The sequence below is a fragment of the Pseudomonas sp. B15(2017) genome, from assembly GCF_002113215.1.
GTDB lineage: Bacteria > Pseudomonadota > Gammaproteobacteria > Pseudomonadales > Pseudomonadaceae > Aquipseudomonas.
The window spans coordinates 1-57,671 of record NZ_NEJZ01000002.1; the positions used below are offsets into that span (position 1 = coordinate 1).

Sequence of the window (57,671 nt, forward strand, 5' to 3'; positions counted from 1 at the left end):
GGGGTGGAGATGCCTAGGTTGGTGGGGCCGTGAGTTGCAGGTGGAAGCTGGTTGTCTTTTTCCCTCAGGTCTGATGTCAACTCAAAGTTTTTCTGAAAAAGAAAAGAACGAATAAGCACGGGATGTTCTTGGTTGCCTTCGGTCAAAGCCTGCCCTTCACATACGGCCAGCTTACGGTCTGTGGAAGACACCCAAATATCAACTAGCCTTTTGTCAATAACTCGTAGTGGCGACGAGCTATATATCTCTTGCCTAGGGGCTTTTGTATGATTTATTTTTAGGGCTGATTTTTTGTGGATGATGCTCTTGTTCGTGTTTTTAAGTTTCAGTTTCTGATTTAGTTTAGCGGTTACATATTTTTTTAGTGGGGTGTTGTTTAAAAATAATCTACTCTGTCGGCGTTGTTGTCTTAAAGATTAGAGCTGTGGTCGGGCAGAAGGAGGGGGAAAATGGTAAAAGTAAAGCCAATAATGAAAATGCCGGAGTTTCTGGTTTTTTTAAAAGCTCTCGTTATAGGGTTTGTTGGTGCGGAAGTATGGAGAGTTGCATCCTATCTTGGTGGAAATTTTGCTCCGTTGTTGCAGGATGTAGCCTTTGCTGTACAGCTGCATATTGTTTTAATCGTACTAGCGCTTTGTTTTGTATACGCTTTAGTACGAGGAGCATTTGTCGAGTTCGCAAAAATAGCTCGTAGCTTTCGAGTTGATTTGTTGATAGCGATTGGTGTCGGGATCTGGATCAACGAACTCACCTCTCCCTTGCTGGTAAAACTTCATGCGATATTAAATACTATGGATCCATATTGGACACCGGCATTGCTTATCCTGCTCTGTACTGTTCTGATATCGCCATTGGTACAGCAGTTTTGGCCTAGAGCTAAGAAAGCAATTTCGCAACTTTATTTTATTGCTGATGAGGAAATATCTGATAAAAGTCAGGACGTGCTTTTAAGCGAAACTCAGGCCAAGTCGTTCGCTGAAATGGTGCTCGCAAGTGGTGCCCATGCTGGACTTGTGTTCGGAGTAGATGGCCCATGGGGAGTCGGTAAGACAAGCTTTCTAAATCTTGCAGAGCGTCATTGGGAAAGTGCTGAAGACAGGGTAATTGTTGTTCGTTTTGAACCTCTTCGTTACGCCTCAGAGCCAGATCTTGCAGAACGCTTGATAAGGGATTTGTCCGCTGCGATCCAACGTGAGGTATTCGCTCCCGAATTTCGACCTGCCGCTTCCCGATACTCGCGACTGATAAAGGGAAAAGCAGATATTTCCTTTCTCGGTTTTAAGTTGTCATTGGAGCCTTCTCAGGAAACTGTAGATGAGCTCTTGGATGATATTGATGAGGTCCTTAGGCGAATTGATCGTCGGGTGATAATTGTCATTGATGATCTTGATCGTCTAGACGCAAAAACTACAAATTCGGTTCTATTTGCAACGCGACGTACCTTCAAGTTGTCACAGGCGACTTACGTGCTTTGTTATGATACAGAGATACTCGCCGGTAATCATGAGGAAGATTCAAGGGCTCGTGAGTTTCTAGAGAAGTTCGTAACGGTAAAGATCAGTTTATTTGTCGATAGCTCCGGTATCCGGGATTTTTTGCTCAGGGACTGGCAGCGTGAGGCCAATCAACTGGGTTCGATCCCTTCTGATACGATGGTGAAGTTGGGGGCGATACTCATTGAGTTAGCGAATATTCTTAATGGTAATCTTGCAGCTAGTTACCTCCCTCTTGTTGGAAATCTTCGGAAAATAAAACGTTTCGTTAACGCTATGCTGCTGATGCAGCTCGAGCGCAGTGATTTGGCTCGGACAGACTTTAATGGTCGTGACCTTATTAATCTTATACTTTTACATTTGAATTACCCTGGACTATTTAGGCGTGTTTACGCTGAAGAAACGGAGGGGCGGTCGGGATCTTTTTCGCTTTGTCGTCTTTATGGGAAGACTGACTACAGTAATTCACCTGATTTTTCAAACCACCTGGATGGACAACCGGAACCTGCTAAATTTTTATTAAAACAACTTTTCGATGTGGAGACACTCAATCTTCCTGCCCGAAGAGACGTAGAAGAGGCGGTGTTGGCGACACGTGCTTGCTTCAATCATGAATCTTTCAGAAATCTAGAGAACTACCTGAAACTCATCGTGAGATTTGCCACGCCAGAGCCGCAGAAGACATATATTCTCTACCATAATGCGGTTGAGCGGGTTCGCAAGGGAGATGCAATAGACTCAATTCTTGTGTCCCAGAATTTTCAGCTGGAGCAGGGGCAGCATTCCCATGATCAGTTCTGGCGAATATTTGTAAATCGAGCTTATGACATAACCACGGCTGTCGCTGAAGATGCATTTAATACTCTTGTTGACTACTTGCCTAGATACTCTGCAGTCGGATACAAAGATATAGGTTTGCGGCAAAGATCTATTTACTCCTTAATTAGGCTTTTAGATCGTGCTGGGTGGGGGCAGGCAGTTGGGAGGAGGGTTGACAATTCACCGGAAAATATCGTTGAAATTGCATGGCGAGTTTTTGGCGAGCACGCTTACGTGGGGAAGGGCTTATTAGAGCAACTTGTAGCGAGCAGTCGTGGAGTTTTAGGGTGGAATGACCTGATGTTGTTTCGGCTTCAGTGCTGCGCTGACCGGCAGGGGCAGGTATATAATCTTCATTCAGCTCTAATAATAAATCAGGATCCAGGTGCACCTACAAACGGTTCGGTGGAAAAACTTACCATAATGGGTATGAGAAAAATATCTCAAGAAGTTTTTTCTCTGTTTAAAGCCAATTATATTGATGCAAAGGAAAATTTTTTCGCAGCAGTAGACAACACTCCCTCTGAAAATTTCCTCGGTGATGCTAAATCTAATGGTGAGGCTGCTAGCTCCCCAGGTGATGATTCACTAGATCGAAGAGTTTTGGCGGCGCGTTGCGATTTGAAGTCGTTTGTAATCTACCAACTCATTAACTCAGAGCTTCCACATGGGAAGGGGGTAGGGTGCGGCTATTACGATATGGTTGGCAAAGAGGATGCTGGGGGCATTGCCTGCTTGATGAATAAATATGTATTTGGGTTTTGCTTCAATCCGGTTGTTGACGAAGATAATGTTTTCCATTTTGTCGACCACTGCTTGGCTAATTTGAGTAATTCCTTTTTCACGGATTCGGATGAAACAGGTTATGTTGCTACGAAAGATGGATTGTTGGAAGGGTTTGACCCGAAAGAAATGCGCCAATACTGGATTCAGCATCGAGATCTAATCCGTCAAAAAGTTAAGAAGGTCGAAAGTCGATTTGTATTCACATCTGCCTACACTGCCTCTTACAAAGAAGAATTGGATGGAGTTTTTTCTGTGTTGGACGAATTTGCCGCAGAACCGGTGGTCGAAGTGCTGGGTAAATGACTGCGTCAGGTTTTTAACCCAGCTGCATTGACTTGTCGTACGATTTTGGCAGGAAAACGGGACTGATTTGTTTCAAGGAAATAAATCAGTCCCCAATCTGGTTCCGTCAATTGGCATGGTCGAAAATTTCACAGACAATACCCTTCGGTCAGTGATCGTCTGCCCAGCAAATCGCCAATTTCATGGCTTTATAGGGATAGCTAGAGGTTAATTAGGATGCGCCAATATTCAGAAGAGGAAGTACAGGATCTGACGGATAAGGTTTTCTTGCTGAGAGATCGTATAGACGCGGGAAAAATTCATTTTGCTGCGCACTTGGTGGATGAATTCAGACAAAGTTTCGAAGCTATCCGGCTACGTCCTGACGGCTTAGTTGACCCCACAACGGTCGACGGTCGAATCAGAGCTTCTACTCTTGCGATTAGAGCCTTTGCTTACCGAGACGAAGCTAAGCAATCGGTGAGCCTGCATAAAATTCAGACGTTATATTTTGATTTTTTGTCTAGAGAGTTCGGTTTTCTTTACGAGCCAATGTCTAAGGCTGGTGCCTCACCTGCTCAAGCAGCCGCCGTCGCAGTGAGGAATGATGAACTGGTAAAAGGAATTTCCGAGGCTTTACCAGATATGGCAGAAGGTATAACGGAGTTTTGGTCGTCGGTCGCCGATCCAGCAGCATTTCATCTTCAAGATGGGCAGCAGCTTAAAGCAACTTTTTCTGGTGATCTCTTCCCGGCTCACTGGGAAAACGTAGTTTCAACAGCAGGATTATATATTGATACCGTTGTTCTCCCATGCCCGATATTGAAAATCGCTCCACTTTTGCAAGCCTTGCCGTTAAAAAAAGTTGTCGAGTTGTTAATAAAGCACGTGCTAACCGCAATGACGTACAGGAACATTGCTCTAGCGGAAGTTGACCCTCCGTTGGTCGTCATCTCTCCAAATCCAAAGGATGTCAATGATGACGATCGAGCGGAGTTAGCCGCGCAGAGTCAGTTACTCTCATGCAATCATGGAGGATACCTGTTTGGCCGCGACTTCGACTCTGTTGAGCATTTTGCGGACTTCTGCTCCCATTTAGAGTCAATCGAAAATGTACTTGCTGAGTTAAAGGGTGCCGATAGGTTGATTATAGACGCTGAATGGGGTCGGAGTGCCATGGCTCAGCTCGAAATGGCCATGAAAGAGGGGTCTACTCCGGGGTTAAATCCAGAGTTGGCTGGGAACCATGTGCTATATGCTTGCTTGGGTCGTATGCCCCAAGCGTTGGCCTCTCAGCAGTATGCTACCCATTTCGGTGGCACCCCGTTTATTGGAGCCGAGACCTCGTGGCAGTATTTTAATTGGATGCTAGATTATCAGGGAGGTGCAATAAAGCGTCCGGGTGATGATCGTCAAAGCATGCATATTGTCCGGGCGCTAAGTGCTGAGGCAGGTAATAATTTACTGTGGCTTGGAAATATACCTCCTGAGACGGTTCTGGATATTCGAAGGGCGGGCCTAGCTGAAGAGGTGAGATCGATTTTAGGCCATGGTGTGTCTGAACTTGTAAATCTGCGACCGGATAATTACTTCAGAACCGCTGATCAAGTAGTGGAAAATCTAGATCGCGCATTCCGTGAGCACCAGGTATTGCTTAAAGAGGCACGCGCGAAAAAGTTGAAGCTGTATGGAATTGACGTCGCATCATGCTTGGCTGTTGGTGCTATTGGCGTTGCTGGCGCATTAACAGGGAATGTTGCGCTTGGTGCAATTGGCAGTGTGTTAGGCGTAGCTGGGATCCCGAATCTTAAAGATATAAGAACGAAATATAAGGATCTACAAATAGAACAGAAGGCTCGCGCAAACTCTCCAACAGGTATGTTGTTTAGGCATTTGAAATAAAAATTTTTAGAAAAAGGGGGCTGATTTATTTTCTTAGAAATAAATCAGTCCCCTTTTTTCAGATAATGAAAAAATGGCCAAGGCGCTGGGGTCTCTCATGATTAATGCACCAAGAATAGATGAGCGGTGTATTATGGTGCTTGGGCATAGCGGAACTCGTCCACTTGCTAATGCACCGGCGAAACTTGTCAATATTATGGATGCTGCATCGAAAAAACTATATGGTTCGATATTTAGGCAGAACTACTCTAGAAACGCTCCGCGCCTGTAAAACTTGTTAGGATGAGAAAGAAGGGGGGTGATCTATTTCTTAGGAAATAAATCAGTCCCCTTTAGGTTGTCCCCTTTAGTTTCCTGATATATGACTCTTTAAAGTTTGAGAAGGCGTGCTGCGTCTACCGCCAAAGGCTTTGAAATTCATTTGTTTGTTATTTTTTTGTTTGTATATTGAATGTTAAGTTTTCTGGTAGACGGTATAGCAAGGATCGCTTAATCTCTCCTTGGAATGCTGTTTGTTCGCGTATATTTTGTTTGATAATTTTGAATATATCATGTGGGATTCTGGGGTCTATCATGATCTGAGTGATAAAATCATAAGGTTTAATGTCATACTTGAATAGTTTGCTTTCGTCGGAGTTCTCAGACCAATCACAAAACATCAATCGAATTTCATTTTCATGCCTGAAGGCTCGACGTTTTAATAAGAGGGAGTTAAAAAGCTTGCCAAATGTTATTTCGCCATGATGAGTAAAGGTGTCTTTAGCTCTTTTAAGGATTTCTGCTTCTCTTAAATATTCAACTTTACCAATGCAGTGTTCGCAATTTTCTCTATCTATAGTTGCTACACAAAGACTGTTCAGTAGTTGGCCAATGGTTGTTCGAATTCTAATTCCATCTTTTTTTGAGGAGTAGATCCTCCACATGGCATCGGATGAGTTCTCTAGAGTCCAGCATTGTCCATATATTCGATTGTGAACGTCGTACTCAATTAGTCGGCCCGATTCGTCTCTCAGTTTTGACTTTAAAGCAAAATTTTCGAAAGTGTCTTCCCAAAGGCTTGGCTTGACTAAAGTGTTTTTTCTTGTTGAAAATAGCTCTATTAGTCGATCGTATGAAATGATCCGGTAAATGTGCTGCTCTAGTTTTCTCTCGTCTAAATTAAGATACATTTAAAATCCTTTTGATGGTCATATTTTTGCTAAGTAAAAATTGGCACCTGATTTGTTTTGTTGAATTGGTTAATTCACTTTTGAATGATATTTCTATTGAATAGTCCCTACTCGAAACGAGCTCGAGTAGGGGTGAAATCCGTCAGTCTTTCTTGGACGGTGGCGGCGGTGGAGGCGATTTCGGGAGGTTTCTCCCGTGATCTTTAACGAAGCGCATCGGAGGTGGAGGAGGTGGTGGAGGCTTTTGATTGCTCATGCTGGTTCAGCTCCTGCTGATGGGTGTAAAACGGAACGAATGACAACACCGAAAAAATCATAGTGAGCGTTACGGAATTTGCTAGCGACACCAGTTTTGAGCCGCGTTTATCGTTGTTCAGCGTGTTAACGGTTGCACCTTCAATGTAGTAGTTCAAGATTATCGTCTTGAAATAGGTTTCTGCGTCATCTTGATTTTCGCCGTGCACTGCGAAATGAGCAGTTGCTTCGGCATGATAGTTCTCCAGCTCAGTAAGAGTTGGGAGCCCTCTGTCAAAATCACGTATCTGCCAGGATGAGCGGAAGTAGTAAATTCCGCAAAGCAGGCAGAAGACGGCGGACAAATACAAAATCCAAAATGAGATGCCGGCAAAACCATCTTCTGAGCCAGGAGCCTTTCCCAGCATGTAGGAAAGGAATGAGAGCAATACGCCTAAGATCGCCAAGGGGAGGTTGAGCCTCGAAATGAGCTTTTCTTTGCGTTCCAGTTCGTAAAAATAAATCTTTTCGTAAAATGCAAACCTTGTCGCTTCGTCCATGCCGTCGTCCTTTTAGCTAGGAATGGTTGGCATCTCGCTATATCAACTACTCAATCAGCGCTTTTTGTATTGAGTTTCGCCCTACATCGCATTGACTTCGATGCCTTCAACTGCCCAACTGAATTTTAGCGAGGTTCAAAGCGGACGGATCCATTTACTGAGAACGAATCCGTCCTCAAGGGCAGATTTCAGGACAGAGACTGCAAACTCCCGGTTAGTCTCCAGGCTTATGCTTGTGGATAGGTAAAGTCGGGTGCTTTTTATCATTTGGTGGATTCACGTGCCGTCTGCGGTCTTCCTTGCCATCTTCTCGCTTGGGCTTCGGGCCTGGCTTGATATCAGTAAACATAGATACTCCTGTAAAGAACGGTGATGAGAAACTCTGAAAAAGTAGCACATGGCCACTCACTTGGCTTATTCCGTTTTGAATACAGATTGGGAGCAGCCCTCAGGTCAACGTTCAAGCGGCTTTCTGATAGAGTCCGCACTCGTTCAATCCGCTGACAGGAAGTCAAGCACATGGCAAAACCTGCCGCACGCGTTACTGATCCAACCTCCTGCCCAATGCCCGGGCATGGTCAGAAGGCCATCGCCTCAGGATCCCCCGACGTGTTCTTCGACGGCCTTGCTGCCGCCCGTAAAGGAGATACCTGTACCTGTGGAAGTGCCTTGGTGTCAGGTGTTTCCGCCACAGTGTTCATCAACGGCAAGAATGCTGCGCTGATCGATACCACAGGTTCACACGGCGACGTTGTGATTGGTGGTTCGGGGACAGTCATCATCGGGGATTCGCATACCCCGGCACCTTTCATTCCTCCTTTACCTCTCGCCATTCAGAAACGATTCGGGCAGTCGTTCAGTGTTACCGACAGTGAGACGGGTAAGCCGTTGGCGTTTCGTGACTACGTTGCGACGGTCAATGGCGTCGAGACCAAAGGCGTCACCGATGCTGATGGCATCGCACACATCAAAACGCCGACGCCCAATGCCCAAATCTCACTTCACATCACGTTCAATGCCCCAGCTCGAACGCTTCATGAATTTTCGGAGAAACAGTAATGGCCGCGAGTTTTGCGACACAAGCAATTGCTCAGGAGATTAAGCCGGGCGAGTTCATGTGCCCTATACCGGTGGCTGTGAATGATCGAGCGGCTACTCGTGAGGCGATAATCAAACGGGTTCGGGATTTGAAGGTCACGTTTGTCGAGCGCTCGTCCTGGAAAGCGTTGGATGGCAAGAAGGATATGGTTAAGGATTGGGACTACACCATGATCGCTTTGCACCACGCGGGCCGCAGCCATAGCTGCACTCCCGGAGCGGAGCAGATGCAAGAAATCCAGAAAGGACACCTGAGCCAGAAGTACGACGATATTGGCTACCACTACGGCATTGATTGCACTGGGCAGGTTTTTGAAGGTCGTGACATTCGGCTTCAGGGTTCAAGTGTTCTGAAATACAACACAGGGCTGATTGGCATCGTTCTGCTGGAAAACCTTACGACACCGGAGGAGGGTGGCGATTGGGTCGCCAAAGGTCGGGTGGCTCTGGATAGCATCGGTTACAGCACCACAAACGTGATTCCCAAGGAGCAAATCGTTTCGCTGATGCACCTGATCGACGCATTGAAAAGCGTGTTTTTTATCAAGAATTTTGGTGGCCACCGGGAATATCCAGGACAAGGCTCTGAAGGGAAAATTTGCCCCGGCAACATTGGAATGGAGCTGGTCAGAAATATCAGAGCTAAAACCCAACTGCTTCCACCGCCGGCGCCACAGCAATGAAAAAGCTTTTAATCGCAGCAATCCTCGCCGTAGTAACCGTGCTCTACGTCGGCTACTACGAAGCCCTTGAGGACGGAGACATCGAGACCATTGTCTTCATCAAAAAGCACCCGACGTTTCAGATGAAGTTCTACAACATCCATGCGAACGATGGAGAGATCAGGAAAGTGGAGCGCCTAACGGCAGAGGAACGGGGATGGATTATTGATTACTGCAGGTATCGCTTGGGAATCGACACCGACCTGAAGACTCAGGATGACGTCGAGATGTGCCGCAAAAAATAGAAATGCTCATTTGGCCGAGGTCGTCAGTTACAACTGACAACCTCGGCCATTTTCTTTCTGGCTATTGAGCTACAGCGTTCAGCCGATCACGTCTTCACCTCAACATGATCCAACGCCTGATTCACCGCCAACCCCGCAACCATAACCACCTGCGCAATACCCAGCGCAGTCTTGCGGTGGGCGGGTTCCAGGATCGCGGCGAAGTTGCTGAGCATTTCGCTGGCGGAATCCAGGGACTCGCTGGCGTTGGCCAGGAGGGATTCGCTGTTGTAGGCGGGGTTGGCCAGGAACATGGGGTCGTGTTTGGTGTGGCTGCCCATGATGCGTTGTTGTGGGGTGAGGTAGTGGTCGAGGGCGCGTTCGGCGGCTTCGTTGAGGGTTCGGGAATCGGGGAATTGGTAGGGGGAAACCGGGTCGGTTTCTGGTGGGTTGGGTGTTGGCTTGATCATAGATGTAACTCCTCATGCTTCAAAAAGGGAGGCCATCCAATTTCGCTACCAAACGAAGGTGGCGGCCATGCTCAGGTTGGTAGACCGGCACATGAGGAACCCGGCGCACCCGAAGGTGCCCTGTGCATGACCACCATAAAGCCGAGACGAAACGACGCCGCGAATGGTGATGCTGTGCAACTCTCATGTGCGGGCTACCAAACCCGATCACTGTTTTTCAGTGACCCGGAAACGATAAAACCCGCACCCTGGACGCACAAGCCGGCGGATTCTGGCGTAGTCGTAGGCAATGACGCAAGGCGTTGTAGCCTTGAGGAAGTAACGATGAGTGTCTTTAAACAGAGTTAAAGAAGTCGGTTAAACGGGTGGGTCAAAAGCGACGATCACCTGGTCCTCCCGATACGTCGGACCGCCCGGAGGGAGAGGGGACTGACCGGGCTGGCTGGCGTTATACATCGGCCTGAACGACCACAAAAAAGGAACAGGTTTCTGGCTTCAATCCTTTTCAGGGCATTTGAAATTCCAGGAATAAATCTTCATGTCTTTGACCTCTTCGCCGACCGTTCCTACACCTAAACAATCTCCGTTCTTGATGTAGTTGAAGCTGCAGTAACGGACGCCCTCCGTGCAGGACTCGATTTCATTGAAGCCTTTTCTTTGGATGACGCTTTCAACCCCGAACTCACCTGAGTAGGTCGGGTTCGGCTCCCAGCCATTTTTGATCAAAGCTTTTCGGGCTTTCGAAAATGGCATTCCCTTTTTGATAGGAAGGTCTGCTGCGCTAGAAAATAAACTGACGCAACCTAAAAGGCTGATGGCTAATGGTTTTAGGTTCATTTTTTGATGCCTTTCCAACTGCAGTTTTTAAGTCGCCGCCGATCAGCGGTTCGTACGTTGCGCAGGAGCTCAACGGCAATGGGGAAAAGGGGACTGAATTATTTCATTCAGTCCCCTTTGTTTCTTAACCCGCGTCACCGCTATCTGGCTCTGAAGGCGCATCCGGACATTCATCGCTCCATCGCGTAACCGTCATGTCTTTGAGTCGCTCACCAATGGTGTCAACGCGCAAGCAGGCGTTTTTCTTCGAATAGAACAGGATGCAGCGCGAGCTATCAAAAGAGCAGGTATCGAGCTCCAGGAAATCGCGTGCAGCCAGCTCCCGCTCGACACCACTGTATTCATAGCCATCGCGGGTGTGCATCCGGGTTGGCTTCCATCCTTGTTTGATTAGCTTGGATCTGGCCGACACCAAGGTCTCATCGACGGCGATGCCTGCTGGCCCGTGTTTGTTGTTTGTCGCTTGCGAGCCGCCGGCATGCGCAAGGCTTGTACCGGTGCAATACATTGCGAAGAGCAAGAGGATCGGGACCTTCATCTGACATTTCTTCCGGTTGACGTCCATGTACCTATGCTTCGAGCAGGATGCCTGAGGCAAAAGTTGCGCTCAACAGCCGTCATAAAGCACTGATGTTTCGAGCTCGGAACCCGTAGCCAGAAATCCGGATTTTCCCTACAACGAATACCGATCCATCCTGCATTCAAACCTGAGCCCGTTCGCCAAAGTCCCCCGTTTTCAGAACGGGACACGGACGTGACCAGACTCATCCCGCAAAGCGAACACCATGGCCAGCGCGACCAGATCCTCGATTCCTACCAAGCCTTGGAGGACTTCCGACAGGCATTGAATCGCCCGGACGAGCTGCCCGGATTCGACGACCTGTTAAACGCCATGGGCCTGCATCGTTCGAACTACATGCAAGGCGCGAATGAGCGGAAACTTATCGATGCTGTGCGTAACGGTGAGTGGACACTGGTGAAACCGCGCACGGCTACAGACAGCGGCGGCGCCTCCTGGAACGCCTTCAAACCCAAACCCGAGCCACCTCCCGCACAACACCTGGTGGAGGAACACGCCTACACCTTGCCGCAACCCGCTGAATCGGGTTTTCACATTGTTCAGAAACCCATGACGCTCGAAGCGCTTGAACGGGAGTTGTACGAAGTCAGGCCCGGCGATTCACTGCGTCGCGAATTCCGTTCACTCAATCGACATCTGGGTGAGCAGGTCAAGCCTGGGCAAATGGTCTTGTTCAGCGACTCACGCAACTACATGTGCCGGCGCGAAGAAGCACAGATGATGGCCGCTGCGGAGAAGGTGAACGAGGCGTTGAAAGATCTCTCGGATGAAGAGGCTTCGTTCATGGTTGAACATCATGAGGTCATTGAGCCGTTTCTGGAGGTGTCGGCGGGCACATTGGGCGTGGCGTCATTCATGATCGGCCATCATCTGGAAGGGTTGAAAAACACCCTCAAAGAGTTGGAACAACTGCATCAGCAGCAATACACCCAACATCGCCATCTGCATTCCCCGGAGTTCTTTGCCAAACGCAAACGTCTGATGGCGAAACTGGATGCCAGCCTTGGGCCGCTGGTACGCAAAGGCACAGGTCTGCCAGATCATCCAAAACTCAAACGTGCACTGGGATTGTCCAGTCGCCGAATTGTTCACCGATGGGGCAAGGCAGGCGCACCGGCACAACTGCCCGGATATGCGACCAACATTGCGGGCGTTGCCAGAGCAGCGAAGTTCATGAAGGGAGGTGGCTATCTCGGCATAGGTCTGCAACTGGGCGCATCCAGCTCGAAAATCTACGAGGTATGCGCGTCCGACCGCGAGGCGGAATGCAGGCAAGTGAGGTTTGTTGAGGGAGGGAAAATGGTCGGCGGTACCGCCGGAGCTCTCGCTGGTGGATATTTCGGCGAGAAAGTAGGTTCGGCGGTATGTGCGAAGTTGAAAGGAATGGGAAAACTGGTGTGTGTGCTTGTGGTCGGTGCGGCAGCGTCCGTGGAGGCAGGAACTCAGATGACTGAAGGTGGTGCGTATTTAGGACAAAAAATCTACGAGTACTCCGAATGATAGAAGTCAACAGCACGGTATATGCCTTGGCTTGGGGAGTGCTGATCCTGCTCGCAGTGATCAACTGCGCAATGATTTTCTACGCCGTTTATACAAAACTCGAAGCGCTGGAAAACCACTTTGACGAGTGGCTTTACCTGACCACGGACTGGCGTTCTTCAGGTGGGAGTTTTCACTGGAGATCTCGTCGAATGGCAGAGGTCAGCCGGTTGATTACCTCCAAGAGTATCCAACGGCAGGAACCGTTGCTGATCGACGCTGTTCAACAACTCCCCAGAGGACTCAGGTTCTGGGCTACGTGTCCGTTTCATGTCGGCTATTTCGTCTGCGGTGGGACGTCACTGCTTTGGCTGTATGGGAAATACAGAGGTTTTTTGTAATGGGGCAAAGCGAAAAACTGTGGTGGTGAGTTTTCAGGACAAAAAATCTACGAGTATTCCGAATAATGGAAATCACCCAATCAGCATTCGCTTGGGCCTGTGGAACGCTGATCCTGCTGGGCATCATCAACTGCGCAATGATTTTCTACGCCGTTTATACAAAACTCGAAGCGCTGGAAAACCACTTTGACGAGTGGCTATACCTGATCACGGACTGGCGTTCTTCAGGTGGGAGTTTTCACTGGAGAACTCTTCGAATGGCAGAGGTCAGCCGGTTGATTACCTCCAAGAGTATCCAACGGCAGGAACCGTTGCTGATCGACGCTGTTGAGCGCCTTCCCAGAGGACTCAGGTTCTGGGCGACGCGTCCATTTCATGTCGGCTATTTTGTGTGCGGCGGGACGGCGGTGCTTTGGCATTACGGGAAATACAGAGGTTTTTTGTAATGGGGCAAAGAGAAAAACAATCCCTCGGTGAAGTGGTTTACGAAGTCTCTCCCCATGACTGAAATCAAACTTCTGTTCGCCGCCACTGGCATTGGGTTACTGGTGCTGATCATTTCCAACGTTCTGGTGATGATTTATGTCGGGTATTTCAAGCTTTCCGAAATCGAGTCGCACCTTAAAAATTGTTATCTGCTCCAGAATTGCCCGCAGAAAGGAAGTGCCGGTTTTTGGGCGCGCAGGTACAGGCTCAATCTGATCACTGCTTTGGTTCGCAAGCGTCCTTCGCGCCTGTTGCTGGATAATCCGAACGCCCTCGAAGATGTCCGGCGCCTTCCGCTGAATTTGCGGCGGTGGGTCGAAATTCCATATCGATTGAATGCATTTTCTCTGCTGGGAATTCTGGCCTTGTATGGTTGGGCGGAATATCTAGGGCTGTTCGAGTAAGTGCCGTTGAGAAGCCGGTCGTCTATCAAAGGGTCTTGGTGGTCCGACGCTTCGAGGGGGGGTAGGGCTAAGGACTTTCCGGCCGGCTAAGCAACGTCTCCAGCCGCGCAAGCGCCGGCGCCTCCTGGGTGCGATCAAAAACCTGCACACCGACCTTGAGCAACCGCCCATTCTCTGCCGTACCAATCACCTGCTCACACCGCAACAACAACCGCCCTTGATCACACTCAACCGCCTTGACCCCCATCGGCAATCGCCCCTCCAGCCGCAATTCCGCCATCCGGCTCTGCGCCGCAATCATCGCAATCGAACGATCCCGCAAAACCCCGCTGCTCTGCGTCATCAACCCCGCCATGCGCACGGCGGCGGACATGGCCACGGCAATGATGGCCAGCGCCACCAGCACTTCAATCAGGGTGAAACCCGCTTCTCGGGAACGCGCTCGCATAAGTGGCCCAGAGGCAAAACACAGCCCTCGACGCTAACGCCCGTGCTTGACGGCTTGACGACGAAAACACCCGAGGATTTTCAACATCCCTGACATATCTTCTTGCAACACTGCGCGTCGAATCGAATCAAGCCAGGGAATGACGAGATGGATATCGCGCAATTCAAACAGCCCAATCGACCGAGCCGGATGCCCCGTGGGCAGCAGGGTTTTACGCTGATCGAGATCATGGTGGTGGTGGTAATTCTCGGGATTCTGGCGGCGATGGTGGTGCCCAAGGTGCTCGACCGGCCGGATCAGGCGCGGGCCACGGCGGCGAAGCAGGACATTGGCGGGTTGATGCAGGCGCTGAAGCTGTATCGCCTCGATCACGGCACTTACCCGAGCCAGAGCCAGGGCCTGAAAGTGCTGGTGGAGCGGCCGGCCGATGCGAAGAACAGCAACTGGCGCTCGTACCTGGAGCGTCTGCCGAATGACCCGTGGGGTCGTCCTTATCAGTACCTCAATCCCGGTGCCAACGGCGAGATCGACATCTTTTCCCTCGGCGCCGACGGCCAGCCTGACGGCGACGGCGTGAATGCCGACATCGGTTCCTGGCAGTTGTAAGGCCGGTCATGAACAACCCATCGAACCAGCAGGGGATGGCGATCATCAGTGCGCTGCTGATTGCGGCGGTGGTCGCGGTGATCGCCGCCGGCATGCTGACGCGCCAGAGCGTTTCGACCCGGGCGCTGGAAGCCGAACAACTGCGCGTGCAGGGCCGTTGGCTGTTGCACGGCGGGCTGGAGATCAGCCGGCAATTGTTGTGGGACGCCCGGCAGCGCGATCCGCTGACCCGACTCGATCAACCCTGGGCGCAGCGCTTGAACACTCAGGGTTTCGAGGGGCGGCTGGAGGACGAGCAGGGCAAGTTCAACTTGCGCAATCTGGTGGCCAACGAGCGGATTGATGACACGCAGGTGCAGGCGTTCGAGCGTTTGTGCGAGTTGATCGGTGTGAACGGCGGCTTGAGCCGGCGCATCAGTCAGCGGGTGATCGGCTCTTATCCGCACCTGTTGAATGCTCAAGTGGTGGAAAAGCCTGTGGCGAAAAACACCTTCGACAGCGGGCGCGCCACGTCGCCGTCCGCGTCGCGCAAACCGCAATCGCCGACCTTGCCGATGCTGCGCACGCTTGATGATTTGCGCAGTGTCGACGGGGTCAACGATGCGCTGTTGGCGAAGCTCGCGCCGTACCTGACGGTGATTCCGGCGACCACCTGGCTCAATGGCAACACCGCCACCGCGCCGGTGCTGGCGGCGTATGTGCCGGGGCTGTCGCTGGAGCGGGCGCAGGCGTTGATCAATGAGCGTGACGCTGGGCGCTGGTTTATCAATCGCGGGGATTTCGTCAATCGCCTGCGCTTGCCGCAACTGGAGATCACCAGCGTCAAGGTCGGCATCACCAGCGACTGGTTCCGGCTGCGCGGGCAGGCGAGGCGGGATCAGCGGCGGGTCAGCCTCGATGCGTTGTTGCATCGCAGTCAGGATCGGTTGCCCCAAGTGATCTGGTCGCGGGTGGGCGTATGAGCCAGTTGCGCGTGAGTTTGCCGCCGCTGGCGGAGTTGAGTCTCGACAGTGAAGTGGGTTGTGCGTGGCTGGATCGTCAGGGGCAGGTCACTCGCCAGGAACGCGTGCGACTTGGCGCGCTGGCGAAGCAACCGCTGGTGTGTTTTCTGCACCCGTCGGACAGCCTCTTGGCGAGCATCGATTTGCCGCCGTTGCCCGCGAATAAAACCGCTGCGGCGGTGCAATGCGCGGCGCAGGCCTTGATGCTCGGCGACAGCGCCGAGATGCACATCGCTCACAGTGCGCGCAATGAAAGCGGTCAGGTGCAGATTGCCTGGGTCGCGCGTAAGGATTTGCAGCACCTCGGGCAATTCGGTTTGAACCTCAAAGGCCTGTACCCGGCGGCCTACAGTTTGCCGGTGATGGCGGGCGGCGTTGGTTGCCTGCACGACGATCATCTGTTGCTGCGCCACGGCCCGAATGCGGCGCAGGTGCAGCCGATGATCGATGAAGCTTGGCTGCTGGAAACCGGTTTGCCGGCGCACTGGATCGGTGACGGCGCGCCGGAAGCGGTTCAATCAACGTTGGCCGACACGCAACGTTGCTCCGGCCCGTTGCCGAGCTGGGGCCTGCACGGCGGCCTCCAGCAACCGGGCACCGAACATCGCGGCTGGGGCAGGGCGCTAGGTTGTTGTGCGCTGGCGTTGGCGGTGTGGGTGATCGGTTTGAACCTGTACGCCGCCCGTGAGGCCGGGCAGGGTCAGCAGCTCAAGGCGCAGATGGCGCAGCGGGTGAAGCAGGCGTTCCCCGAGTTGCCGGTGATCCTTAATCCGTTGCAGCAGGCCCGTCAGCAAATCGCCGCTCGCCAGCAAGGTGCGACGGATGCGCCGGGGCAGGATTTCACGCGGCTGGTGTTGCAGGCCGGCAGTGGCATGCCGTCGATGGCCGGCACGGTGCAGCGGTTGGAGTTTGTTGACGGTGCGTTGCAGTTGAGTCTGCTGCCCGAGGCCCGGCGTTCGGGCAACGACAAGGACTGGCAAGGCACGCTGGCCCAGGCCGGTATCAGTATCAGCCCGAATGATGACGGCTGGGTCCTGCGCCCGGCCGGCGAGGCGACCGCCGCCACCGACAACGACGACAGCAGCGGAGCCGAAGATGAATAACCCATCGCTTGCGAAGTACCGCGCCGGTTGGCAGCGCTTCAATGCTCAGTTGCAGGCCCGTTGGCAGCCGTTGGCCGTGCGGGAAAAACGCATGGTCGGTGGCATGGTTGCGTTGCTCTTGGGGCTGTTTGTGTGGGTGGCGTTGGTTCAGCCGCCGCTGAAAAAGATCGCCGCCTCGCAAGTCGAAACCCCGAAATTGCGCGCCCAGGCCGAAGCGCTGGAAGTGCTATTGCGCGATGTCAGCGTGCGCCCGGATGGGCAGAACCTGGAGCAGTCGCTGCAACAGACCTTGCAGGCCAGCGGACTGGGCGGCCATTACCAATTGGCGGCCGCGTCCGCCGGCTGGCAGTTGACCTTCGACGCGGCACCGGCCGACGCCGTGCTCGACTGGCTGTTGAGCCAACCCCGGAATTTTTCACTGCAAGTGGTCGAGGCCCGTCTGCAACGCGCAGACGACGCCGCGACCGATGACACCGCCGGCACTCTGTCGGGCACCGTACGCATGGATCAGGCGCTGGGCGCTAAGGAAGCTTCATGAAGGGGGCAGGCTCCAAACGCATGGCGTTGCCGATGTTGTTGATGGCATTGAGCGCGTGCAGCAACACCACACCACCGAATCAACCGCCGCTGCTGGTGGACAGCGAACTCGGCCGGCCGCTGGCCAACACCCAGCGCAGTGGCGACGCGGTGCTCGACCGCGAACGTGCGCAGGCTCAGGCAAGACCTGCGCCGAAGCAATTGCACAACATCACCGAACGCGCCCGTAGCGGCGGTTCGGCGCGGGGCACGACGTTGCCGGCCAATCCGTTGGGCGATCAACCGGTGACGCTGAATTTTGTCGATGCGGATATTCAAGCGGTGGTGCGGGCGTTGTCGCGCTCCACCGGCCAGCAGTTTCTGGTCGATCCTCGGGTCAAGGGCAACCTGACGCTGGTCTCCGAAGGCCAGGTGCCGGCGCATCAGGCTTACGACATGCTGCTGGCGGCGCTGCGCATGCAGGGTTTCAGCGTGGTGGACGTCGGCGGCGTGGCGCAGGTTGTGCCGGAGGCTGACGCCAAACTACTCGGCGGGCCGATCTACAGCGCCGACAAACCGGCCGGCAACGGAATGCTCACTCGCACGTTCCGCCTGCAATACGAGAACGCGGTGAACCTGATCCCGGTGCTGCGCCCGATCGTCTCGCCGAACAACCCGATCAATGCCTATCCGGGCAACAACACCATCGTCGTCACCGATTACGCCGAGAACCTGACGCGGGTCGCGCAGTTGATTCAGGGCATCGACACCCCGAGTGCTATCGACACCGACGTGGTGCAGATCCAGAACGGCATTGCCGCCGACATCGCGCCGATGGTCGCCGACCTGCTCGATGCACCGGGCAATGATCCAACCCAGAAAATCGCAGTGATCGGCGACCCGCGCTCCAACACCATCATCATCCGCGCCGGCAGCCCGGAGCGCACGGAGCTGGCGCGTAATCTGATCTACAAACTCGACAACGCCCAGAGCAATCCGAGCAATCTGCACGTCGTTTATCTGCGCAACGCCCAGGCCGGCAAACTGGCCCAGGCACTGCGCGGATTGTTGACCGGCGAGAGCGACAGCGGCACCAGCGACAACGCGCGCTCGGTACTCAGCAACATGGGCAGTTCCACCCAATCGGGCGGTGGGCAGAACGGCCAGAGCGGTACGCAAACCAACGGCAGCACGTCGACCACCAACAGCGGCAGCACCGGCGGCAGTTACGCTCAGGGCAGCAGCGGCACCAGTGGCAGCAGCAATGCGCAAAGCAGCGAACAGAACGTCGCCTTCAGCGCCGGCGGCGTGACCATTCAGGCGGACGCGACCACCAACACCTTGCTGATTTCCGCGCCGGAACCGCTGTACCGCAACCTGCGTGAAGTCATTGATTTGCTCGACCAGCGCCGCGCGCAAGTGGTGATCGAAAGCCTGATCGTCGAAGTCGGCGAGGACGATGCCAGCGAATTCGGCGTGCAATGGCAGACCGGCAATCTGGCCGGCAAAGGCGTGATCGGCGGCGCCAACCTCGGCGGCTCGGGGATCAACCTCAACGGCAAGACCAGCCTCGATGTGCTGCCGCAAGGCCTGAACCTCGGCTACGTCAACGGCACCGTCGACATCCCCGGCATCGGCAAGATCCTCGACCTGAAGGTGCTGGCCCGGGCCCTGAAGAGCAAGGGCGGCACCAACGTGCTGTCGACGCCGAACCTGCTGACCCTGGACAACGAAGCGGCGAGCATTTTTGTCGGCCAGACCATTCCGTTTGTCAGCGGCAGCTACGTCACTGGCGGCGGGGGCACCAGCAACAACCCGTTCCAGACCGTGACCCGTGAAGAGGTCGGTTTGAAACTTAACGTGCGGCCGCAGATATCCGAGGGCGGCACGGTGAAGCTCGACATCTATCAGGAAGTCAGCAGCATCGACGAGCGTGCTTCGGCGGCGTCCACCTCCGCGGGGATCGTCACCAGCAAACGCGCGCTCGACACCAGCATCCTGCTCGATGACGGGCAGATCATGGTGCTCGGTGGCCTGCTGCAGGACGGCTATAGCCAGAGCAACGACGCGGTGCCGTGGCTGTCGAGCATTCCGGGGATCGGCGCGCTGTTTCGCAACGAACGCCGCTCGATCACCAAGACCAACCTGATGGTGTTCCTGCGCCCGTACATCATCCGCGACAGCGCGGCGGGGCGCAGCATCACGCTGAACCGCTACGACTTCATGCGCCGTGCTCAGGGCGGTCTGCAACCGGAGCGCAGCTGGGCGATGCCGGACATGCAGGCGCCGCAGTTGCCGACCGCTGCGCAGGGCGTGCCGGCAGCCGTTCCGACTTCCGGGCCCCGTGCGGTCATCAAGGCTGTGCCGATTGAAGCAGGCCCGCGGTTATGAGCAGCCTGCCTTACGCCTGGGCCAAGGCGCAGCGGATTCTGCTGCGCGACGGCGTGCTGACGGTGTGCCCGTCGACGCCGGGCTGGTCGATCAGCGAAGTACGGCGGCAGTTCGGCGCGGCGAAGCTTGAGCGGGTTCGCGATGACGAACTCGACGGCTTGCTTGCCACGGCCTACGCCGATACCGGCAGCGCAGCAGCGGTGGTCGGGGCGGCGGAAAACGAAGTCGACCTCGACCGCCTGATGCAGGACATGCCGGAAATCACCGACCTTCTCGACACCCAGGACGGCGCTCCGGTGATCCGCATGATCAATGCCTTGCTCACCCAGGCGGCGCGGGACGAGGCCAGCGACATTCATATCGAACCGTTCGAAACTCATTCGGTGGTGCGCTACCGGGTCGACGGCACCCTGCGCGACGTGGTCTCGCCGCGCAAGGCGTTGCACGGTGCGCTGGTGTCGCGGATCAAGATCATGGCGCAGCTCGATATCGCCGAAAAACGCCTGCCGCAGGACGGCCGCATTGCGTTGCGCGTGGCGGGGCGGCCGATCGACATTCGTGTTTCTACCGTGCCCACCGGCCATGGCGAGCGGGTGGTGATGCGTCTGCTCGACAAAAAAGCCGGACGTCTGCATCTGGAAACGTTGGGCATGGACGCGCAGGTGCTGGCCAAACTCGATCACCTGATCCGCCAGCCCCACGGCATCGTGCTGGTCACCGGCCCGACCGGTAGCGGCAAAACCACAAGCCTTTACGCGGCACTGGCGCGACTCGATGCGAGCACCAGCAACATCCTCACCGTGGAAGACCCGGTGGAATACGACTTGCCGGGCATCAGCCAGATTCAGGTCAACGCCAAGATCGACATGACCTTTGCCCTGGCGCTGCGGGCGATTCTGCGTCAGGACCCGGACATCATCATGATCGGCGAGATCCGCGACCTCGAAACCGCGCAGATCGCGGTGCAGGCTTCGCTGACCGGTCACCTTGTACTCGCAACGTTGCACACCAACGATGCGGTGTCGGCGGTCAACCGTTTGATCGACATGGGCGTCGAGCCGTTTCTGCTGGCCTCGTCGATGCTCGGTGTTTTGGCGCAGCGCTTGGTGCGGCGCCTGTGCAATCAGTGCAAACAGGAAGACCCGGCCACGCCCGGCACCTGGCGCCCGGTCGGTTGTGCGGCGTGCAATCACACCGGTTACAGCGGCCGCACCGGCATTCACGAATTGTTCTGCATCGATGACGACATCCGCACCCTGATTCACCAAGGGGCAGGGGAGCAGGCGTTGCGTGCAGCGGCGAGCAAGGCCGGGATGTTCAGCCTGCGCGAGGACGGTGAACGCTGGATTCGCAGCGGTGCCACGGCGCCGGAAGAAATCCTTCGTGTGACACGGGACGCCTGATGAATCGCTATCGTTTTGAAGCCGCCGATGCCAGCGGCAAGATCGAATCCGGGCATCTGGAAGCGGAGAGTCAGGGTGCCGCGTTTGGCGCGCTGCGCGGTCGTGGTTTGACCGCGTTGTCGGTGGAGAAGGAAAGCAACGTCTCCCAGCACGGCGGCGGTGGTTTGTTCAGTGCCAAACTCTCGGACAACGATCTGGCGTGGGCCACCCGGCAGCTATCGAGCTTGCTCGGCGCCAGTCTGCCGCTGGAGGCCGCGCTAAGTGCCACGGTCGAACAAGCAGAGAAAAAGCACATCGCTCACACCCTCAGCGCCGTTCGCGCCGACGTGCGCAGCGGCATGCGTCTGGCCGAAGCGCTGGCGGCGCGGCCACGGGACTTTCCGGAGATTTACCGGGCGTTGATCGCGGCGGGCGAGGAGTCCGGGGATCTGGCGCAGGTGATGGAACGGCTGGCGGATTACATCGAGGAACGCAACAACCTGCGCGGCAAGATTCTCACCGCGTTCATCTATCCTGGCGTGGTCGGGCTGGTCTCGATCGGTATCGTGATTTTCCTGCTGAGTTATGTGGTGCCGCAGGTGGTCAGCGCGTTTTCCCAGGCGCGGCAGGATCTGCCGGGGCTGACGCTGGCGATGCTCAATGCCAGTGATTTCATCCGCGCGTGGGGCTGGTTGTGCGCGGGGATCATGGCCGGGGCGTTCTGGAGCTGGCGCCTGTACTTGCGTAATCCGGCGGCGCGCTTGAGTTGGCATCATCGGGTGCTGAAGTTGCCGCTGATCGGGCGGTTTGTGTTGGGGCTGAACACCGCACGTTTCGCCTCGACCCTGGCGATTCTCGGTGGTGCCGGAGTGCCGTTATTGCGGGCGCTGGAGGCGGCGCGGCAGACCTTGTCGAATGATCGCTTGAGCTTGAGCGTCAATGAGGCCACCGCCAAGGTGCGAGAGGGCGTCAACCTGGCGGCTGCGCTGAAAGTGGAGAACGTGTTCCCGCCAGTGCTGATTCACCTGATCGCCAGCGGCGAGAAAACCGGTGCGCTGCCGCCGATGCTCGAACGCGCTGCGCAAACCCTGTCCCGCGATATCGAGCGCCGGGCGATGGGCATGACCGCGCTGCTTGAGCCACTGATGATTGTGGTAATGGGCGGGGTGGTGCTGGTGATCGTGATGGCGGTGCTGTTGCCGATCATCGAGATCAACCAGTTGGTGCAGTAGGGTGTGTCTGTTGGTTTGATGTTGTCTGTGCCGGTCAGAGCAATAAATAATTCAGGTTTTTTTCAGCGACCTCAGCATCACCCGACCCTCATTCCTCCCATCCTCGGGTTCTCCTTTCTGTCATCTGCAACGGCCCTTCAAGGGTTGTGGCCGATTCGCTCGAAAAGCCCGCCGCAGACACTCCGGATAGCCCCCGGAACACCCGAGAAAATCCCTCGAAAATCACCTCGCACCTCCCGAGGTTTTTTCCTTTATCTGTCACCGGAAACTGCGAATTTCTCAGTGCGACTTAACCACGGACCCCGCTTGCGAAGGTCAGCGGTGAGTCTTCCCAGTGTCATGCAAGTCCCCTGAAAACCTGTGTTCACAACCAACGTTGAAAAGGAGATTCTTCATGTTCAAGCGCACTCTGATCGCAGCTTCCCTGACCGTCGCTGCCCTGGCTTCCGCCCAGGCCATGGCCGCCAACGTCACCGGTGGTGGCGCGACTCTGCCTGCCGCTCTGTACAAAGGTTCCAGCAACAGCATCCTGCCAGCCAACTTCAGCTACGTGGGTACCGGTAGCGGCACTGGCAAGACCGCTTTCCTGACCAACAACTCGGCACTGTTCAGCACCACCGGTTCGGTTCACTTCGCCGGTAGCGACTCGATCCTCAGCGCTTCGGAAATCAGCACCTACAACGCCAACTTCGGCGCTTCGTACGGCCCGCTGATTCAACTGCCTTCGGTGGCCACTTCGGTTGCCATTCCCTACAAAAAAGCCGGCCAGACCGCTCTGAACCTGACCAGCGCTCAGCTGTGCGATGCCTTCTCCGGCGCCAAAACCACTTGGGGCGCTCTGCTGGGCACTTCCGACACCACGCCGATCCGCGTTGTTTATCGCAACGTGTCCAGCGGCACTTCGGAAATCCTGACCCGCCACCTGAACTCGGTCTGCCCGACTCAGTTCACCACCAGCTCCACGTTCACCAGCGCTCGTCTGCCAGCCGGTTCGACCCTGCCTTCGAACTGGGTAGGCGTTGCCGGTACCGCTGATGTGGCCACTCAAGTCAACGCGGTTGACGGTTCCATCGGTTACGTCGGTCCGGACGGTGTGAACGCCGCCAGCAACGCAGTGGTTGCTCGCGTCAACGGCGTACAGCCAACCACCGCCAACGTTTCGCTGGCCCTGGGTTCGGCTGCTCTGCCAACCACTCCTTCGAACCCTTCGCAGTGGGTACCGGTCGTTCCTAACCCGGCCAGCGGTTACCCGATCGTGGCTTACACCAACCTCATCTTCGGTCAGTGCTACAAGGACGCCTCGGTGGCCGCTGATGTCAAAGCCTTCCTGACCACTCACTACAGCAACCCGGGCAACAACGCTGCCACCGTGGCGCACAGCTTCACTCCGGTTCCAACCAACTGGAAAGCCGCTGTGACTGCCAACTTCGTCACCAACACCTCGGGCAACAACCTGGACATCAACAACGCCAGCGTCTGCAACGCTGTCGGCCGTCCTTTGTAAGCCTCGCTTCAGCGCAATGAAATGGCGGCAGCCTTCGGGCTGCTGCCATTTTTTTTGGCCGATCTACTCCTCATTCATGAAGTTTGTGTGACATCCGTTCGGTCGCGGCCCTCGCCAACCGCCTATGTCGTAACAGCAGGGGCAAGCCGACCTGCGGCCTCATGTGGCAAACAAAAAGGATCTCGCAGTGATGCTCGCTCGCCCATCCCGTTGCAGTACCCGTGTCCAGCCCTCGCAGCGTATGGCCGCCGATCCGGCGCTGTGGTTGCTCAAGCCCTTGGCGCAGGCGGTTGCCTTGTGCCTGGTGGCGGGCAGTGCCGAGGCGGCGACTGCGTTCAGTTCGGGATGGTTTGCCGCCAAGGGCGCCGCGCAACAGGCTGCCGCGTCACGCCCGAGCGTGGGCGGATTGCCGGGCATGACCCCACCGCTGGCCCAGCAGCAAAAGGCCAATGCGCAGTTGCAGCGCTCGATTCAAACCCTGAACAACACGGTGGCCGCCATTGCTGCCCAACAGGCGGCGCAGGCGGCCGGGCGTGCGGCGGCGCTGGGCACGCTGCAGTGGGTGCCTGACGGTCTGGGCGAGGGCGGGCTGAAGGTCGATAACAGCCTGACGCAAGGTTGGCAGAACGCCAAAGGTCCGCAGCAGACTCAGGTCGATGGCAAGACCACGGTGACGATCGAACAGACCGCCGACAAGGCGATTCTCAACTGGGAGACGTTCAACGTCGGGCGCAACACCACGGTCGATTTCGCCCAGCAGTCGAACTGGGCGGTGCTCAACCGGGTCAACGATCCGAATGCCCGGGCCAGCCAGATTCAGGGCCAGATCAAAGGCAATGGCACGGTGATGCTGATCAACCGCAACGGCATCGTGTTCAGCGGCACCAGCCAGGTCAACGTACGCAACCTGGTGGCCGCAGCGGCCAACATCACGGACATTCAGTTCCGCGACCGGGGCCTGTATTTCGACAGTACCGGCAGTCAGCCGACGTTCACCGAGGCGGCCGGCAAAGTGCTGGTGGAGCGCGGTGCGTCCATCGAGACGGCGCGGCCAGCCAAATCGACCGATGCCGGCGGCTATGCCTTGCTGCTCGGCAGCGAAGTACAGAACGACGGCAGCATCAACACCGCCAAGGGCCAGACCGTGCTCGGCGCGGGCGATCGTTTTTACATTCGCAAAGGCTCGGGTACTGAAGGCAACGCTTTCTCCACGACGTTCGGCAACGAAGTCACACCGGGCTTCAAGACCGGCAGCGCGGCCGGCAAGGTCAACAACAATGGCCTGATTCAGGCTGCAACCGGCGACATCACCCTGACCGGCCACCAGGTCGTGCAAAACGGCGTGTTGCTGGCCAGCACCTCGGTCGCCACCCGCGGCACGATCCATTTGCTCAACCCGGCCACCGACACTCAAGGCAGCGTGACGCTGGGGCAGGGCAGCGCGACGGCGATCCTGCTCGACAGCAGCGACCTGACCGCCCTCGACAGTCAGCACCAGGCCGCCCTGACCGGCGTTACGCCCAACAACAAAATTCGCAGCGATCAGTCGCGTATCGAGATCCAGAGCGGTGGCAGCGTCGAGTTCCAGAATGGCTCGATCACCCTGGCCACCGGCGGGCAGGTTGCGGTGGCGGCGCAGCGTCGCAGCCTGGTGCGTGACGGCGCGCTGATCGATGTTTCCGGTGCCATCGGCGTCAAGGTCGCGATGGACTCCAACAACATCAAGATCAACGTCCAGGGTAATGAGCAGCGCGATGCGTCGGTCAATCGCGAGAAGGGTGCGCTCAACAGCAATGACATCTGGGTCGATGTGCGTGAACTGGTGTACGTCCCGGCCGGCACCAATGGTTACGCGACGGATCGCTGGTACACCGCTGGCGGTTTGCTGGAGGTCGGCGGTTACCTCGGCACCCAGGGCCACAGCGTCGGCGAATGGATGGCTCAGGGCGGGATGGTGAGTTTTGCCGGCAATGACGTGGTCACCGAGAAGGGATCGTTGATCAACCTCTCCGGCGGCACGCTGGATGTTCAAAGTGGCGAGATTCGCCAGAGCTGGTTGCGCGGTGCCGACGGGCGTCTGTATGAGGTCTCCAAAGCGCCGGGGGATCTGCTCTACACCGGGCTGTACAAGGGCTATGAAGACAGCAGCCAGCGCTGGGGCCAGACAAATTACTACTACAACCCGTTGATTGCGCCGGCCAGTCGTCGGGAGTCGGGCTACACCGTGGGGCGCGATGCCGGGCAACTGGTGATCGGCACCCGCAACGCCGTGCTCGACGGCCAGATGCTCGGCGAGGTTTATCAGGGCGACCGCCAGACCCAGGCACCGCGTGCCGTACTCGATGGCTATGCGCAGAGCCAGACGGCGCTGGCGCGACGCGGGCAATTGATTGTCGGCAGTTATGACCCGGCGTACGTGGCGGCCTCCGGTGGCTTGCTCTATGGCCTCAATCCGTTGCTCGATCAGGTGCAGATCGGCGGCGAGCGCCCGGTCGCCGGCAATGATCGGGATCTGACCGGTGCCGTATCGGATGCGCGCAACGGCAAGCTGTTTGTCGATGCCGGGCAACTCAGCGACTGGCAACTGGGCGCGCTGAAAGTGGCGGCCAAGGAGCGGATCGACGTGCAAGGCGCGGTCACGCTCGCCAATGGCGGCGACATCACCCTTTACGGGCCGGACGTACAGGTCAACGCCGACCTGACCGCCCGGGGCGGCAGCCTGCATCTGGGCAACGTGCTCAACCAGCTCAGCACCGATCGCCTCACCGACACTCGACTCGTCGCACCGACCGGCAAGGCCACCCGCGTCAGCGTGGCTGAAGGTGTGCAACTGGACACTCGCGGTCTGTGGAGCAACCTGCGCACCAACCCGGATGATGCCGCGAGCCTGGCGTATCTGGACGGCGGCGTAGTGTCGATTCGCAGCAGCGGCGATATCGAGATAGGTGCCGGCAGCCTGCTGGATGTGTCGTCCGGCGGCGCGATTCTGGCCAACGGCAAGACCCGCGGTGGCAAGGGCGGCGACCTGACACTTGAGTCCAGCGCCTTGTCCGCGCCAGGTGACACCCACCTGACCCTGGACGGGCAACTGCGGGGTTACGGTGTGTCCGGCGGCGGCCGCTTGCTGATTCAGGCGGGCGACATCCTCATCGGGCAGGCTGATAAACCCCTCGCCGACAACACACTGCAACTGCAACCGGATCTGTTCGACAAAGGCTTCTCTGCCTACAGCCTGATCGGCCTCAATCGCCTCGATGTAGCGGACAACACCCTTATTGACGTGTTGATGCCGGTCTACCGTTTTGGTGACGCGGCAGCGAATCAGGTCAGCGGCACGGCGCCACGGCAGGCACTCGAACTCTGGACGCCCACGCTCTACCAGGAAAACCCGCTCAAGGCGCAACTGACCCAGCGCGCCGGCGCCAGCCTGACCCTGCAGGCCGGTTCCAGCGAGATTGCGCTGGTGGACCCGACTCGCAACACGTTGAGCCTGGGCCAGGGCTCGCGGATCAGTGTCGATCCGGGGCAGCGCATCAATCTGCGCAGCGCCGGTCAGCTCACGGTCGATGGCGAACTGAATGCCTGGGGCGGCACGATCGATGTCCGTCAGCAGCAATTCGGTTCGATCAATGTCGCCGATTCTTCGCAGACGGCAGACAAGCAAACCCACAACCGTTCGATCTGGATCGGCGAGCACGCGGTGCTGGATGTGGCCGGTCGCGTGGCCACCGGCATCGATGCGCTGGGGCGGGTGTATGGCCAGGTCGGCAAGGGCGGCTCGATCGTCATTGGCGGTGAAACCGATGCGAAGAAAGCCACGGCCACGTCGGCCGACGCCTATGTGATCGTGCGAAACGGTGCGCGACTGGACGCCTCCGGCGCACAGGCAATGCTGGATATCGCCGGGCAGGGGCCAACGCTGGTTGCCACCGATGGCGGGCGCATTTCGCTGAGTTCCTACAACGGCCTGTTCATCGAAGGCGACCTGCGTGCCGCGGCCGGTGGTGCCGGGGCGGCGGGCGGGCGACTGGACATCGCGCTGGAGACGCCGAGTTATCTGCGCAGCGATGCGAGCAACGCTGTTCGTGTGCCGCGCGAAATCGTCATCGGCCAGGACGCCGGCCCGTCGCTGTTGCCGGCCAGTCTGCAAGCGGGTGACGACGCTCCTGCGTTGCAATATGGTCGCGCCCGTCTGGGCGCCGATCAGTTGATGGCCGGCGGCTTCGACAACCTGAGCGTGCTGAGCAACGGTCTGCTGTCGTTTGACGGCAACGTCGATCTGCACATGAATCAAAGCCTGAGCCTGTATGCCGGGGCCTTGTCGCTGGCGGATGGCTCGCCAGAGCGCGCGCGGATCAATCTGTCTGCGTCTTACGTTCGCCTGTCGGGGCCGGGCAAATATTTCGAGGCCCCCGGCAATATCCGGCCGCGAGTGTTGAACAATCCGACCCACGCCGTGGCACCGTCACAGTTCACTGCCACGGCGGACCTGCTGGATCTGGGCAACAGTCTGTCGTTCGGCACGGCCGGGTCAATCGTGCAGCTCAGCGGTCCGGCGCTCGAGGTCGGGCGGCGTGGTTTTGAACAGGTCACGTTCGACAGCCGAGGTGATCTGCGCTTTCTGGCACCCACCGGCAACGTCGAGAAAACCGAACTCTGGACACCGGGCGACCTGAACCTGCGTGCCGCGCAGATCTATCCCGCCAGCGATGTCACCGCCGAGGTGCGCGTGGGGTATCAGAGTGTCCAGCGTGACGCCAACCCGGCGCGGACCCTGCGAATCAGCCGTTCCGGGGCCGCGCCTGCGGCGTTGCCTTACTCGGTCTTCGGCAGCCTGACGCTGGCCGCCGGCCATATCGAGCAGGGCGGGGTGATCCGTGCGCCGCTGGGCATGATCAATCTGGGTGACAACCTGGTTCTCGATACTCAGGCATTGCATCTGTTGCCAGGCAGCATCACCTCGGCCAGCGCCGCCGGACTGGTCATGCCTTATGGCGGCACCACCGACGGCATCGACTATCGCTACAACGACAAGTCCGTGCTGCTTCGAGGGATCACCGCCGAAACCGCTGGCGTGACGCTTACCTCGCAATATGTCGATGTGCAAAGCGGCGCGTTGATCGATCTTTCGGGCGGCGGCGATTTGCGCGGTGCCGGTTTCGTTTCCGGCCGTGGCGGTTCCACCGATGCCCGCTACAACCCGCTGGTGCGCAACGCCAGTGACGGCACTTTCCGTCTGCCGGGGCTGGCCAGCAACCCGGTGTACGCGATCATGCCGGGGAATCAGAGTGCCTATGCGCCGATGCTCGCCGAGGCGGGGGCGGTCGACCCGCGTATCGGTCAGCAGATCACCCTTGGGACCGGTGTTCCGGGGTTGGCGGCGGGCACCTATACGCTGCTGCCTTCGACTTTTGCGCTGTTGCCGGGGGCTTTCCGGGTCGAGGTCAATGGCCAGGCGGCAGCGGGTGCGACCAACGCTGCGCTGCCACTGCGCAATGGTTCGTGGACCAGTTCGGGGCGGATGTCGATTGCCAATACCGGCCTGCGTGACAGCCTGGCGAGCCAGGTCATCCTGACATCCGCCGATGTGCTGCGCCGTTACTCGCAGTACAACGAAACCTCGTTCAGTCAGTTCATCCAGGGCGATGCGACGCGCCGGGGCGTGCCTCGGGCATTGGCGCCCATGGACGGCAAATCCTTGAGACTGAATCTGTCCCGTGGCGCCGCAGCGGGTAACGCGCTGGATTTCAACGGTCAGGCGCTATTTAAGCCCGCCACGGGCGGCGTCGTCGGGACGGCGGTGGTGAACGGCGCGGCGAACTTCGAAATTCTCGGCGCGGGGCATTCGGGCACTGAGGGTTTTGCGGGGGTGTCGCTGTATGCCGACAGCCTCAACGCGCTAAACGCCGGCCGCTTGACCATCGGCGCGCAACCGACGATCGACTACAACACGTCGGGCAACATCATCGCGTTCAGCGGTGATACTTCAACGATCACCCTGCGTGAAGGCGCTGTGTTATCGGCGCCCGAAGTGCTGTTGCGCACCACCCGGACCGATGGCGGTATCAGTATCGAGGCCGGTTCGGGCATCAACACGCTGGGGCGTGGCAACGCGCCTTACGATTCCAGCACCGGCTTCATCTACAAACCGGGTGCGGCGGGGTTGCTGGTGGTGTCGAACGGCTGGACCAATGTGCTCGCGCCCGAAGTCTCGGTCAGGACATCCGGCTCGGGCGACATCCGCATCGGCAACTGCCCGACGACAGCCTGTAACAACCCGACAGTGCTCTATTCCAATGGCAGCATTACCGCCGCCACCGACAGGCAGTTCGAACTCGACGAGTCGGTGCGCTTCGGCACCCGTCATCTGACGCTGGCCGTGGGCTCCGTCAACGCCGGCAGTGCCGAGGCCTTGAGCGCCGCCGGCAACCGGGTGCCGACCGGTCTGACCCTGAACCAGAATGTCTTGAACCGCCTGTTGCGGGGCGATACCCAGTACGGCGCGCCGACGCTGGAAACCTTGAGCCTGACCAGCCGCGACGCATTCAATTTCTACGGCAATGTCAGCCTCGATACGCGGGATCCGCAGACCGGCGTCAGCAAACTGCAAAACCTGATACTGAGCACCCCGGCCATTTACGGCCTGGGTGAAAGCGGCGACGTGGCGTCCATTCGCACCGCCAACCTGATCTGGAACGGTGCTACTCAGGATCCGGGTGCGGTGATCGCGGATGGCGCCGGCACGGGCCGGGGCGCGTTCAATATTGAGGCGCAACGCATCGAGTTTGGCTACGGCCCCAATCCGCAAGCCAGTGGTCTGGAGCAGAACAAACGTCTGGTGTTGGGCTTTGCCAACGTCAATCTCGCTGCCAGTGATCGCATCACCGCCAACCACAAGGGCAGCCTGGCGGTGTACCAGACGCAGGGTGCTTTCGATCCGGTCAGCGGTTATGCCTACAGCGGCGGCAATCTCACGCTGCGTACGCCGTTGCTGACGGGAGAGGCGGGCTCGGTCAACCGGCTCAAGGCCGGTGACAACCTGACCCTGACGGGGGGCGGTGCAGCGACAGCCGCCAACGCCCTGGGGGCGGAGCTGACCCTCGATGCTCGCAGTGTCTTGCTGGACAGTCGCATCGCCCTGGCCAGCGGCAAACTGGTGGTCAAGTCCGAGGGCGATCTGACCCTCACCCGTGGCGCGTATCTGGACATGGCCGGTCGTACCTTGCCGTTCAACGATGTGAACAAGTACAGCTGGGGCGGCGACGTGGCGCTGTACAGTAGCCAGGGCAACATTCGTCAGGCGGCGGGTTCGCGTATCGATCTGTCGGCGCAGAACAATCAGGCCGGTAACCTGAGTGCGGTCGCCCTGGCCGCCGATGCCGGCATGGTCGATCTGCAAGGCGATATCCTCGGTGCCAGCAGCGGTCATTACGATGCCGGCGGCACGCTTGTGCCGTACAAGGCCGGTGGTGTGGATATCCGCGCGCAGCACCTGAACGGCGATGCGAGCCAGCAGTTTGCGGCGCTCAATCAACGCTTGAATGCGGGGCAGGTCTTCGGCAGCCGCAGCTTGCAGCTCAAGCAAGGCGATCTGTTGATCGGCGACGGGCTCAAGGCGGGGGAGGTCAATGTGTCGGTGGACAACGGCCGCCTGACGGTGGCCGGTCTGATCGATGCCAGCGGCGAGCGGGTCGGCAGTATTCGCCTGTCGGCGCAAAACGGCCTGACCCTGGCGGGCAATGCCGTGCTTGATGCCCATGGTCGCGTGCTGCGGGTCGACAGCTACGGCAAGATCATCGACGCACCGAACCGGGCAATGGTCGAACTCAACTCCGGACAAGGTGTGCTGACCCTCGGCGCCGGCGCGCGCATCGACGTGCGCCATGGCACCGAAGCGGTTCGCGGTTCACTGCCGGGACAGTCCGATGGGCTGCTGCGCGGCACGCTTGAGCTGAATGCGCCACGTCTGGGGGCGGATGACATTGCCATCGATGCCGGCGGCGCGCTGAGCATTCAGGGTGCGCGCTCGATTGGTCTGAACGCCACGCGCCGCTATACCGATGCCAGTGACGGCACGGACCCGGCGGCCAGCGGACGTCCGTATCAGGTGATCGATCAGGCTTATCTTGATCGCCTTCACGGCGACAGCACGGCGTTCATCGACGCGGCGCTGGCCAACAGTCATTTGCTGAACAACAAACTGGCCGGTCTGAACAACGCCACGTACGCCGACGCCTTCCATCTGCGGCCCGGTGTCGAGATCGCCAGCAAAACCGCCGACGGTGATCTGGTGGTGCAGGGTGATGTGGACTTGTCCGGTTATCGCTATGCCAGCCTGAATCCGCATACGCAAAAGACTTCGGTATACGGCTCGGGCGAGGCCGGTAACCTGGTGATTCGCGCCGGCGGTAACCTTGATATCCACGGCAGCCTCAACGACGGTTTCGCACCGCCACCGGAGACCGTGGACGACTCCGGCTGGAAATTGCTGCCGGGGATTCAGCCGTTCGGTGGCGATCTGATCGTGCCGGGGGCGGGCGTTACCTTGGCGGACGGCACGGTATTTCCGGTGGGCGCCACGTTGAACTACGACGTCCCGTTGCAAGCGACGACGCTGGCCAGCGGCACGCTGTTGCCCACCGAGGCGACGCTGGCGGCGCCTTACAGATTCGGCGCCGGCACGGTGCTCGCCGGTTCGGTGCGCGATGCCTCGGGCAATCTGCTGTATGCCGCCGGTACGCTGCTCGCCGACAGCGTGACCTTGCCGGCGGGCAGCCGGTTGGGAGCGGGTATCCGTTTAAACGAGGCAACCGCGCTGCAAGCCCTGCGCTGGCCCAAGGGCGTGCCGCTGCCGGGCAGCGTCGAGGCTGGTGACAACGGAATCAAGGGCGTGCGCCTGAGCGGTTCTCTGGCTCTGTTGCGCGGCTCGCTGATACCGTCGATGACGAATGTCGTGCTGGCTGACGGTACGTCGTTCATCGAGTTGCGACCCTTGACCGGCACGACCCAGGGGCGCAACTGGGCGGTCGCCAGCATGTTGCCGGCGGGCAGCGCGTCCTGGTCGATGCGCGTGGTGGCAGGGGCCGATCTGGGCGCTGCGGACAGTCGGGCGATCAAACCGGTGTCCAGCGATGGCAACCTGCGCTTGGCCGACACTCACTACGGCCTGACCGTCACCGAAAAACCACCGACCCTGGTCTGGGGCGAAGGCAACCTGGGCGGTTTCACGCCGGGCGAGCCTGTCCCCGAGGATCAAATGATGTGGTGCGACTGGGCGCCGAATTCCTGTGTGCCGGCGCCGCGTTGGGTCTGGGCACCGGACAACTGGATGGGGATGCCGCCCGGCTCGCCGATGACCGACGATGATGTACTCGCCTGGTGTGGCGCCTTCCCGGAACTGTGCGTGGAAAACAAACCGGGGACCACCGTCAAGACCCACACCCAGATGTTCAGCGTGCTGCGGACCGGCACCGGTGATCTGGACGTGCTCGCCGCCGGCAACCTGAGCATGGATTCGCCGTACGGCGTCTACACCGCTGGTACTCAATCGCCAGACATCGATCCGCGCTTCAATCAGCCTCGCGGAAAACTCTCGGACAACGGCTCGGTGCTGGGCAGTGCAGGCGGCGATTACGAAAAATGGGTCAGTGGCAGCGACAGCCTGTATCAGGCCTGGTACCCGCAAATGGGCGGCAACCTGACCATCAATGCCGGTGGCTCGATTTCGGGTGATGTACTGGGCCGTCGCGGCTTGTCGCAAACCATGAACACCCGTGAGCAAGTCCCGAGTGTGGCCGTGGGCAACTGGCTCTGGCGCCAGGGCACCGGCAACAGCGATGTGCCGACCGCGTGGTGGATCAACTTCGGCAGCTATGCGACGCAACCGTTGCCGGATCAAAGCGTTGATACGGGCCCGTATCTGGTCGGTTTCACCGGTTTCGGCACCTTGGGTGGCGGCAATATCAGCCTGCGTGCCGGGGGCGATGCCGGCATGCTCAAGGCGATGGGTGACGGTAACAAGGTCAATCTTTATCCGCGCGGGCAGGGGCTGGTCGTGGCGGTTGGCAGCACCGGTCGCGTGGGCAGCGACGGCAGCCTGCAATTGACCGGTGGCGGTGACATGGACATCCGCATCGGCGGATCGGTGAACCCGTCATTGCAGGCCCGGGCCGGAGAGAATGGCATCGGTGTGGCACAACACGACCTGCAAGGCGCGTTGATCAACCTGCGCGGTGCAGCGCGACTGGCCGGCGGCGCGCTGGGCGGGATCAATCTGCAATACGGCGCCGCAGCCTCGACCCAGGATCCTCGGGAAGTGCGTCCGTTTGACCCGTTCACGTCCACGATGGGCAGCGCCTCCGGCGGGCTGGTGCTGATTCCGGGGGATTCCGGGATGAGCCTAAGCACCCGTGGCGATCTGGTGTTGGGCGGGGCGGCGGATCCGGGCCGGGTGCGGCTGCAGAACTCCACGCCGTTCACCACTGACGACGGTGTCGTCCACGAGGGCGGCGGTTTGACGGGCTTCTCGTTGTGGACTGACCACACCGCGATCGACCTGTTTTCGGCAGGGGGCAATCTGACGCCGAGTACGCAACTGGGCGAAGTCACCGGCCAGGGGCCTGTCACCGGGCGCAATACGTCGCCGACCGACGGGCGCTTCCTGTACCCGTCGATCCTGCGGGCGGTAGCGGCGCAAGGTTCGATTTATGCCGGACCTTCAGCGGTCTACAGCCAGGGCAGCGGAACAGTGCCGGCAACCGGGTATTCGCTGTTGCTGGCACCTTCCAGCACCGGGCAACTGGAGTTGCTGGCACACGACTCGATCTACGCCGGCGGCTATGCGATCAATCAGTCGGGCGCCAGTCCGCTGGCCATCGCCACGCCGTTCGCGCCAGCCTTCAACGGTTACGGCAACAACACGTCGGCCACGCCGATCATGAGCAACCGCAACAGCGACGGTATCGCGCCGGACAAGAACCTGCGTTATCCGTTGTTCGCTTTCGGCGCCAACAGTTACTCGGGCTTGAATGACGTCCAGACACCGGCGCGGTTTTATGCCCTGACCGGCGATCTGGTGGGCGTTCGCAGCGGTGAAACGCTGACGTTCAGCCTGTCGAAACGTACCTGGCACGAAGCGGCAGGCCCGGTCTGGATGCTGGCGGGGCGCGACATCGTGGCGTCGGGTACTTTCCTGGGCAATCCGACGACCGTGCCTGACGCCGAGATGGGCGTACCGACGACAGAAAGCATCACGTCGACCGGCAACCTGTTCGTGCATGACGATCCTCGGGATGTTTCGCGGGTCTCGGCAGGGCGTGACATCCTCTACAGCAGCTTCGATATCGCCGGCCCCGGCGTCCTCGATATCACTGCCGGGCGCAATATCCTGATGGAAGATCGTGCCAGCATCACCAGCCTCGGATCGCTGGTGGCGGGTGATCCGCGACCGGGTGCCAGTGTGGTGTTGCAGGCCGGTGCGGGCGCGCAGGGGCCGGATTACTCGCGGTTCATCGCCCGTTACCTGAACCCGCAGAACCTCGCCGACCCGAATGCTTCCCTCAACGGGCAACCGGGCAAAGTGGTCAAGACTTACCTCGACGAACTGCAGAGCTGGCTGACCCTCGGCTATGGCTTCAGCGGCAACGCCGAACAGGCGCAAGCGTTCTTCGCTGCGCTGCCGAGTGCCGAACAAGCGATCTTCGCCCGCCAGGTGTACTTCGCCGAATTGCGTGCTGGCGGTCTTGAGTACAACGATGTCGACGGCCCACGCAAAGGCAGTTATCTGCGGGGTCGCAACGCCATTGCTTCGCTGTTCCCGACCACCGATGTGGCCGGCAATCCGATCCGTTATGACGGCGACATCACGCTTTATGGGGGCGCCGGGGTCAAAACGCTGTTCGGCGGTGACATCCAGATGCTCACGCCGGGTGGCGGTCAGGTGTTCGGCATCGAAGGCGCGGCGCCGCCCTCGACGGCGGGGATCATCACCCAGGGCTCGGGCAACATTCAGCTCTACTCCGAGGGCAGCATTTTGCTGGGGCAGAGCCGGATCATGACCACGTTTGGTGGCTCGATTCTGGGCTGGTCGGCCGAGGGCGACATCAACGCCGGTCGCGGCTCGAAAACCACCGTGGTCTACACGCCGCCGAAACGCGTGTACGACACCTGGGGCAACGTGACCCTGTCGCCATCGGTGCCGAGCACCGGCGCCGGCATCGCCACGCTCAACCCGATTGCCGAAGTGGCCCCGGGCGACATCGACCTGATTGCGCCGCTGGGCACCATCGATGCGGGCGAGGCGGGGATTCGCGTCTCGGGCAACGTCAACATCGCCGCGCTGACGGTGGTCAACGCCGCCAACATCTCGGTGCAGGGCAAGGCGACCGGGGTGCCGGTGGTCTCGGCGGTCAATACCGGGGCGATCACCTCGGCCAGTTCCGCTGCGTCGTCGGCCACCCAGGCGGCGGAAGACGTCGCCCGTCAGCAACAGGCCGCGTCACGACAGAACCAGGCCTCGGTGTTCACCGTGCAGGTGCTGAGCTTCGGCAACGAACAACTGGCCCCAAGCCGCGATGGCGCCAGCCGTGCACCGACACCGGGCTACAACCCCAACAGCCCGGTGCAGGTGCTGGGCGCCGGAGCCCTGGATGAACAGGCGAAACAGCAGTTGACCGAGGAGGAGCGGGGGCAGCTGACGTTGTAAAAGGACTCTCGTGCAGTACGCTTCGGGCGGCCATTTGGCCGCCCTTTTTTTTAGGTTGATGAGGTTCGTGGGTATTGTCGTCGGGTGTGGACTAACGTCAGTATTTTGATGTGCCCGTTCACTCGATAGACCAGCAGATAGTTTGGATTGACCACCATTTCCCGAGTGCCTGGCACTCGACCGGACCGGTAACCATAGGGAATTGATGAAAGCCTTTGCGTCGCTGCACCAACCTTGTGCTGCAGAGCCGTTGAAGCGTTTGAGTTGTATTGTTCAACGTAGTCGATAATGCCAGCCAGATCGTCCAGAGCTTGATTGCTCCATTCAAGCGGCAGCGGGTCGATTCTTGCGTTTCTCTTCTAATAGTTGGTCGAGCCGCACCATGGCTTCTTTATGGGGAATGCCCGGGCGAGGGTCATCCAGTACAGCCTGCACCTTGGCGCGAAACCAGCGATCGTAGCTCTCTGCCTCTTCTTCGGATTCAAAGTCAGAATAAAACGGGGAAAGCAATATGCTCATAGTGATCTCCGTGTTCAATCTCGGCAGTTTAAGGGGGAATGGCCCATTGTCGTCACTGGCAGACGATGCACCCCATGAGCCCTTGAGGAACCATGAGGTAGCGGGACTCAGTATCTGCAAGCCCCCCTTTCAAATCTGCCGGACGTTTCCCTCCGTTGTCCGGCAATCTCGACCGCCGCTGTAGGCCTATTCCACCCCAGCGTTTTTCAGGTTTCCAGCCTACAAATCCGCGCGCGCCTTCCTACAAATGCACTCAGAACGCATAGGGAATACTCACCTTCGCCCACAACATTTCCCCCTCCGGCCGGTTCTCTACGTCGAATTCCTTGGCCCAGCGAATCTCCGCGCTGGCGTACTTGAGGAAGGTGAAGTGCAGCGCGGGACCTATGGCGAAGACTTTGCCGCGCACACCGTCATCAACGTCCTGACCGGCGAACTGCACGGTGTGGCCGAACTGTTTGTCGTCGGTGGTCTGCTTGAGGTAGTAGCCGTTGATGCCGAGCATCAGGTCATCGGTGATCTTGTAGCTGGCCGAGTAATCGAAGTGGAAGATCTGCCCGGACTTGTAGTCGGTGTCCTTGTTCTTTTCGTTGAAGCTGTAGGTGGTTTTCATCGACACCTCGGTGCGTTCTGTCGGCAACCAGGTGAAGGAGAACAGCGGTTTGTAGGTGTAGAAGTTGTTGCTGGTGTTGGCCAGCCGATCGACGCTGTATTCGCCGGTGGGTAAGGTGATTTCAACGGCTGCGCCGAGGGTCAGGTTCTTGCCCATGTCCCACAGGATGATCGGCGCGATAGTGGTATCGCCCATGCCTTCGCGGGTGTCGCTGAGGCCGAATACCGAAACCTCCTGCTTGAGCCACGGCTGGGCGATGTAGCCGGCCAGGCGTCCGCCGAAGATCCGCACCGGGCTGAGGTAATCGAGGCGCGGGATGACCGCGGTGGATTCGATCTCGACATTCGGCACTTTGCCGCCGAGTGAGCTGATATTGAGCTTCGTCGATTTGTAGTGGTTGTAGTAGAGGTTGAAGGCGACCATGTTCTCCGGAAGGCTGTCGACTTCCAGCGGCAACATGAAGAAGCCGTCGGTTCCGGGGCCGATGTTGTCGACGCCGGCTTCGGTAGCCAGCACCGGCAGGGTCGCGGCGCAGCCAAGCAGGCTCAGCGCCAGTTGCACAGGGAAAGTCGCGCGGTTCGGGGTCATGGCCGTCCTCATTATTATTGTGTTTGGGCGCAACGCCGGCGCGCAGGGCGCCCGGCCACTATAGAAATAAGCCCTTGGCGCGCGCCGGGGCAGGGTATTGGCGGACACGGAAGGGGGCTTCTGCGGACAGTCGGTCAACCCTGTGCTAACTTCCTTCGACATAACCGGTTACAAAAATAACAATTCAACGTGATCCGGAATGTCAGCCCCCATGAACGTAAAACTCCAAGACCCTACCTTCGATCTGGCGCTGGTGTCGCCATTTCTGTTGCAGACCCTGGCCGAAGTCGTCGCCGGCAAGGGCATCGAGCCGCAGAGCCTGTGCCGTGGCCTGGGTTTTGATTTCGAAGACCTGCAGGATCCGGCACAGCGGATTTCCTACCGGCAGGCCGTGGCCATGATCCAGCGGGCGCTGAAGGCGTTGCCCAATCAGGGGCTGGGCCTGTGGGTCGGCGCGCAGAATGTGCTGGGTACGCTGGGGCTGCTCGGGCATGTGCTGTCGCTGTGCAAGACCTTGCGCGACGCTTTCGAAATCGGGGTTCGGCACCAGCACACGTCCGGCGGGATTGTGGTTTCCAGCGTCGATGTGGTGGGTGATCAGGTGTATGTCGACGTTGAATGCCGGTTGCCGTTTGCCGAGGTGCAGGTGTTCGCGGTCGAAGAGTTTTTCGCCAGCCTGCTGGTCTACGGCCGGGCGCTGGTGGGCGAGACGTTCAAGCCGATTGCCGTGCAATTCATGCACGCCACGCCGGATTACGTCGATGAATACCGGCGGCTGCTGGGGCCGGACGTGCGCTTCGGCTGCCTGCACAATCGCATGCTGATCGACGTGCAGTGGCTGGATGTGAATTTGCCCAACCACCATTCGCTGGCGCTGCGTCAGGCGGTCAAGTTGCTGGAACTGGAAGCGGCGCAGGTTCATCAGAAACTTGATCTGATCCAGGCAGTAGAGCGGGCGATTGCCCGGGACCTGAGCCGGGGCAGCCACATTGAAAAGATCGCTGGCGACTTGAATATGAGCAGCCGTACTTTGCGTCGGCGGCTGACCGAGCACTCTCTGACTTTCGAGGCACTCCTGGAGCAAGTGCGCCAGGCGCGAACCATGAGCCTGCTGGCCAATCCCGACATGCCGATCGAACGCATCACCGAGGAGGTCGGCTATAGCGACGTGCGCAGTTTTCGGCGGGCGTTCAAACGCTGGACGGGGAAAAGTCCGAGTGCGTGGCGCAGCGAGTGCGTCATCTGATCCCACACAAATCTTCCGCCTACAGTTAAACTCCGCGCTCTTTCCAAGGAGTCGACATGAGTTACTACCAGCCGGGCATCCTCGCCACCCCAGTTCCGCCGCAAGCACGTCACCTGTTTTTCGCCCTCGAGTCGGTTGAAGCGCTGCCGCAGGCGATCGACAACCTGCTGAATCTGGTGGACGGCAAGTCGGCGGTAATCGGTTTCGGTGAATCCCTGGCCAAGGCTCTGAATGTGAAGATCGACGGCCTGCGCAGCTTCCCGGCGCTGACCGGCGTCGGCGTGGAAAACCCGTCGACCCAGCACGCCCTGTGGGTCTGGCTGCACGGCGTCGACCGTGGCGAACTGCTCAACCGCAGCACCGCACTTGAGGCCACACTGGCCCCGGCACTGCGTCTGGTGCAGATGCAGGAAACCTTCCGCCACAAGGACGGCCATGACCTCACCGGTTATGAAGACGGCACTGAAAACCCGCACGACGAAGCCGCCATCGCCGCCGCACTGCTAAGTGAAGGTGCGGACGGTCTGGTGGGTGGCAGTTTCGCCGCGATCCAGCAATGGCAGCACGACCTCAAGGGTTTCCATGCGCTGTCCGCCGAAGACAAGGACAACATCATGGGCCGTCGCCTGAGCGACAACGAAGAGATCGACGACGCCCCGGTGTCCGCCCACGTCAAGCGCACCGCCCAGGAAAGCTTCGCCCCGGAGGCCTTCGTCTTGCGCCGTTCGATGCCGTGGATCGAAGGCGACCGTGCCGGCCTGATGTTCCTCGCGTTCGGTTTCTCCCTTGACGCGTTCGAAGCGCAACTGCGCCGCATGAGCGGTCTGGAGGACGGCATCACTGACGGCTTGTATCGCATCAGCCGGCCGATCACCGGCGGCTACTACTGGTGTCCGCCGCTGCAAAACGGTCACCTCGACTTGCGCGCACTGCGCATTGGCTGAGGCACAAGAATGAAGGTGGTGCGTTGGGGCATGATCGGTTGCGGCAGCGTCGCCGAACGCAAGAGCGGGCCGGCCTTTTACAAGGCGCCCGGCTCGGCGTTGGTGGCGGTGATGGGGCGACGCCTCGAAGCCGTGACCGATTACGCCGCGCGCCACGGCATCGCCCGGACCTGCACCGACGTCGATGCCCTGATCAACGACCCTGAAGTGGACGCGGTGTACATCGCCACACCCCCCGACAGCCATCACGCCTACAGCCTGAAAGTCGCCGCCGCCGGCAAGCATTGTTGCGTGGAAAAACCCATGGCCCTCAATGCCGGGCAAAGCCGTGAGATGCAGCAGGTGTTCGCCGAGGCCGGTCTGCACCTGTTCGTCTCCTATTACCGCCGTTCGTTGCCGCGATTCCAGCAGGTTCGGCAATGGCTGGAGCAGGGGCGTATCGGCGAGGTGCGGCACCTGAGCTGGATGTTGACCAAAGCGCCTTCACCAAAGGATCTGGACGGCAGCGCGAACTGGCGCACCGATCCAACGGTGGCGGGTGGCGGGTATTTTGCGGATCTGGCCAGCCATGGGTTCGACCTGTTCCTGTATCTGCTCGGTGACATCGTGGAAGTCGCAGGTTTCACGGCGCGTCAGGCCGGGCTGTACGCGGCGGAAGATGCGGTCAGCGCCAGTTGGCGATTCGCCTCGGGCGCATTGGGCATGGGCTGCTGGAGCTTTGTTGCGGATCGGCGCGAGGATCGGGTCGAGATTATCGGCAGCCAAGGGCGGATCGGTTTTTCGGTGTTCGACGAGCATCCGGTCGAGCTGCATGCCGACGAAGACATCAGCCTGGAAATCCCCCATCACGAGCACATCCAGTGGCAGCACGTACTCGGCATGAACGCGCAGATTCGCGGTGAGTCCAGGCACCCGGCAGTCGCCGCCGAAGCGCTGAAAACCGATTGGGTCATGGATCAGATTCTCAAGCGCCAATAATTCCCCAGACCACACCGTCCCCTCTGTGGGAGCGAGCTTGCTCGCGATAGCGTCCTGTCAGTCAATAACTTGGGTGACTGATACACCTCTATCGCGAGCAAGCTCGCTCCCACAGGGGATGGTGTCGCGCATCTAACCTTATGCTCATTCGGTATTTCTCAAGCTTGTCATAACGTCTCTAAGATCACGTCATAACTCGTTATAACAAGTGATCCCGTGATGACCGATAACGCTCTCTCCTCAAGCCCGCTCTCCTTATCAAGTGTCCCGCTGCACACCCAACTGCGCGACGTGCTGCGCGCCCGCATTCTCGACGGCGAATACCCGCAAGACAGCCAGATGCCGTCCGAAAGCGAGCTCGGCACGCTGTTCAAGGTCAGCCGCATCACCGTGCGTCAGGCCCTGGGCGATCTGCAGAAGGAAGGGCTGATCTTCAAGATCCACGGCAAAGGCACCTTCGTCGCCAAACCCAAGACTTTTCAAAACGTCAGCACCTTGCAAGGCCTCGCCGAGTCCATGACCGGCCGTGGCTACGAGGTGATCAACCGCCTGCGCAGCTTCAAATTCATCGCCGCCGACAAACGGGTCGCCGAGCGCTTGCAGGTCGCCGAAGGCGAAATCGTCGCCCAGATCAAACGCGTACGGCTGATCAACCGCGAGCCGATCTCGATGGAAATCACCTATCTGCCCAAAGCCATAGGCGAGCGGTTGGAGAAGGCCGATCTGGTGACCCGCGACATCTTCCTGATCCTGGAAAACGACTGCGGCATTGCCCTCGGCCATGCCGATCTGGCCATCGATGCGGTGCTGGCCGACAGCGATCTGACCCAGGCGCTGAACGTCGAGGCCGGCTCGCCGATCATGCGCATCGAGCGTCTGACCCACGATGCCAACGGTCAACCGCTGGACTTCGAACACCTTTACTACCGTGGCGATGCGTTCCAGTACCGCCTGCGGATCGACCGGCAAAAAGGGGAGCAGGCATGAGTCGAACGACACTCGAACAGGAATACGACATCGTCGTGATCGGCGGCGGCACCGCTGGCCCGATGGCCGCGATCAAGGCCAAGGAAATGAACAAGGAACTGCGCGTGCTGTTGGTGGACAAGGCCAACGTCAAGCGCAGCGGCGCCATCAGCATGGGCATGGACGGCCTGAACAACGCGATCATCCCCGGCCACTCGACGCCCGAGCAGTACACCAAGGAAATCACCATCGCCAACGACGGGATCGTCAACCAGGCGGCGGTGTACGCCTATGCCACCCACAGTTTCGAAACCATCGAGCAGCTCGACCGCTGGGGCGTGAAGTTCGAGAAGGACGAAACCGGTGATTACGCGGTGAAGAAAGTCCACCACATGGGCGCCTACGTGCTGCCGATGCCGGAAGGGCACGACATCAAGAAGGTTCTTTATCGCCAGTTGAAACGGGCGCGAGTGAACATCACCAATCGCCTTGTCTGCACCCGTTTGCTGACCGACGAGGAGGGCGCCGTCAACGGCGTGATGGGCTTCGACTGCCGCACCGCCGACTTCCATGTGATCAAGGCCAAGGCTGTGATCCTTGCCTGCGGCGCGGCCGGGCGTCTCGGCCTGCCGTCCTCGGGTTACCTGATGGGCACTTACGAAAACCCGACCAACGCCGGCGACGGTTACGCGATGGCGTATCACGCCGGGGCCGAACTGGCGAACCTGGAGTGCTTCCAGATCAACCCATTGATCAAGGATTACAACGGCCCGGCCTGCGCCTACGTCACCGGCCCGCTCGGCGGTTATACCGCCAACAACAAGGGCGAACGCTTCATCGAGTGCGACTACTGGAGCGGGCAGATGATGTGGGAGTTCCACCAGGAACTGGAAAGTGGCAACGGCCCGGTGTTCCTCAAGCTCGATCACCTGGCCGAAGAAACCATCCAGAACATCGAGGAAATCCTGCACAGCAACGAGCGCCCGAGTCGCGGCCAGTTCCACGCCAACCGCGGCACCGATTACCGCACGCAGATGGTCGAGATGCACATCTCGGAAATCGGTTTTTGCAGCGGTCATTCGGCGTCCGGCGTGTGGGTCAACGAGCGCGCCGAAACCTCGGTGAAAGGTTTGTACTCGGCCGGGGACATGGCCGCCGTGCCGCACAACTACATGCTGGGCGCGTTCACCTACGGCTGGTTCGCAGGCAACAACGCGGCGGAATTTGTCGCCGGGCGCGAGTTCTCCGCGCTGGATGCCGAGCAGATCGCGAAGGAAAAGGCCCGGGTCTACGCACCGCTGGACCGCGAGCACGGCCTGCCGCCGGCCCAGGTCGAGTACAAGCTGCGGCGCTTCGTCAACGACTACCTGCAACCGCCGAAAGTGACCAGGAAGATGGAAATCGGCCTGCAACGCTTCAGCGACATCGAACGCGATCTCAACGAGATGAAGGCCAACAACGCCCACGAACTGATGCGTGCGATGGAAACCAGCGTGATCCGCGACTGCGCCGAAATGGCCGCCCGCGCCTCGCTGTTCCGTGCCGAAAGCCGCTGGGGCCTGTACCACTACCGCGTCGATCACCCACAACGGGATGACCGCGAATGGTTCTGCCACTGCCACCTGAAGAAGGGCGAGGACGGGCGCATGACCAGTTTCAAGAAAGCCGTCGAGCCTTACATCATCCCGCTCGATGCCGAGGAAATGCAGGCCTACGACCGCCTTCGGGTTGGCGCTTTCGCCGCTTGAGGCATCACCAGAGAGAGTCCGAACCATGGCCTATCAAGCCCAGGAAATCTTCTTCCGCTCCAATGCCCCCGTCACCGTGGACGAGGACAAATGCATCGCCGAAAAGGGCTGTACCGTGTGCGTCGACGTTTGCCCGATGGACCTGCTGGCGATCAACCCGGCCACGCAAAAGGCCTACATGGCGTTCGATGAATGCTGGTACTGCATGCCTTGCGAAAAGGATTGCCCGACCGGCGCCGTTAAAGTCGAAATTCCATATTTACTGCGTTGACCGGTAGTCCGCTTTCGCGAGCAAGCTCGCTCCCACAGTGGATAGAAGTCAGCCGCAAATAATGAGTAAACCGACGATCATGTGGGAGCGAGCTTGCTCGCGAAGATGCCCGCACAGACAGTCCCAAAGCCATCCGTAAACCCCGGACGCTGGACTCACCAAACACCCCTCGTTTCCCACCGCGCCCTGATCGCGGCGGAGACGAACATCCTGAAAATGATTCGAGGGGATTCAACCATGTTGCGTGCAGCAATCGCCGGTCTGGTACTGGCTTCGTTCACCTTGTCGGCCTCGGCCGAAACCATCCGCATTGCCATCGGCACCCAGGACACCACCATCAACTGCGCCGCTGGCGGGCTGTTGATTCGTGAACTGGGCCTGCTCGACAAATACCTGCCTCACGACGGTGCCTACAAAGACGCCAAGTACGACGTGCAGTGGAAGAACTTCACCAGCGGCGCACCGCTGACCAATGAAATGGTCGCCGGCAAACTCGACTTCGGCGCCATGGCCGATTTCCCCGGTGCCTTCAACGGCGTGGCGTTTGAAACCGCCGGCAAACACAGCCTGTTCATCAGCGTGCTGTCGGGCAGCATCAAGGGCAGCGGCAACGGGATCGTGGTGCCGAGCGCGTCCGGCGTGCAGTCGCTGAGCGAGCTCAAGGGCAAGACCATTTCCGTGCCGTTCGCCTCCACCGCCCACGGCATGTTGCTGCGCGCCGTGGCAGAGCAGGGCTGGGATCCGCTGAAAGATGTGAACATCATCGCCCAGCCGCCGGAGGTCGCAGGTTCCGCGTTGCAGGCCGGCAAGATTGACGCACACGCCGACTTCGTACCGTTCGCCGAACTGTTCCCGAGCCGTGGCTTCGCCCGCAAGATCTACGACGGCGCCCAGGCCAATGCGCCAACCTTCCACGGTGCACTGGTGGATCAGGCCTACGCGAAAAAGTACCCGGAAATCGTCGTCGCTTACCTGCGCGCCAGCATCGAGGCCAATCAACTGCTGGCCGCCGAGCCCGAGAAGTACAGCGAACTGATCGCCAGGGTCACCGGCGTCGATGCCGAGGTCAATTATCTGTTCCACGGCCCGCTCGGCGTGCAGACCCGCGATCTGAGCTGGAAGCCGGAATACCGCCAGGCTGTGGGCACCGCGATCGACACGCTGAAGTTGCTGAAGAAGGCCGATCGCGGGCTCGATCTGAACACCTTTATCGACGATCAGTACATCCGTGCCGCGTTCAAGGCCTCGAATCTGGATTACACGGCGCAACTGGCCAATTACGCGCAGACGCCATTGAAGTCTGTCGATGCGGCGACTGGAAACACCATCAGCGATTTCAGCCATGTCGCGGAAATCTGGGTGCGGGGTGAGGACAAGGTCCGGCGCTATGCCTCGGCAGAAGAGGCGTTTACCGCACTGGCGGGACTGAAGTCGAAAGGCAAGAACATCCGGGCGGTGTATACGCAGGCGAGTGACAGCGGGATCGAGTTGCTGGCGGAGCAGGCGTGGTTTGCCAGTGATGGGAAGGGGCGCCTCAGCGCGTTTTTGCTCAAAGGTCAGGCCCAGCAATTTGCCTCCGCTCAGGGCGGGAAAGTCTTTGATTTCACCGAAGCCACGACCCAGGCCGTTGCCACCCGTTAACTCAAGCGAAGATCGTTCCCACGCTCTGCGTCACAGTGGACGCGGAGCGTCCATGGCGGCATTACCACGCAGAGCGTGGGAACGATCAGAGGTGATATATGTTTTCACGCTGGATCCCCCGAGCCGCCTCACTGCTGCTCTGCCTGCTCTTCTGGCAACTCGCCGCCAGCCATCACTGGAACCTCGGCCTCGTCACCTTCGCCAACGTCCCGACCCCGTTGGCCGTGATCGAAGCCGCCCTCGGCCTCGGCGACTCCGGAAAGCTCATCCAGCACCTGAGCGCCAGCCTCGGCCGGGTCTTCGCGGGCTACCTCGCGGCAATGGTGGCCGGCATCGCCCTGTGCCTGGCCATCGGTCGTTCCAGGTGGGCCGAAGACCTGCTGCTACCACCCCTGGAAGTGCTGCGCCCGATCCCCGCCGTCGCCTGGATTCCACTGGCCATCCTGATGTTCCCGTCGTCTGAACTGTCGATGGTGTTCATCACCTTCACCGGCGCGCTGTTCCCGATCCTGCTCAACACCGTGCACGGCGTCGAAGGCGTCGACCCGCGCCTGATCGCCTCGGCCAAAAGCCTTGGCGCCGCGCGCCGGGCGATCCTGCTGGAAGTGATTCTGCCGGGCGCCGCGCCGAGCATCATCACCGGCCTCGCCATCGGCATGGGCACCTCGTGGTTCTGTCTGGTGACTGCCGAAATGATCTCCGGCCAGTTCGGCATCGGTTACTACACCTGGGAGTCCTACACCATTCAGAACTACGCCGACATCGTGGTCGGCATGTTGCTGATCGGCGTGTTGGGCATGGGCAGCAGCCTGCTGATCAAACGCCTGGGCGGGCTGTTCACGCCCTGGCATCGACCACGAGGAAAAGCCTGATGAGCGTGATGCAAACCCCGGATGGGCGGATCATCGAAGACCTGCGCCTGGATTTCCCCCGGCCACGCACCACTGAACTGGTGACCAGACATGCGTTCTCGCGCCTCAAGCGCCACTGCCTCGACCTGCTGCGCCACGACAACGACCGACCGCTGCCGCGCCTCAATCCGCTCGGCTTGCCTCCTGAAAACCCCTTGCCGAGATTTGCCCTATGACCTCATTTTTTGCGGTGACCGATAACAACGACATTCTCGCCCTGCAACCGCGCCTGACGGCCGATGACGCCGGGGTACGGCGGATTGCCCTGATCGACCTGGCCGACCTCGAAGAACCGGACGGTCTGCTCTGGCTGGTCGAGCGCCTGGCCGAAGACCCCGCCGAAGAAGTGCGTGCCGAAGCGGCGCGCCTGTTGGAGGCCTGGGAAGATGAGCCGGTGGTTGAAGCGCTGTGCCAGGCGCTGACGGATCCGTCGCCGGCGGTGCAGGCCGCTGCGGCGCAGAGCCTGAGCCTGCTCAAGACCGAAGCGGCGGGCCGGGTGATTCTGCCGTGGACCGCCCATGCCGAAACCGGCGTGCGGATTGCCGCGTTCCGGGCCTTGCGTGAGTTGCGTTTCCCCGGCGCTGCGTCGGCCGCGATTCAGGCGCTGAACGATGCCGATGCCAGTGTCCGTCGCGAAGCTGTCGGGGTGCTCGGCTGGCTCAAGCAGCTCGACGCACTGCCGGGCCTGGCCCGCTTGGCGAGTGATGACCCGGACACCGAAGTACGTCGCGCCGCCACCGGCGCCCTGGGCCTGGCGAGTGATGCCGAGGTGCTGCCCGCGTTGTGTCAGGCCTTGCAGGATCAGGCCTGGCAAGTACGCGAAGAAGCCGCAACCACCCTTGGCAAGGTCGGCCATACAGATGCGGGCCCGGCGCTGATCGAAGCCCTGGATGACGATTACTGGCAGGTTCGTCTGCGCGCGACCCGCAGCCTCGGCCGTTTGCGCTATGTGCCGGCACTCGATGCCCTGATCGACACCCTCGGCCATCGCATCAGCAACCTGCGCAAGGAAGCCGCGCTGGCCCTCGGCGAATTGAATGATCGCGGGGCGGTGGCGGCATTGCAGGCCGCGCAGGACGACGGCGACCCGGAAGTGCGCAAAGCCGTGCGGATTGCCTTGAGTCAGCTGCAATGAATCCGCTGTCGGTCGGCAATTCCCGAAGTGAGCACCGGTTACGGCTGAGCTGGCCGGATGGCCGCGAGCAGCTGCTGGACCATGCCGAACTGCGCCGCCAATGCCCGTGCTCGCAATGCCGGGCGTTTCGCCTGCGGGGCTCGCCGCCAATGATTGACCCGCGTGTGCGGGTCATCGAATTGAACGCTCAGGGGTACGGTCTGCAACTGGTGTTCAGCGACGGCCATCAGCGCGGGATTTACCCGTGGGCCTATCTGGCGCAGTTGGAGGGGATCACTGTCCCGCCGTCATTGCCGGCCGACAGCCATGGAAAATATCCAGCCCAGGCTGATACAGCGACGTCCTGACCTCGAACAACCCCAGCACTGAGTGAAACAGATTGTCATGGCTCAGATCCGATTGGCTGCTTTTGCCTTGCAGGCAGCCACGGTCGATGCCGAGTTGCGCCAGGGTGTTGTTGCCGAACCACATCACCATCGGCACATGGGTCTGCGCTTCCGGCGCCAGCGCATAAGGCGCGGCGTGCAGGTACAGACCGTTCTCGCCCAGCGATTCGCCATGGTCGGAGACGTACAGCATCGACGTATCGAGGTGATCCTGATTGCGTTTGAGCAGTTCGATTACCTTGGCCAGGAAATGGTCGGTGTAGAGGATCGTGTTGTCGTAGACGTTGACCAGCTCGTCACGGCTGCAACTGCCCAGCTGGTTGGTGTGGCAGATCGGTTTGAAGCGCTCCATGTCCTTGGGGTAGCGCTCGTAGTATTCCGGGCCGTGGCTGCCGTCGGCGTGCAGGACGATGATCGCGTTGCCCTTGAGGCTGTCGATGTAGCCTTGCAGGTCGGCCAGCAGTGCTTCGTCGAGGCAGTTGTTGCCGTCACAGAACGGTCCCGGCTGGTTCTTCGCGATGTCGCGGTTCGGCACGCGCAGGCAGGTGCCCTTGCAGTCGCTGTTGTTGTCCAGCCACAGCACCTGCACGCCGGCCCGTTGCAGGATGTCGAGCAGGCCTTCGTAGGTTTTGCCTTTCTTGTCGCTGTAGTCCTCGCGCGGGAACATCGAGAACATGCACGGCACCGACACCGCCGTCGAAGTGCCGCAGGAATGCACCTGGGTGAAATTGAGGATGTCGAGTTTGCTCAGCTGCGGATTGGTCTCGCGCTCGTAGCCGTTAAGCGAGAAATGGTCGGCCCGGGCGGTTTCGCCCACTACGAACACCATCAGCGATTTCTTCTCGCGACTGGCTGCCTTGGCGCTCATTACCGCGTCTTCGCCGATGGCCTGCACCACGAAATGCTTTTTGATCCCCAGCCGTTGCTTGGTGTATTTGCTGATCGCGTAGATGTAGTTGGTCGGGTTGATGAAGTGGGTGAGCTTGTCTTCCTCGCGAAAGATCGGCGCGTAGGTCGAATAGAACGCGCCCACCGAAGCGCCGATCACCAACACGCAAGCCGCTATCACCAGCACCTTGTTCAGCAAGCCCCGAAAGAACGGTCGATAAACCACCGGCCAGCGCCAGATCAGCACGGCCGGCAACACGCCGAGCAACAGCACGTAAGCCAGCAGTTTGCCGCTGAACAGCGCGGTGGCTTCCTCGGGATTGGTTTCGAACACGTTCTGGATCATCACCGTGTCGATGGTGATCCCGTATTCGTTCATGAAATACGCCGCGCAGGCCGAGAGCAGGGCCACCAGCGTCAGCGCCGGTTTCAGCGTCCAGCGAAACGACACCAGGGTCAGCAGCAGCGTGATCGCCGCCCAGAGAAACAGCCCGAAGGACGCGAAAAACGCCAGTTTTTGTGCACCTTGCAGGGTAATCAGTGTTCCCAGCGCCTTCCAGGTCGCCAGGTTGTACAGCGCCACCAGTGCCAGCGAAAACAGCAGCACCAGCCGGGTCGGAGTGATGGACGGTAAACGCAGTCCTTTGCCCAAAGCCATTTCGATACTTTCCTCTACGTCAGTCGAAACCGATGCGGTTACGCGCGTAACTGTAGAAGGGCATTGGTAAAAATTCCGTAAACATCCAGTAACAAAATCACGCTGAGTGCAAAAAAAATGTGGGGCCAGCAATCTGGCCCCCACCAGAGTTTTGCGCTCGGTCAGAAAGATTTGCTGACGCTGGCGACGACCGTCGCCGTGCACACGTCCTTGAAGCCCCAACTGCTCAGGCACTGGCTCTGCGAGAGATCGGTGTCGATGTAGCTCAGACCCAGCACCACGCCGGCCAGGTTGTGGGTCAGTTTGACTTCCCACTCCCGGTAGGACTCATCGCTGTGTCCGGACGCCGAATACATATGCGGGTCCTTGAAGTCCATGTTGCCGTAGCGCAGTTTCAGCCCGGAATCGAACGGCAATTCGGTTTCATAGCCGATGTAGCTGTAGAGCGAGCTCTGTTTGCTGTCGATGCCCGGCGCGTCACTGGAGTAATACGCCGCGAGTTTCACGCCGTAAGCGCTGAGAATCGAGTACACCTCGCTCTGGTTGAACTGGCTCTCCTTGGGGTACGCGTATTTGATGTAGCCCAGATCCAGACTCACGGCTTCGGTCGCCTGCCACAGCCAGCCGGCGTAGTAGTCGACTTCCTGACGGGTTTTCAGGCCACCGCCGAAATCGACGTTCGAACTCCACGCGCCCAGGTACAGGCCGCTGCTGTGGGCCAGGGTCAGACCGGCCTGTACGGCGGGATCGTTCTGGGTCTGGGAGATGCCACGGGTGCGGTAATCACTGGCCAGGGTCAGGTCGACCAGCACCGCAAAATCATCGTTCAGGGCAATTGCGTGGCTGCTCAGGGGCAGCAGGCTCAAGGAAGTGAGGGCGAACAGGGGCAAGGCTTTCATGTGAAGTCCCGTTGTTGTGGTTGTTATGGGGCAGAAAGAGAAAACTTGTGGGAGCGAGCTTGCTCGCGATAGCGGTGTATCAGTCGCCATCATTTTTAATGGTCATACCGCTATCGCGAGCAAGCTCGCTCCCACAGGGGAACAGTTGTTGTCATTGGGCGGCGGTATAGACCTGACGGCCGGCGAACCAGGTTTGCAGGACCTGGGTGTCATGCAGGGCTTTGTCATCGACGCTGAACACATCGCGATCAAGCACGATGAAATCGGCCTGTTTGCCGGGGCTCAGCGAGCCGATCTGTTGTTCCAGGCCGATGGTCCGCGCGGCGTTGGCGGTGTAGGCGTAGAACATGGTTTCGCGATCCAGGCGTTCGTCGGCGTTGAGCACGCCCAGCGGCCCGGTGCGGGTGATGGCCTGGGCCATGGCGTTCAACGGGTTTGGCGAGGACACCGGCCAGTCGCTGGCGCCGGCAATCGTCGCGCCCTGCTTGAGCAGCGAATGTGCCGGGTATTGATAGCGGAAGGCGAGGGCGCTGACGTAAGGCTTGATCATGTCGGTGGTGTAGTCGTCGGCGCTGGCCCAGAGCAGTTGCATCGAGGCGATCACGTTCAGCGGCTTGAAGCGGGCGAACTCCTTCGGGTTGACCATTTGCAGGTGGGTGATCGAGTGCGTCACGCCGCTCTGCCGGTCCTTGCGCGCCTGGGCGATGCCGTTCAGTGATTCGCGCACGGCACGGTCGCCGATGGCGTGGATGTGCACCAGCCAGCCGCGCTGGTCGATAGCGCTGACCAGTTCGCCGAAGTGCTGCGGATCGATCAGCAGTTCGCCCTGTTTGTGCGAGTTGCTGTAGGGATCGATCATCGCCGCGCTCTGGGCCGGGTATTCGATCACACCGTCAGCGAAGATCTTGATTCCCGGCAGCGTCAGGTGGGGGATGCCCTGGAACTGCCGACGAACCTTGTCGAGGGTGTCGAGATCGGCCGGGACGCTTTTCGAGTTGGCCACCAGCAGCGCGGCGACGTGGGCGGTCATGCCGCCGCTTTCCGACAGGGCTTTGTAGGCCGGCAATACGCCGACGGTTTTCTCGGTGGGCTTGAGGGCGAACACCGGCTCGCCCGGCGCGGCGTTGGCGGCGGGGTCCATCCACGCGGTGATGCCGAGGCTGTTGTTGAAGCGCACCGCCGATTGCGCAGCCTTGAGCAGGTCGGCCGGGCTCGGCGCCGGTATTTTCGAGGCGACGCGATCCCAGCCGGCATCGACCACAAAACCGTTCGGCTCACCGCTGGGCAGTTTGCCGATGGTGTCTTTTTCCGCGTCCGGCAGGGTTTTCAACAGCGCGGCGTCGATTCCCGCACGCTTGAGCATCACGTTGTTGGCCCATGCGGTGTGGTGATCGCTGCCGGTGAACACCACCGGCACGTCGGCCCATTCGCCATGGTTGAAGAGGTTGCCCAGCGCTTCAGCCCTGGCCCAGTACGCCGAACTCATGCCGGCCACACTCAATACGTCGCCATGCCGGGCCTTGCCGTCGTCACGCCAGTCGCGCAGGCGTTTTTCCAGTTCATCCAGACCGACCACTTCGTCTGCCATGTTGGCCGAGACCATTTCCAGTCCGCCGAAAATCGCGTGGGAGTGGCTGTCGATCAGGCCGGGCATCAGCGTCTGGCCTTTCAGGTCGATCACTTGGGTGCCGGGTTCGATCAAGGCCTTGATCTGCGCATCGCTGCCGACTTTCAACACTTTGCCGTTCTCCACGGCCAGCGCCTGAGCCTTCGGTTGAGCGCGGTCGGCGGTGAAAATCTTGCCATTGAGCAGCACCAGATCGGTCGCGGCCATGGCTTCCATCGAGGCAAAACTCACCGCGGCGATCAGCACGTTTTTTGCGAAATGCGGGATGAATCTTTTCATTGAACATTTCCGTGTTATTGCGTCTGATGGCCAGATTAGTGGCTGCCAACGCCCGACAGAACGCCTCCCTCACGAAAAACGTTTTTGCCTGAATGGAAAAAGCATGGACAAGCTGGGTGCACTGAAAATGTTCGTCGTCACCGCGCAGCTCGGCAGTTTCAGCCGCGCTGCCGAGCAACTGGGCAAGACCCCGTCGGCCCTGACCAAAGCGGTCAATCATCTGGAATCCGAGCTCGGCGCGCGGCTGTTCGAGCGCAGCACGCGGCGGATACTGCTGACTGAAATCGGCCGGCTCTATCTGGAAACCGCACGCCTGGTGCTGCAACGGCTGGACGAGGCCAGCGAGGAAATCGAGCAGTTGCAGCACGGCCTGCGCGGCAGCCTGAAAATCACTGCGCCGCTGGCTTACGGGCGGGCGTTTCTCGATCAGGTGTGCGACGGCTTTTTGCAGCAATACCCGCAGATCAGCCTGCAAGTGGATTTGTGCGATGAATTCGTCAATCTGCTGGAAAGCGGCTACGACCTGGCGCTGCGCGAAGGGCACGATGATTTGCCGGGGCTGATTGCCCGGGTGGTCGGCAGCAATCGGCTGGCGCTGTGTGGCAGCCCTGAATACCTGGCGCGCAAGGGCTTGCCGGTCACACCGCAGACCCTCGATCAGCATGAGTGGCTGCTGTATCGGCATCCGTTGCTCAGCCGCGAATTCTGGTGGGCCGAGCGCGACGGTCAGCGCCTGAGCCTGGCGCAGCCGGCGGCACCGTTGTTGCGCAGTGACAATTACGATTTGCTGCTGGCCAGCGCTCTCGCCGGACGCGGTTTGTTGCATACGCCGCTGTGGAGCGCCGCGCCGTATATCGCCGACGGGCGACTGGTGCGGGTCATGGCCGATTACGAGATCGACCCGGACAGTTTTGGCCCGCACATTCTGGCGGTGTACCCGAGCCATCGGCGGGCGACGGCCAAGGTTATGGCGTTTATCGACTACATCGCAGGGTTTCTGGCGGAGCGGGGGTTGAGCTGACGGAGAGATCGTTCCCACGTCGAGGCGCCGAACCGTCCGCTTTGATCGTTCCCACGCTCTGCGTGGGAATGCCTCTAGGGACGCTCTGCGTCCAGTGACGCGGAGCGTCACGGGCTGCATTCCCACGCAGAGCGTGGGAACGATCATCAGTAGGTTTGAGCTGACTGGCGGTGCTTGTCAGGAAATTCCCACAAGAGTACAAATGTACTCCATGACAAATCTGACTCCCCGCCGTACCGCCATCCTGACCTTTATCCGCGAACGCATCGCCGAACACGGTCAGCCCCCAAGCCTCGCTGAAATCAGCGAGGCTTTTGGTTTTGCCTCCCGCAGCGTGGCGCGCAAGCATGTGCTGGCGCTCACCGAAGCCGGGTTTATCGAGGTCAATCCGCATCAGGCCCGGGGCATTCGCCTGCTCGGGCAGCCGGCGCGGCCGGAACTGCTCGAAGTCCCGGTACTCGGCCGGGTCGCTGCCGGTGCCCCCATCGGCGCCGATGCCGACCTGCACAATCGGCTGATGCTCGACCCCGCACTGTTCTCCCGCACGCCCGACTACATGCTGCGGGTGCAGGGCGATTCGATGATCGAGGACGGCATTCTCGACGGCGATCTGGTCGGCGTACGCCGCAACCCCGAGGCGCTCAACGGCCAGATCGTGGTGGCGCGACTCGACGGTGAAGTCACCATCAAACGCTTCGAGCGGATCGGCGATGAGGTTCGCCTGTTGCCGCGCAACCCGGCGTACCAGCCGATTGTGGTGCGGGCCGATCAGGATCTGGCCATCGAAGGGGTGTTCTGCGGTCTGGTGAGGCAAGGCTGATGGGTGCCGTCGTTGCGCTGGATACGCTGTTCAATGGCGGCCAGGTCTGGAAGGGCCGGCCTGCGCCACCCACCGCCAGCCCGCAACCCACCGGGCACGCGGCGCTGGATGCGGCCTTGCCCAGTGGCGGCTGGCCGGAAGCGGCGCTGAGCGAAATCCTCCTGGCCGGGCCCGGCGTTGGCGAACTGCAACTGGTGTGGCCGACGTTGGCGCGGCTGTCGGCAGCGGGCGAACGCATCGTGCTGGTGGCGCCGCCGTTCGTGCCATACCCGCAGGCGTGGGCCAATGCCGGGGTCGATCTGCGCCAGTTGTCGGTGATCCAGGCCAGTGAACGCGATGCCTTGTGGGCGGCGGAACAATGTCTGCGCTCGGGCAGTTGCGGCGCGGTGCTGTGCTGGCCGCACAAGGCCGATGACCGCGCCTTGCGCCGTTTGCAGGTGGCGGCGGAAACCGGCCAGACCCTGGCGTTCGCGTGGCGCCCCTTGAGCGAAGCGGTCAACCCGTCGCCGGCCGCGCTGCGCATTGCCATTGATGCCCGCCCGGCGCAATTGCGCGTGCTCAAGTGCCGGGGCGGTCTGGCGCGCAGCGCACCGATCGCCTTCGCCGTGGGGCATTGAGGTCGCCATGCGCTGGGTTTGCATTCTGTTCCCGCAATTGGCCCTCGACGCCGTGCTGCGTCAGCGCCCCGATCCCGAACAACCGTTGGCGCTGCTCAGCGGCCCGGCCCAGCGCCGGGTGCTGCAAGCGGTCAACCCGGCGGCGCGGGCACTGGGCTTGCGTCCCGGGCAGTCGATGACCGCCGCGCAGGCCATGAGCAAAGGGTTCACCACTGTCGATTACGATTCGGCCGAGGTCGAGCACTGGCAGCAGTTTCTCGCCGCCTGGGCCTATCGTTTCAGCGCCCAGGTCAGCGTGCATTACCCGCGCACCGTGGTATTCGAGATCGAATCGAGCCTGGGGCTGTTCGGTTCCTGGGCGCAGTTCGAAGCACGGTTGCGCACGGAACTGTCCGAGCTGGGCTTTCGTCACCGGATCGTCGCCGCGCCCAACCCGGTAGCGGCGCGAATACTGGCCAACGCCTACGACGGATTGGTGGTGCCCGACGGTGAAGCCTTGCGCCACCACCTCGGGCAATTGCCGGTCGACCGTATCGGGCTGGAACCGAGTGTGGCCACGGCGCTGTCGCGCATGGGCCTGCGCAACCTTCATCAGGTGCAGAACCTGCCGCGTCAGGCCCTGGCCCGGCGTTTCGAGGCGCCGATGCTCAAGCATCTGGACACGCTGTTCGGCGCACGGCCGCTGGCGCTGGCGTTCTATCTGCCGCCGGACCGTTTCGACGTGCGGATCGAACTCAATTTCGACGTGCAATCCCATCAGGCGCTGCTGTTTCCATTGCGCCGCCTGACGTCCGATCTGGCGGCGTTTTTGTGCGGGCGCGACAGCGGCGTGCAGCGCTTCGATCTGCATCTGGAACATGCGGGGCTGCCGGATACGCTGATCAAGGTCGGCCTGCTCAGCGCCGAGCGCGATCCGGCGATGCTCTTTGAACTGGCCCGTGGCCGACTGGAGCAGGTGCAGGTCGAAGCCCCGGTGCGCGGCTTTCGTCTGCGCGCCGAGGATCTGCCGAGTTTCGTGCCGCAGTTTCAGGAACTGTTCGACGACCGCCCGCAGCAGACCTTGCCCTGGGAGCAACTGCGCGAACGCCTGCGCGCGCGGCTGGGGGATGAGGCGGTGCAGGGCCTGCGCTTTCAGGCCGATCACCGCCCGGAGTGCGCGTGGCAGAACGCCGACGACAAACAGCGTTGCCCTGCATTGCCGGGGGTGCAGCGTCCGGGCTGGTTGTTGGGTGAGCCGCAGTCCGTGCCCGAAGGTTCGGCGCGCATTCTCATGGGCCCGGAACGGATCGAGTCCGGCTGGTGGGACGGTGATGACGTGCGCCGTGATTATTACCTGATCCAGAACCGCGCCGGCCAGCAAGGCTGGGCGTACCGGACAGTGGGTGAGGGCGGCCCGTTGTGGCTGCAAGGCTGGTTCGCGTGAATCAGGGTTATGCCGAGCTGCACTGCCTGTCGAACTTCAGTTTCCAGCGCGGTGCGTCCAGTGCGCTGGAGCTGTTTCAGCGTGCAAAAAAACACGGCTATCAGGCGCTGGCGATCACTGATGAGTGCACGCTGGCCGGAATTGTCCGTGCCTGGCAGGCAGCGAAGTCGGTTGAGTTGCCGCTGATCATCGGCAGCGAAATCCGCATCGAGAACGGCCCGAAACTGGTGTTGCTGGTCGAGAACATTGAGGGTTATCAGGCGCTGTGCGGCTTGATCACTCAGGCTCGAAGGCGCATGCAGAAAGGCCAGTATCAAGTGCTGCGCGAGGACTTCAGCGAGCCATTGCCGGGATTGCGGGTGCTGTGGGTGCCGGATACGGTCGATGACGTGGAAGAGGGCCGCTGGCTGAAGCAGACCTTCGGTGAACGGCTGTGGCTGGCCGTGCAGTTGCATCGCGGGCAGAACGATCAGCAACGGCTGACCGCACTGCTGAGTCTGGCGGATGAGTTGCAGATTCCAGCGGTGGCCAGTGGCGATGTGCACATGCACGCCCGTGGCCGGCGGGCCTTGCAGGACACCATGACCGCGATCCGCCACCACGTCCCGGTGGCCGAGGCCGGGTTGCGTCTGCATCCCAACGGCGAGCGGCATTTGCGCAG

The 57,671-nt window shown here is 59.6% G+C and carries 44 protein-coding genes and 2 pseudogenes (1 of these 46 running past the window's edge); 34 read left to right on the forward strand and 12 right to left on the reverse strand.

Annotation, left to right across the window (positions count from 1 at the left end; genetic code table 11):
* The first annotated feature begins 449 nt into the window (after nt 1–449).
* The gene (locus CAF73_RS02790) at nt 450–3,401 is read left to right on the forward strand and encodes a KAP family NTPase (RefSeq protein WP_085701838.1); all 2,952 of its coding nucleotides are present in this window, start codon (nt 450–452) and stop codon (nt 3,399–3,401) included.
* 216 nt (nt 3,402–3,617) lie between these two features.
* On the forward strand, nt 3,618–5,282 hold the full coding sequence (locus tag CAF73_RS02795) for a hypothetical protein (RefSeq protein WP_085701839.1): 1,665 nt from the start codon (nt 3,618–3,620) through the stop codon (nt 5,280–5,282).
* Nucleotides 5,283–5,710: 428 nt separating this feature from the next.
* Here the strand turns inward: CAF73_RS02795 and CAF73_RS02800 are convergent, their stop codons facing one another.
* Nucleotides 5,711–6,451: a DUF2971 domain-containing protein gene (locus tag CAF73_RS02800; RefSeq protein WP_085701840.1), complete on the reverse strand. Its 741-nt coding sequence runs from the start codon at nt 6,449–6,451 to the stop codon at nt 5,711–5,713.
* Nucleotides 6,452–6,654: 203 nt separating this feature from the next.
* Complete coding sequence (locus CAF73_RS02805) at nt 6,655–7,245, reverse strand: hypothetical protein (protein ID WP_256574592.1); 591 nt, start codon at nt 7,243–7,245, stop codon at nt 6,655–6,657.
* A gap of 519 nt (nt 7,246–7,764) precedes the next feature.
* Here CAF73_RS02805 and CAF73_RS02810 point away from each other — a divergent pair.
* Genes CAF73_RS02810 through CAF73_RS02820 form a run of 3 tightly spaced genes read left to right on the forward strand, consistent with a single transcriptional unit; the run spans nt 7,765 to nt 9,310 of the window.
* The gene (locus tag CAF73_RS02810; protein WP_085701841.1) at nt 7,765–8,304 is read left to right on the forward strand and encodes a PAAR domain-containing protein; all 540 of its coding nucleotides are present in this window, start codon (nt 7,765–7,767) and stop codon (nt 8,302–8,304) included.
* Nucleotides 8,304–9,026, forward strand: a complete 723-nt coding sequence (locus CAF73_RS02815) for a peptidoglycan recognition family protein (protein ID WP_085701842.1) — start codon at nt 8,304–8,306, stop codon at nt 9,024–9,026. Before CAF73_RS02810 ends, CAF73_RS02815 begins: the two co-directional genes overlap by 1 nt.
* A complete protein-coding gene (locus CAF73_RS02820; protein WP_011334569.1) occupies nt 9,023–9,310 on the forward strand; it encodes a hypothetical protein in 288 nt (95 codons plus the stop codon). Before CAF73_RS02815 ends, CAF73_RS02820 begins: the two co-directional genes overlap by 4 nt.
* A gap of 86 nt (nt 9,311–9,396) precedes the next feature.
* On the opposite strand, the gene CAF73_RS02825 is transcribed toward CAF73_RS02820, so the two are convergent.
* The 3 genes from CAF73_RS02825 to CAF73_RS02835 all read right to left on the reverse strand — a co-directional run bounded on the left by CAF73_RS02825 (nt 9,397) and on the right by CAF73_RS02835 (nt 11,134).
* Nucleotides 9,397–9,759 (reverse strand): DUF6124 family protein, encoded by a 363-nt coding sequence (locus CAF73_RS02825; protein ID WP_085701843.1) that lies wholly within the window; start codon nt 9,757–9,759, stop codon nt 9,397–9,399.
* A gap of 495 nt (nt 9,760–10,254) precedes the next feature.
* Entirely contained in the window at nt 10,255–10,596 is a 342-nt protein-coding gene (locus CAF73_RS02830; RefSeq protein ID WP_256574593.1) for a hypothetical protein, read from the reverse strand.
* Between the two features lie 124 nt (nt 10,597–10,720).
* On the reverse strand, nt 10,721–11,134 hold the full coding sequence (locus tag CAF73_RS02835; RefSeq protein WP_085702182.1) for a hypothetical protein: 414 nt from the start codon (nt 11,132–11,134) through the stop codon (nt 10,721–10,723).
* Between the two features lie 216 nt (nt 11,135–11,350).
* Here CAF73_RS02835 and CAF73_RS02840 point away from each other — a divergent pair, with 216 nt between their 5' ends.
* The 4 genes from CAF73_RS02840 to CAF73_RS02855 all read left to right on the forward strand — a co-directional run bounded on the left by CAF73_RS02840 (nt 11,351) and on the right by CAF73_RS02855 (nt 13,946).
* Nucleotides 11,351–12,676 (forward strand): hypothetical protein, encoded by a 1,326-nt coding sequence (locus CAF73_RS02840; RefSeq protein WP_085701844.1) that lies wholly within the window; start codon nt 11,351–11,353, stop codon nt 12,674–12,676.
* Complete coding sequence (locus tag CAF73_RS02845) at nt 12,673–13,056, forward strand: hypothetical protein (protein WP_085695865.1); 384 nt, start codon at nt 12,673–12,675, stop codon at nt 13,054–13,056. The genes CAF73_RS02840 and CAF73_RS02845 overlap by 4 nt, the downstream gene beginning before the upstream one ends.
* Before the next feature lie 65 nt (nt 13,057–13,121).
* The gene (locus tag CAF73_RS02850; protein WP_085701845.1) at nt 13,122–13,502 is read left to right on the forward strand and encodes a hypothetical protein; all 381 of its coding nucleotides are present in this window, start codon (nt 13,122–13,124) and stop codon (nt 13,500–13,502) included.
* A 54-nt stretch (nt 13,503–13,556) separates the two neighbouring features.
* The gene (locus CAF73_RS02855) at nt 13,557–13,946 is read left to right on the forward strand and encodes a hypothetical protein (RefSeq protein ID WP_085701846.1); all 390 of its coding nucleotides are present in this window, start codon (nt 13,557–13,559) and stop codon (nt 13,944–13,946) included.
* A gap of 67 nt (nt 13,947–14,013) precedes the next feature.
* Here the strand turns inward: CAF73_RS02855 and gspI are convergent, their stop codons facing one another.
* Entirely contained in the window at nt 14,014–14,394 is a 381-nt protein-coding gene (gene gspI / locus CAF73_RS02860; protein ID WP_085701847.1) for a type II secretion system minor pseudopilin GspI, read from the reverse strand.
* A 147-nt stretch (nt 14,395–14,541) separates the two neighbouring features.
* On the opposite strand from gspI, the gene gspG reads away from it, so the two are divergent.
* From gspG to CAF73_RS02905, 9 genes are all read left to right on the forward strand, one after another.
* Nucleotides 14,542–15,000 (forward strand): type II secretion system major pseudopilin GspG, encoded by a 459-nt coding sequence (gene gspG / locus CAF73_RS02865; protein WP_025109838.1) that lies wholly within the window; start codon nt 14,542–14,544, stop codon nt 14,998–15,000.
* An 8-nt stretch (nt 15,001–15,008) separates the two neighbouring features.
* On the forward strand, nt 15,009–15,962 hold the full coding sequence (gspK, locus tag CAF73_RS02870) for a type II secretion system minor pseudopilin GspK (RefSeq protein WP_085701848.1): 954 nt from the start codon (nt 15,009–15,011) through the stop codon (nt 15,960–15,962).
* Nucleotides 15,959–17,104 (forward strand): type II secretion system protein GspL, encoded by a 1,146-nt coding sequence (gene gspL / locus CAF73_RS02875; RefSeq protein WP_085701849.1) that lies wholly within the window; start codon nt 15,959–15,961, stop codon nt 17,102–17,104. Before gspK ends, gspL begins: the two co-directional genes overlap by 4 nt.
* The gene (gspM, locus tag CAF73_RS02880; protein ID WP_085701850.1) at nt 17,097–17,642 is read left to right on the forward strand and encodes a type II secretion system protein GspM; all 546 of its coding nucleotides are present in this window, start codon (nt 17,097–17,099) and stop codon (nt 17,640–17,642) included. Before gspL ends, gspM begins: the two co-directional genes overlap by 8 nt.
* Complete coding sequence (gene gspD / locus CAF73_RS02885) at nt 17,639–20,011, forward strand: type II secretion system secretin GspD (protein WP_085701851.1); 2,373 nt, start codon at nt 17,639–17,641, stop codon at nt 20,009–20,011. Before gspM ends, gspD begins: the two co-directional genes overlap by 4 nt.
* Complete coding sequence (gene gspE / locus CAF73_RS02890; RefSeq protein ID WP_085701852.1) at nt 20,008–21,414, forward strand: type II secretion system ATPase GspE; 1,407 nt, start codon at nt 20,008–20,010, stop codon at nt 21,412–21,414. The genes gspD and gspE overlap by 4 nt, the downstream gene beginning before the upstream one ends.
* Nucleotides 21,414–22,625, forward strand: a complete 1,212-nt coding sequence (gspF, locus tag CAF73_RS02895; protein WP_085701853.1) for a type II secretion system inner membrane protein GspF — start codon at nt 21,414–21,416, stop codon at nt 22,623–22,625. Before gspE ends, gspF begins: the two co-directional genes overlap by 1 nt.
* Nucleotides 22,626–23,019: 394 nt before the next feature.
* Nucleotides 23,020–24,129 carry a substrate-binding domain-containing protein gene (locus tag CAF73_RS02900; RefSeq protein WP_085701854.1) on the forward strand — a complete coding sequence of 370 codons (1,110 nt, stop codon included), beginning with the start codon at nt 23,020–23,022 and terminating at the stop codon, nt 24,127–24,129.
* Nucleotides 24,130–24,319: 190 nt separating this feature from the next.
* Nucleotides 24,320–36,832 carry a filamentous haemagglutinin family protein gene (locus CAF73_RS02905; RefSeq protein WP_085701855.1) on the forward strand — a complete coding sequence of 4,171 codons (12,513 nt, stop codon included), beginning with the start codon at nt 24,320–24,322 and terminating at the stop codon, nt 36,830–36,832.
* 50 nt (nt 36,833–36,882) lie between these two features.
* Here CAF73_RS02905 and CAF73_RS02910 read toward each other — a convergent pair whose 3' ends face one another.
* From CAF73_RS02910 to CAF73_RS02920, 3 genes are all read right to left on the reverse strand, one after another.
* Complete coding sequence (locus CAF73_RS02910) at nt 36,883–37,176, reverse strand: type II toxin-antitoxin system RelE/ParE family toxin (RefSeq protein WP_323873466.1); 294 nt, start codon at nt 37,174–37,176, stop codon at nt 36,883–36,885.
* Nucleotides 37,157–37,351: a stability determinant gene (locus CAF73_RS02915; RefSeq protein ID WP_085701856.1), complete on the reverse strand. Its 195-nt coding sequence runs from the start codon at nt 37,349–37,351 to the stop codon at nt 37,157–37,159. Before CAF73_RS02915 ends, CAF73_RS02910 begins: the two co-directional genes overlap by 20 nt.
* Before the next feature lie 253 nt (nt 37,352–37,604).
* A complete protein-coding gene (locus tag CAF73_RS02920; RefSeq protein WP_085701857.1) occupies nt 37,605–38,552 on the reverse strand; it encodes a transporter in 948 nt (315 codons plus the stop codon).
* Between the two features lie 211 nt (nt 38,553–38,763).
* Between CAF73_RS02920 and CAF73_RS02925 the strand changes: the two genes are divergently transcribed.
* The 11 genes and pseudogenes from CAF73_RS02925 to CAF73_RS02975 form a co-directional block, all read left to right on the forward strand.
* Nucleotides 38,764–39,798, forward strand: a complete 1,035-nt coding sequence (locus CAF73_RS02925; protein ID WP_085701858.1) for an AraC family transcriptional regulator — start codon at nt 38,764–38,766, stop codon at nt 39,796–39,798.
* A 56-nt stretch (nt 39,799–39,854) separates the two neighbouring features.
* The gene (locus CAF73_RS02930) at nt 39,855–40,742 is read left to right on the forward strand and encodes a Dyp-type peroxidase (RefSeq protein WP_085701859.1); all 888 of its coding nucleotides are present in this window, start codon (nt 39,855–39,857) and stop codon (nt 40,740–40,742) included.
* 9 nt (nt 40,743–40,751) lie between these two features.
* Complete coding sequence (locus tag CAF73_RS02935; RefSeq protein WP_085701860.1) at nt 40,752–41,720, forward strand: Gfo/Idh/MocA family protein; 969 nt, start codon at nt 40,752–40,754, stop codon at nt 41,718–41,720.
* Nucleotides 41,721–41,939: 219 nt separating this feature from the next.
* Entirely contained in the window at nt 41,940–42,707 is a 768-nt protein-coding gene (locus tag CAF73_RS02940; protein WP_085701861.1) for a GntR family transcriptional regulator, read from the forward strand.
* Nucleotides 42,704–44,434: a fumarate reductase/succinate dehydrogenase flavoprotein subunit gene (locus CAF73_RS02945; RefSeq protein WP_085701862.1), complete on the forward strand. Its 1,731-nt coding sequence runs from the start codon at nt 42,704–42,706 to the stop codon at nt 44,432–44,434. Before CAF73_RS02940 ends, CAF73_RS02945 begins: the two co-directional genes overlap by 4 nt.
* 25 nt (nt 44,435–44,459) lie before the next feature.
* A complete protein-coding gene (locus CAF73_RS02950; RefSeq protein ID WP_007959413.1) occupies nt 44,460–44,705 on the forward strand; it encodes a ferredoxin family protein in 246 nt (81 codons plus the stop codon).
* Nucleotides 44,706–44,942: 237 nt separating this feature from the next.
* The gene (locus CAF73_RS02955; RefSeq protein WP_085701863.1) at nt 44,943–46,346 is read left to right on the forward strand and encodes an ABC transporter substrate-binding protein; all 1,404 of its coding nucleotides are present in this window, start codon (nt 44,943–44,945) and stop codon (nt 46,344–46,346) included.
* Between the two features lie 98 nt (nt 46,347–46,444).
* A complete protein-coding gene (locus CAF73_RS02960) occupies nt 46,445–47,218 on the forward strand; it encodes an ABC transporter permease (RefSeq protein ID WP_085701864.1) in 774 nt (257 codons plus the stop codon).
* Nucleotides 47,219–47,223: 5 nt separating this feature from the next.
* Nucleotides 47,224–47,433 (forward strand): annotated as a pseudogene (locus tag CAF73_RS02965) (ABC transporter ATP-binding protein); the annotation flags it as partial.
* Nucleotides 47,430–48,392 (forward strand): HEAT repeat domain-containing protein, encoded by a 963-nt coding sequence (locus CAF73_RS02970; RefSeq protein ID WP_085701865.1) that lies wholly within the window; start codon nt 47,430–47,432, stop codon nt 48,390–48,392. The pseudogene CAF73_RS02965 and the gene CAF73_RS02970, both read left to right, overlap by 4 nt.
* A pseudogene (locus CAF73_RS02975) lies at nt 48,389–48,658 on the forward strand (DUF971 domain-containing protein); the annotation flags it as partial. The gene CAF73_RS02970 and the pseudogene CAF73_RS02975, both read left to right, overlap by 4 nt.
* A 7-nt stretch (nt 48,659–48,665) precedes the next feature.
* On the opposite strand, the gene CAF73_RS02980 reads toward CAF73_RS02975, so the two are convergent.
* From CAF73_RS02980 to CAF73_RS02990, 3 genes are all read right to left on the reverse strand, one after another.
* On the reverse strand, nt 48,666–50,324 hold the full coding sequence (locus tag CAF73_RS02980; RefSeq protein WP_085701867.1) for a phosphoethanolamine transferase: 1,659 nt from the start codon (nt 50,322–50,324) through the stop codon (nt 48,666–48,668).
* Between the two features lie 161 nt (nt 50,325–50,485).
* Entirely contained in the window at nt 50,486–51,223 is a 738-nt protein-coding gene (locus CAF73_RS02985) for a TorF family putative porin (protein ID WP_085701868.1), read from the reverse strand.
* A 151-nt stretch (nt 51,224–51,374) separates the two neighbouring features.
* Nucleotides 51,375–53,129, reverse strand: a complete 1,755-nt coding sequence (locus CAF73_RS02990) for an amidohydrolase (RefSeq protein WP_085701869.1) — start codon at nt 53,127–53,129, stop codon at nt 51,375–51,377.
* Nucleotides 53,130–53,232: 103 nt separating this feature from the next.
* Between CAF73_RS02990 and CAF73_RS02995 the strand changes: the two genes are divergently transcribed.
* The 5 genes from CAF73_RS02995 to CAF73_RS03015 all read left to right on the forward strand — a co-directional run.
* Nucleotides 53,233–54,150: a LysR family transcriptional regulator gene (locus CAF73_RS02995; protein WP_085701870.1), complete on the forward strand. Its 918-nt coding sequence runs from the start codon at nt 53,233–53,235 to the stop codon at nt 54,148–54,150.
* A gap of 202 nt (nt 54,151–54,352) precedes the next feature.
* Entirely contained in the window at nt 54,353–54,970 is a 618-nt protein-coding gene (lexA, locus tag CAF73_RS03000) for a transcriptional repressor LexA (protein ID WP_085695893.1), read from the forward strand.
* A complete protein-coding gene (gene imuA / locus CAF73_RS03005) occupies nt 54,970–55,587 on the forward strand; it encodes a translesion DNA synthesis-associated protein ImuA (RefSeq protein ID WP_085695894.1) in 618 nt (205 codons plus the stop codon). Before lexA ends, imuA begins: the two co-directional genes overlap by 1 nt.
* Before the next feature lie 7 nt (nt 55,588–55,594).
* Nucleotides 55,595–57,010 (forward strand): DNA polymerase Y family protein, encoded by a 1,416-nt coding sequence (locus CAF73_RS03010; RefSeq protein WP_085701871.1) that lies wholly within the window; start codon nt 55,595–55,597, stop codon nt 57,008–57,010.
* On the forward strand, nt 56,986–57,671 hold the beginning of the coding sequence (locus CAF73_RS03015) for an error-prone DNA polymerase (RefSeq protein ID WP_218191819.1). Its footprint extends 2,413 nt past the window's final position; 686 of the gene's 3,099 nt are visible here — the first part of the coding sequence; its start codon is at nt 56,986–56,988; its stop codon lies beyond the right edge, outside the window. The genes CAF73_RS03010 and CAF73_RS03015 overlap by 25 nt, the downstream gene beginning before the upstream one ends.

What these genes read in the sequence shown, in the direction of transcription:
- CAF73_RS02790 (WP_085701838.1), top strand. Translation starts at nt 450, where the DNA reads ATGGTAAAAGTAAAGCCAATAATGAAAATGCCGGAGTTTCTGGTTTTT.
- CAF73_RS02795 (WP_085701839.1), top strand. Translation starts at nt 3,618, where the DNA reads ATGCGCCAATATTCAGAAGAGGAAGTACAGGATCTGACGGATAAGGTT.
- CAF73_RS02800 (WP_085701840.1), bottom strand. Translation starts at nt 6,451, where the DNA reads ATGTATCTTAATTTAGACGAGAGAAAACTAGAGCAGCACATTTACCGG.
- CAF73_RS02805 (WP_256574592.1), bottom strand. Translation starts at nt 7,245, where the DNA reads ATGGACGAAGCGACAAGGTTTGCATTTTACGAAAAGATTTATTTTTAC.
- CAF73_RS02810 (WP_085701841.1), top strand. Translation starts at nt 7,765, where the DNA reads ATGGCAAAACCTGCCGCACGCGTTACTGATCCAACCTCCTGCCCAATG.
- CAF73_RS02815 (WP_085701842.1), top strand. Translation starts at nt 8,304, where the DNA reads ATGGCCGCGAGTTTTGCGACACAAGCAATTGCTCAGGAGATTAAGCCG.
- CAF73_RS02820 (WP_011334569.1), top strand. Translation starts at nt 9,023, where the DNA reads ATGAAAAAGCTTTTAATCGCAGCAATCCTCGCCGTAGTAACCGTGCTC.
- CAF73_RS02825 (WP_085701843.1), bottom strand. Translation starts at nt 9,759, where the DNA reads ATGATCAAGCCAACACCCAACCCACCAGAAACCGACCCGGTTTCCCCC.
- CAF73_RS02830 (WP_256574593.1), bottom strand. Translation starts at nt 10,596, where the DNA reads ATGAACCTAAAACCATTAGCCATCAGCCTTTTAGGTTGCGTCAGTTTA.
- CAF73_RS02835 (WP_085702182.1), bottom strand. Translation starts at nt 11,134, where the DNA reads ATGAAGGTCCCGATCCTCTTGCTCTTCGCAATGTATTGCACCGGTACA.
- CAF73_RS02845 (WP_085695865.1), top strand. Translation starts at nt 12,673, where the DNA reads ATGATAGAAGTCAACAGCACGGTATATGCCTTGGCTTGGGGAGTGCTG.
- CAF73_RS02850 (WP_085701845.1), top strand. Translation starts at nt 13,122, where the DNA reads ATGGAAATCACCCAATCAGCATTCGCTTGGGCCTGTGGAACGCTGATC.
- CAF73_RS02855 (WP_085701846.1), top strand. Translation starts at nt 13,557, where the DNA reads ATGACTGAAATCAAACTTCTGTTCGCCGCCACTGGCATTGGGTTACTG.
- gspI (WP_085701847.1), bottom strand. Translation starts at nt 14,394, where the DNA reads ATGCGAGCGCGTTCCCGAGAAGCGGGTTTCACCCTGATTGAAGTGCTG.
- gspG (WP_025109838.1), top strand. Translation starts at nt 14,542, where the DNA reads ATGGATATCGCGCAATTCAAACAGCCCAATCGACCGAGCCGGATGCCC.
- gspK (WP_085701848.1), top strand. Translation starts at nt 15,009, where the DNA reads ATGAACAACCCATCGAACCAGCAGGGGATGGCGATCATCAGTGCGCTG.
- gspL (WP_085701849.1), top strand. Translation starts at nt 15,959, where the DNA reads ATGAGCCAGTTGCGCGTGAGTTTGCCGCCGCTGGCGGAGTTGAGTCTC.
- gspM (WP_085701850.1), top strand. Translation starts at nt 17,097, where the DNA reads ATGAATAACCCATCGCTTGCGAAGTACCGCGCCGGTTGGCAGCGCTTC.
- gspD (WP_085701851.1), top strand. Translation starts at nt 17,639, where the DNA reads ATGAAGGGGGCAGGCTCCAAACGCATGGCGTTGCCGATGTTGTTGATG.
- gspE (WP_085701852.1), top strand. Translation starts at nt 20,008, where the DNA reads ATGAGCAGCCTGCCTTACGCCTGGGCCAAGGCGCAGCGGATTCTGCTG.
- gspF (WP_085701853.1), top strand. Translation starts at nt 21,414, where the DNA reads ATGAATCGCTATCGTTTTGAAGCCGCCGATGCCAGCGGCAAGATCGAA.
- CAF73_RS02900 (WP_085701854.1), top strand. Translation starts at nt 23,020, where the DNA reads ATGTTCAAGCGCACTCTGATCGCAGCTTCCCTGACCGTCGCTGCCCTG.
- CAF73_RS02905 (WP_085701855.1), top strand. Translation starts at nt 24,320, where the DNA reads ATGCTCGCTCGCCCATCCCGTTGCAGTACCCGTGTCCAGCCCTCGCAG.
- CAF73_RS02915 (WP_085701856.1), bottom strand. Translation starts at nt 37,351, where the DNA reads ATGAGCATATTGCTTTCCCCGTTTTATTCTGACTTTGAATCCGAAGAA.
- CAF73_RS02920 (WP_085701857.1), bottom strand. Translation starts at nt 38,552, where the DNA reads ATGACCCCGAACCGCGCGACTTTCCCTGTGCAACTGGCGCTGAGCCTG.
- CAF73_RS02925 (WP_085701858.1), top strand. Translation starts at nt 38,764, where the DNA reads ATGAACGTAAAACTCCAAGACCCTACCTTCGATCTGGCGCTGGTGTCG.
- CAF73_RS02930 (WP_085701859.1), top strand. Translation starts at nt 39,855, where the DNA reads ATGAGTTACTACCAGCCGGGCATCCTCGCCACCCCAGTTCCGCCGCAA.
- CAF73_RS02935 (WP_085701860.1), top strand. Translation starts at nt 40,752, where the DNA reads ATGAAGGTGGTGCGTTGGGGCATGATCGGTTGCGGCAGCGTCGCCGAA.
- CAF73_RS02940 (WP_085701861.1), top strand. Translation starts at nt 41,940, where the DNA reads ATGACCGATAACGCTCTCTCCTCAAGCCCGCTCTCCTTATCAAGTGTC.
- CAF73_RS02945 (WP_085701862.1), top strand. Translation starts at nt 42,704, where the DNA reads ATGAGTCGAACGACACTCGAACAGGAATACGACATCGTCGTGATCGGC.
- CAF73_RS02950 (WP_007959413.1), top strand. Translation starts at nt 44,460, where the DNA reads ATGGCCTATCAAGCCCAGGAAATCTTCTTCCGCTCCAATGCCCCCGTC.
- CAF73_RS02955 (WP_085701863.1), top strand. Translation starts at nt 44,943, where the DNA reads ATGTTGCGTGCAGCAATCGCCGGTCTGGTACTGGCTTCGTTCACCTTG.
- CAF73_RS02960 (WP_085701864.1), top strand. Translation starts at nt 46,445, where the DNA reads ATGTTTTCACGCTGGATCCCCCGAGCCGCCTCACTGCTGCTCTGCCTG.
- CAF73_RS02970 (WP_085701865.1), top strand. Translation starts at nt 47,430, where the DNA reads ATGACCTCATTTTTTGCGGTGACCGATAACAACGACATTCTCGCCCTG.
- CAF73_RS02980 (WP_085701867.1), bottom strand. Translation starts at nt 50,324, where the DNA reads ATGGCTTTGGGCAAAGGACTGCGTTTACCGTCCATCACTCCGACCCGG.
- CAF73_RS02985 (WP_085701868.1), bottom strand. Translation starts at nt 51,223, where the DNA reads ATGAAAGCCTTGCCCCTGTTCGCCCTCACTTCCTTGAGCCTGCTGCCC.
- CAF73_RS02990 (WP_085701869.1), bottom strand. Translation starts at nt 53,129, where the DNA reads ATGAAAAGATTCATCCCGCATTTCGCAAAAAACGTGCTGATCGCCGCG.
- CAF73_RS02995 (WP_085701870.1), top strand. Translation starts at nt 53,233, where the DNA reads ATGGACAAGCTGGGTGCACTGAAAATGTTCGTCGTCACCGCGCAGCTC.
- lexA (WP_085695893.1), top strand. Translation starts at nt 54,353, where the DNA reads ATGTACTCCATGACAAATCTGACTCCCCGCCGTACCGCCATCCTGACC.
- imuA (WP_085695894.1), top strand. Translation starts at nt 54,970, where the DNA reads ATGGGTGCCGTCGTTGCGCTGGATACGCTGTTCAATGGCGGCCAGGTC.
- CAF73_RS03010 (WP_085701871.1), top strand. Translation starts at nt 55,595, where the DNA reads ATGCGCTGGGTTTGCATTCTGTTCCCGCAATTGGCCCTCGACGCCGTG.